Genomic DNA, 56167 nt, shown 5'->3' with positions numbered 1-56167 from the left:
TGCATGCAGGCGTGGAGGAAGGTGGACTCCTCATTGAAGCCCGTCGGTTCGCGCGCCAGGATCGTCGCGAGATCGAAGCGGAACCCGTCGACCCGCATCTCGCCGGCCCAGTAGCGCAGCGAATCCGTCACCATCTGCATGACGCGGGGATGGCTGGTGTTGACCGTGTTACCCGTGCCCGTGTCGTTGATGTAGTAGCGGTTGTTGTCCGGCATCAGGCGGTAGTATGTCGCGTTGTCGATGCCCTTGAACGAGAGCGTCGGTCCGAGTTCGTTGCCCTCGGCGGTGTGGTTGTAGACGACATCGAGAATGACCTCGATTCCGGCATGGTGGAACTGAGACACCATCTCCTTGAACTCGTTCACGAACGGCGACGAGCAGTAGCGCTGGTCCGGCGCGAAGAAGCCGATCGTGTTGTAGCCCCAGTAGTTCCGAAGACCCTTCTCGACGAGATAGCTGTCGTCGACGAACGAATGGATCGGAAGAAGCTCGACCGAGGTGACGCCGAGGCTCTTGATATAGGCGACGATCTCCGAGTTCATCATGCCGGCGAAGGTGCCGCGATCCTCGGGCGCGATGCCCGGATGGAGCTCCGTAAAGCCCTTCACATGGGTCTCGTAGAAGATCGTCCGCTCCCACGGGATGTTCGGACGGCGTTCGTCGCCCCAGGTGAAGGCGGGATCGACCACCCGGCACTTCGGGACGAAGGCGGCGGAGTCCCGCTCGTCGAAGGACAAATCGGCGTCCGCATGACCGATCGTGTAGCCGAACAGCGCGTGATCCCACTTCACTTCGCCGACATGCTGGCGAGCATAGGGATCCATCAGGAGCTTGTTCGGATTGAACCGGTGTCCGGCCTCCGGTTCGTACGGGCCGTGGACGCGATAGCCGTAGGTCAGGCCCGGACGCGCATCGGGCAGGTAGCCGTGAAAGATTTCGTTCGAATATTCCGGCAGCTCGATCCGCTCGAGTTCGGTCGTGCCGTCCATGTCGAAGATGCAGAGCTCGACCTTGGTGGCGTTGGCCGAGAACAGCGCGAAGTTGACGCCGAGACCGTCCCAGGTCGCACCGCGCGGATAGGGCCGGCCTTCCTGGATCCGCGTGCGCCGAACGCCGGGCTTGGCCAGCGATGAGGAGGCCGTGTTGGGGGATATGTGGATCGTCACCGGAAAATTCGCCTTGCAGGAGGAACGAGCCACCGGGAAAGTGTTCGACTGCCGGACTCGTTCCCACAGGTCGACTGAACGATTTCGCAGTTGCGTCGTTGCAACAGGACCGTCGGGTGCTGGGTCGCCGGGAACCGAGACGCCGGGTGGAGCCTTGACCCGCAGGCGCACCTTTCGCTTCCACCGCGGGAGCGCCTGTCTCCTCGGAAGCTCTGCCGCCTGATCTCCGCCCCGACCAAAGGACGATGTCGTTGAGAGTATCCGAACTGATGACCCGCTTCGTTGATTTCGCGGCGCCCGAAGACAGCGCGCAGGCGCTGGCGGAACTCATGGGCGATCTCGACGTCGGCGCCGTCCCGATCGGCACCATGGAGGAGCCGCTCGGCGTCGTCACCGATCGCGACATCCTCTACCGGGTCGTCGCCAAGGGGCTCGATCCGGTGCGGACCACCGCTCGCGACATTCTGTCCTCGCCCCTCGTCGCTTGTGGTCCCGAGGACGATCTCGATCGCGCGATGGACTTGATGGCCGTCAACCACGTGCGCCGTCTCGCGGTGCGTCGCGGCGACGGACCGCTTGTCGGCTGGATCACGCTGTCGGACATTTCCCGAAAGCTTCTTCTCGACACCGAGGCGGTGCCGAACGCGCTTCGCGAGGTCGAGGCCGCTCCCGCGGCATGACCGTCAGCGCTGATAGCGGCGGTTGAGACTGGCGACCACTTCCTCGCCGAGCCCCAGTCGCGCGGCGACATAGGCGAGGTAGTGGCGGCCGGTGGCGGTCGAACGGCCGAGGGCGATCAGCGAGACGGCATAGACATGGGGCGCCACGTCGCGCTCGATCGCCTCGGCGAGGATCGGGGGCAGGGCGCGGGGATGCGTCAGCGCGTCGTCGAGGGCCGTCAGCAGCGCGGGTTCCGCCTTCGCCTCGACCATGCGCGAGCGAAGCGATTCCGGACGAGCGGCCGTCCGCGGATCCGCCTGCAGAGCGGCTGCCGCCGCCTCGACGAGCACCCGAGAGGCCTCGCTCGAGAGTGTCTCGAAATTGAGGACGAGCGGATAGGACGTCTGGAAGCGGTTCGCGAGATGAACGCTCAGGACCTTTTCCGATAGTCGGCCAAGAACCATGCGGCGTTGCAGGTCCTTGGCATCGACGACGGGCTCGCGGTCGCGCGGAACTGCAGCGTCTTCCGCTTGCGCGGACGCCTCTTCCAGCGCAAGGCGCTCGAGAACGGGGGTCTCGCCGTCGCGAGGCCCCGTCTCGGCATTGCCGCGCCCGCGAAACCACTCGAGCATCAGGCGACGGTCTCGGACGAGGTCGAAGCCGACGCCGGCAGAAGCGCGTCGATCTGGCCGAGCAGGCGCGAGAAGTCGACGGGCTTGGCGTGGTAGTCGTCGCAGCCCGCCGCCAGCGTCTTCTCGCGGTCGCCGGACATGGCGTGCGCGGTCAGCGCGATGATCGGCATGCGCGGCAGCGAACTGTCGGCGCGGATCGTGCGGGCGGCCGTCCAGCCGTCCATGACCGGCAGGTTCATGTCGAGAAGAATGATGTCGGGATTGGCTGCCCGCGCCTTGTCGACGCCGTCCTGCCCGTCATGGGCGAGCACGACGTCGTAGCCCCGGCGCTTCAGTCGACGCGAGAGGAAGTCCCAAATTTCCTCATGATCCTCGACGAGGAGAATGCGTGTCATGCCTGTGGCTCCAGTTCAGACTTCGGCAGATCGAGCGGCGGATCGCCGACGACGCCGCGTTTGGCGATAACGCGGATCTCGCCAACTAGGTCCTTGAGCGAAACGTCGCTCTTGGCAAGAACCTGATCAGCATCCGATTGCAATCGGCGCCATTCGTCGGCCGTCAGATCCTTCGAGGTGAGGACGACGACCGGAATGTTGCGCCATTCGGGCTTGGCGCGCAGCGCGTCGAGGAAGGCGAAGCCATCCATCACCGGCATGACCAGATCGAGGAGGATCAATGTCGGAATTCGTTCCGCGACGCGTTCCAGACCGACCTGTCCGTTCGGCGCGGTGACGACGGGAACCTTGATCTCCTCGCGTGCCATCATCGTGGAGAACCGCGCGAGCGTGTCGGTGTCGTCGTCGATGGCGAGGATGAGGCCTTCGCCATCCGCCTTGTAGCGCGACATCACGTCTTTCAAGCGGTCCCACTCCACCGGCTTCAGGAGATAGTCGGAGGCACCCAGCGAATAGCCGAGGCTGTGCTCGTCGATGATCGTGACCATGATCACCGGAACGTTGGCGAGCACCGGATCGGCGCGGATCTCGGTCAGCACCGCCCAGCCGTCCTTGCGCGGCATGGTGACATCGAGGAGGATGACGTTCGGCCGGATGGCGCGCGCCATTTCCAGCCCGGAGACGCCGTCGGACGCCGTGCGCACGGAAAAGCCTTCGCGGCTGAGAAAGCGCGTGAGGAGTTCGCGGGCGTTCGGATCGTCGTCGATGGCGAGGACGAGCCCGGACGAGCCGCTGCTCTCGGTGCCTCCGGGGAGATGCCGGATTTCCTCCTCCTCGACCTGCTCGACCGCATCCGCGGGGATGCGGATGGTGAAGATCGAGCCCTTGCCTTCCTCCGAGCGCACGCCGATGTCGCCGCCGAGCAGGCGGCAGAAGGCCCGCGTGATGGCGAGGCCGAGACCGGTTCCGCCGAACTTTCGCGTCGTGGAGGAATCGGCCTGCGAGAAGCGTTCGAACAAACGCTCGATCTGCTCGTGCGACATGCCGATGCCGGTGTCCTCGACCTCGAAACTGAGCCAGTCGCGTGCGCCGTCCGAACTCCGGTCCGCCCGCAGCGTCACGACGCCGTCCTCGGTGAACTTGGAGGCGTTCGACAAGAGGTTGATCAGGCACTGGCGCAGCTTGACCTGGTCGGTGTGCGCCGAGCCGAGACCCTCGCCGAGCTTCAGCTCGACGCGGTTGTTCTTCTTGGACATCAGCGAGCCGACCGTTGACGTCACCTCGTCGAGAATGGTCTTCACGTCGAAGGTCTCGGAATAGATGTCCATCCGCTCGGCCTCGATCTTCGAGAGATCGAGCACGTTGTTGATGAGGCTGAGGAGGTGGCGGGCATTGCCCTCGATCTTGCGAAGGTCCGAGAGAAGGTGCGCCTCTCCGAGATCCTCGACCTCCTCCTCCAGCATCTCGGCATAGCCGATGACGGCCGAGAGCGGCGTGCGCAACTCATGGCTCATATTGGCGATGAACTGGCTCTTGGCGCGATTGGCGCCTTCTGCCGCCTCCTTGGCGGCCTCGAGCTCCTGCTCGACCGCGCGCTGGCGCGTGACGTCGGTGTTCGTGCCGAACCAGCGCAGGATCTTGCCGTCGCCGTCGCGGATGGGCACCGCCTGCGAGAGGAACCAGCGATAGGTGCCGTCGATGCCGCGCAAGGGGAACGTATCCTCCCAGACGTCGCCCTCGGCGATCTGCCGCTTGTACTTTTCCACGACTCGCGCGGCATGGTCGGGATGGTGAACCTTCTGCCAACCCCAGTTCTGCATGTCCTCGACGGTGGTGCCGGTGTAGTCGAACCAGCGCTTGTTGTACCAGAAGATGTCCCCGCTCGGATCGGCCATCCAGGCGAGCTGGGGAATGTTGTCGGCGAGCGTCGCGAACTGCCGACCGGTTTCGCCGAGCTTGGCCTCCATGCGGCGCAGTTCGGTGACGTCGGTGTGCGTGCCGACCCACTCCATCACCTCGCCCGTCTCGTCGAGGATCGGGACGGCGCCGACCGTCATGTTCCGCCACTCCCCGTCCGCGCGCCGCACGCGGTGCTCCAGCTTGTAGGGCGACCGGTTCTGCAGCGCGGCGGACCAGATGCGGAAGGTCTTGTCCCGGTCGTCGGGATGAACCTTCTCGATCCAGCCATTGCCCAGATGCTCGGCTTCGCTCTGGCCGGTGAACCGCATCCAGCCCTCCTGGGGCGCGACGAATCGTCCGGACGGCGGGGTCGTCCAGACGATGGAGGCCGAGGCTTCGATAAGACTGCGGAAACGCTCTTCGCTGGCTTCGAGCTGCCGCTCGGCGAAGATCCGCTCGGTCGTATCGATGACCACCAGTCCAACGGCGGGACCCGCCTTGGCGCCCGTCCATTCGACCGGAAAGGCCGCGACCATCATCGAGCGCTCGGGCGTGCCGTCGGCGAGCGCGGGCAGGGTCACGTCGATGTCCGATACGGTGGCACCCTCGTCGAGGACGCGCCTCAACACGGGTTCGATCGCCGCCCCGGCCGATCCGTCCTTCGCCCAGGCCGCGGAGCCGCTGCCATCGGTGGCGATGGCGTCGAACGGCGCGTTGGTGCGCAGGAGATGTCCGTCCCGGTCGAGGAATCCGATGCCGACCGGCGCGTTCTCCAGAAGTCCGGTCATGAGTTTGATGTTCGCGCGGTTCTCGCGCTGCCGGCGAAAGGCAAGGAAGGCGAGGATGAGGGCGGCGACGACGGTGGCCGCGAAGGTGGCGGCCTGCATCATCGAGGCGCGGCCCGCTTCCGCCTGATTGGCGCGGATGACGTTATTTGCCTCGTTGATGATCACGTTCGCTTCGCTGCGCAGCTCATCCATCAGGCGCTTGCCCTCGCCCTCGCGCACCAGCGAGGCGGACGGCTCGAAGCCTTCCGACCTGCGCAAGGCGACGACGCGCTCCGAAAATTCCACCTCGCCGGCCGCCAGATTGCGAAGGGTGGACAGGCGCGCGGGATCCGCACCGATCTCGGTATAGTCCTTCGTCATCGCATCGAGATCGCGCTCGTAGTCGATCAGTCCCGCGCGGTAGGGCTCCAGGAACGGCTCCGTCCCGCTGAGCACGTAGCCGCGCTGGCTGCTTTGGACGGCGGTCACGGAAGCGACGAGCCGCTGGACGTCGATGACGAGGGCGGACTGGCGCGCGATTTCGGCGGTCCGTCCGCGGCTTTCGATCACGCTCCAGCCGAAAGCGGCGATCGCGACGAGAAGCAGGAGCCCGGCTAAGATCGTTCCGCGGCCGATGCCCTCGCGTTGGGCCTTCCGGGGATTGCCGGAATCGGACCGGGCACCATACTGCATATCGAAGTCCTTTGTGAGCAGACCGGCCTGTCGCCGCGCTCTCAAGGTGGCGTCGTTTCGTTCCGTGGGAAGGACAGGCCCCCTTAAATTCCGGGCATTTTCTCGCACCGGCTTCGCACCGAAGCTTTCGCTCTCCAGTCATTCGAGTTTGCCGCACCCATGACGATCGACCAAGCGCTCGCCTTCGGCCTCGTCATCACGACGGTCGCCGCCTTCGTCTGGGGACGTCTCCCCTACGATCTCATCGCCATCGCCTCGCTCTTGGCGGGCGTCCTGCTCGGCCTCGTGCCGATCGACAAGGCGTTCTCGGGCTTCTCCGACGACGTCGTCGTGATCGTCGCCTCCGCGCTGATCATTTCGACCGCGGTGGCACGGTCCGGCTTCGTGGAAACCATCATGCGGCCCGTCATGCCCTACATGAAGACGGCGCGCACGCAGGTGCCGATCCTCGTGGGCGCAACGATGCTGATGTCGATGGTCACCAAGAACATCGGCGCGCTCGCCATCTTCATGCCCGTGGCGAGCCAGGTCGCCAAGCGCTCGGGCACCTCGATCTCGCGCTTCCTGATGCCGATGTCCTTCGCCTCGCTGATGGGCGGGCTCGTCACGCTGGTCGGGACGTCCCCGAACATCATCGTCTCGAAGATCCGCGTCGACGTGTCGGGCGAGCCCTTCCGCATGTTCGACTACGCCCCGGTCGGACTCGGCATCGTTTTCTGCGGCTTCGTGTTCCTGTCGCTTGCCTCCGGCCTTCTGCCGCAGCGAAAGCCGGCGGGCACGCTCGGCGCCGCCTTCTCGCTGGAGGCCTACACGGCGGAGGTCCTCGTGCCGGAGGGGTCGGCCTCGGTCGGGCAGACCGTCGCCGAGATCCAGCGCATGACGGACGACGAGATCACGATTCGCTGGGTGATCCGCGAGCGCTTCCGACGCCTCGTTCCGGCACCGGACCTGACGGTCCTGGCGGGCGATCTGCTGCTCATCGGAGGAGAGCCGGAGGATCTGGAGCGCGCCGTCTCGCGGGCGGATCTCCGGCTGTCGGGCGATGCGGGGGCGGCGGTCGACGTCGAGAGCGAAAGCGTCGTCGAGGGCGTCGTCGCACCGAACTCTCCCGTGATCGACCAGACCCCGGCGCGCCTTCGGCTGGAGGAGACGCAGTCCGTGTCGCTTCTCGCGGTCAGCCGCGGCGGTCGTCCGATCAGCCAGCGCCTCGCCTCGCTGAAGCTGCGCGCCGGCGATGTCGTGGTTCTCAAGGGGACCGCCGAGACGGTGCCCGATGCCCTCGGCGCCTTGAAGATCCTGCCGCTCGCCGAGCGCGAGATCGGCCTTGGCCGCAGCCGCCGCAGCTGGATCCCCATCGCCGTCCTCGCGATCGCGATGCTGGCGACCGCGCTCGGCCTCGCCACCGCGACGCTCGCCTTCTTCGCCGCTGCCGTGGTGCTCCTGCTTCTGCGCGTCATGAGCATGAACGACGCCTATCACACGGTCGAAGCTTCGGTGATCGTGCTCCTGGCGGCACTCATTCCAGTGAGCGAGGCGATCCAGACCACGGGCGGCACCGACCTCATCGCGATCTACCTGTCGCCCGTCCTGCAGGGCCTTCCCGCGATCGCATCGCTCGCGGTCGTCATCGTCATCGCGATGGCCGTCACGCCCTTCCTCAACAATGCCGCGACCGTTCTCGTGATGGCGCCGATCGCCGCCTCGGTCGCCCAGCGTCTGGGACTGAACACCGATCCGTTCCTGATGGGCGTCGCGCTGGGCGCGGCCTGCGACTTCCTCACGCCGATCGGCCACCAGTGCAACACGATCGTCATGGCGCCCGGCGGGTATCGGTTCGGAGACTACTGGCGCCTCGGATTGCCGCTCTCGATCATCGTGGTCGCGGTGGGAACGCCCTTGATCGCCTTCTTCTGGCCCCTGGCGGCCTGATGCGACAACGGCCGCCCGCGGATGCGGGCGGCCGGTGCGCTCGAGGAAGCCGTCTTTCTGCGTCAGAGACGCGACAGAAGCTCGGCCTTCTTGGCGGCGAACTCCGCCTCGCCGATCACCCCTTCGTCCCGAAGAGCGGCGAGCCGCCGGATCGTCTCGATCGGATCGCCGGCGGGATGGCTGCGGCCGAGCGCGTCGATGGTCCCGGCGGGCGAAGCGGGCTCGGCCGACCGCTTCGCCCGGACGTCGTCCTCGCCGTCTCCGTCGCCGGCGACCTTCAGGTCCTCCACCCGAATGGAGCCGTTTCGCGTCGAGAACCGCAGAACCGTATCGCCGCCCTGCTGCTGAGACGCGCCTTCGATCCGGTCCTCGCCCGTGTCGTAGACGGTGACCTTGCCGCCATCCTCAACCGCCAGCCGCTTCGCCTCGGGAAAGACGGCATAGCGGGCATTGTTCTGGGAGCCGGTCGAGGACGGGCGTCCCAGATCCGAAGGCCACCAGGACCCGCTCCCTCCGCCGGCGGCGCCGGACGGAGATGAGGATGGGGATGAAGTGTCGCCGGCGGGCGCCGTCGCGCCGCCGCCGCTCTCCTCGGCCAGCGCACCGCGCTGCACGGCCTCCGACAGATCGCGTGCGAGATCGCCGACGCGGGCTTTCAGCCGATCGTTGTTCATCTCGCCGATCATCATCATGCCGCCCTTCGACCACTGGCCCATGCCGCCGAGATCCCGGTGGTTGAACTGCACCATGCCGCCGCCCGAGCGCATCAGCGCCTCGGCCATGGCCTCGCCGGCCCCGGGCTCGAAGCCGTGGCGTCCGGCGATGTCGGCGATGGTGCGCCGCGCTTCCTCCGTGAGGGATCGTGTCATGTCTCGTCCTTGCAAGCGTTTCGATCGTGCTCCCTGAACTTCTATGGCCGGCCGTCGTTCCCGTTCAATTCCTGGCGGCGCATCGGCATGGAATCGATCAGTCCGAAGATTTCGCTTGCTGCGGCCGGGCGGCTTTCACGCCATTTGACGCCGCCGTCCTTGCCGATGAGCAGAGCCTCGAAAGGCTTCTTCGCCGATGCGTCGTAGGCTTTGCGGATCGCGGCGACGCCACGGGATCCCCTTGGTTCACCGAACAGCGTCGTCGTCTCCCCCTCCGGCGGAACGAGCAGCACGACGACATCACGGGCTGCGATCTCACCCGTCGGGACCGCCGACAGGAACGCCGTCTGCTCGGCCAGTCGCGGATCGTCCGGCGCGGCGAAGACGAGGAGGACGCGCTTCGACCATCGCAGGTCATCAAGGGCGGAGGCTGCGGCCGTGCTGGCCATCCAAGCGCCGAGAACGGCGGCTGCAGTCAGTTTCAGCATGGAACATCCCTCTCGACACAGCGGCAAAACGTCCCCGCCGTCCGGAAGGCTCCATCAAGGATGCGATCGCACGGGTCCGGACTCTCCTCGTCCGCCGCGCCATCTTCGCGCCGGCGGTCGATCACGTCCAGGCGGCGAGAACCTCGTCCGTCGTCGCCGTTTCCACCTGCTGCCCGTACCGCCGGCGATAGACCCCCATCGATGCGTCATGCGTCTCGTCGCTCGACGAACACAAGGCATCGGTGACGACGACGAGCCGATAGCCGCGGTCGACGCCGCCGAGCACCGTTCCCAGAACGCAGACGTCGGTTTCGCCGCCGCTGACGATCAGCGTGTCGATCCCGCGCTGGCGGAGCCTGCGATCGAGAGCATCGTCCATCCAGGGCGAATAGACGGTCTTGTCCAGGATCTCGGCGGGCGGGGAGAAGGCGGCGAGTTCCGGCAGGATGTCGACCCTGTCCGCGCCGAGCCGCGACAGCGTCATCGAGGGCCAGTGCTCGTAGTAGCGCCGCCAGGTCCCGTCTCCCTGGCCCGGAGCGTCCAGCGGAATGAAGCGAGTGAAGAGGGTCCGTTCGGGATGGGCCGCAACGAGGCGTTGCACGTTCGGCAGGACCCGCTTCATCCACGGCGTGAACCAGTCCGTCTCCTCGGCGAAGAGCCGCTGCATGTCGACGCAGAGATGAAGGCAATTCGGACCGAGCGGTCCATGGCGCAGTTCCGTTGGGACTGACATCCGATCCTCCCCGTTTCCCGGCGGGAAGGACGCGGATCAAGCGCAATCGGTTCCCCGAAAAATGGAACGCCTCCTACCAGGCTCGTTCTCGTCCAGCGTCGCTCCGACGCTCGTGCCGGCATCGTCCCCCCGCTCGCCGCGCAAAAGCCGGAACCCGGTCACAGCCACCGGAATCTGGAACGATGGCAAAGCCTTGCCATTTCCCTGATCCATCATCCGAAGGGAGTTACCATGGTCACGACGGTTGGAACCGAGTCGACGTTCGAGACGCTCGTCCAGAACTTGCTGATCCTCGAGCACGACGCCATTGCGGCATACCAGACGACGATCGACAAGCTCGACGATGCCGCCTCCAAGGCAAAGATCGCCGAGTTCAAGCGCGATCACGAAGCCCATGTCGCCGAACTCACGCGCATGGCCGGCACGCTCGGCGTGGCAGCGCCCGGGGAGGGGGACATCAAGCAGTACCTGACCACCGGCAAGGTCGCGCTCGCCGCCATCGTCGGCGATCGGACGATCTTGAAAGCGATGTCGACCAACGAGATCGAGACGAAGATGGCGTATGACCACGCCTCGAAGAATGCATCCGCGACCCCGGAGGCCCAAGCGTTCTTCCGCAAGGCCTATGCGGACGAAACCCGCCACAAGGACTGGATGGACGCGGCGGCCGCGAGCTGACCGATGTCGTCGGCTCTATAAATGGCCGACCCTGTCAACGGCCGGCCCTGTCAACGGCCGACCCTCTCAACGGCCGACCCTCTCAACGGAAGGGGATGAGCCGATGCTCATCCCCTTCTTCGTATCCGCCGCGCCGCCGAAGTCCGCCATCGGCGGCCCGCACGACGCGGTGGCTTTCACAATTCGATCAGGCGGAAACGCCGCGGATCGCCGACAGCAGCTTCGTCAGCACCTCCTGGCCGGCCGGCGTGAAGCGTCCGCGGGCGCCGTCCGCCTCGATGAGGCCGGCGCGTTCGAGGGCCTCGACACCCTCATGATCCGCTTTGTGCCCCGCCCCGTCGTCGAGCACGACCTCGCGGACCTCCTCGCCGCTGGTGAGGCTGTGATAGGCGGCGAAGGCAAGGATGGATCGGGCTTTGTCGCTGAGGTCGGCCATGTCGTGTCTCCGGTTTGTTCGGATCGAAACGACGGGCCGGCGCCTTCGATCCCCGCCGCTGTGTCGCAGGTCGTAAGTCAGACGAACTTTATGCGGCCTCGGCGGTTGTCTCGGCAGTCCATGCGAGAACGGAACCTTTTCATGACGCAGCAATGGCCCGCGCGGCTCTGGATCGTGCGGCACGGTGAAAGCATCGGGAATGTGGCGCGCGATGCCGCGATGGCGGCTGGTCACGGCATCATCGACATCGCGGAGCGCGACATCGACGTCGCCCTCAGCCCGCTCGGACACGAACAGGCGGACGCGCTCGGTCGCTGGTTCGGCGGCCAGCCGCCGTCCGGTCAGCCGGACGTCATCTTGACGTCTCCCTATCGCCGGGCGCGGCAGACCGCAGACCGGATCGGCGAGCGCGGCGGGTTTGGAACCGCGCGGGTCGTGGTCGACGAACGTCTTCGGGAGAAGGAGTTCGGCATCCTCGATCGCCTGACGACGGCGGGCATTCTCCAGAAATATCCGGAACAGGCGGAGTTTCGGCAGCGTCTCGGGAAGTTCTACCATCGGCCGCCCGCAGGCGAGAGCTGGGCCGACGTCGTCCTGCGCCTGCGCTCGATGCTGGATTCCATCGCGTTGCATCATCGCGACCGCCGCGTCCTCATCGTGTGTCATCAGGTCGTCGTGCTCTGCCTGCGCTACATTCTGGAGGACATGGACGAGGAGGGTATTCTCGCCGTCGACCGGGCCGCCGACGTCGCCAATTGCTCGATCACGGAATACAGCTTTCCCACGCGGGCCGACGAAGCGGCGCGCCCCCGGCTCGAACGCTACAATTTCGTGGCGCCGCTGCGCGAGGAGGGTGCCCCCGTCACCGCTGCGCCCGATGCCAACGTGGCGGCCCGTTGATGCGCGCGGTGACGCCCGACCTCCTGCGGGCAGACCCGCTTCCCGATCCCGTCGAGGGTGCCGGCAAGGACCAGCGCGGGCGCGTGCTGATCGTGGCGGGCGGTCGTTCGGTTCCCGGCGCCGCGTGGCTGGCCGGGACGGCCGCGCTTCGCGCCGGTGCCGGCAAGCTTCACATCGCCACGGCGCGATCGATCGCGCCGCATCTTGCGCTCGCGCTCCCGGAAGCCCGCGTGACCGGCCTCGACGAGACGCGGGAGGGCGAGATCGCCGCTCATGCGGCATCCGCTCTGGAGCGGTTCGCCGAGGAGTCCGGCGCCGTCCTGATCGGGCCGGGCATGCTCGACGATCTCGCGACCCGGCAAGTGGTGCACGACCTCCTCGACGCGACGACCTCGCCGCGCTTCGTGCTCGATGCGGCCGGGATCACCGCGCTTGGCGATGATGGCGAGCGCCTTCGCCGGCATGCGGGCCGCATCCTGATCACGCCGCATGCCGGCGAGATGGCGAGCCTCCTCGGCATCCATCGCGACGTCATCGAGGCCGATCCCGTCGCCGCCGCCGAGCGGGCGAGCCGTCTCGTGTCCGGTGTGGTCGCCATGAAGGGCGCCTGCACCTTCATCCTGCAGGCGTCCGGGGACGGCGAGCCTCGGGCCGTCTGGAGCTGCTCGCAGGGCAATGTCGGTCTCGCCACGTCCGGCTCCGGCGACGTCCTGGCCGGGATCGTCTGCGGGCTTCTCGCACGAGGCGCCGAACCCCTCCAGGCCATGCGCTGGGCCGCCTTCCTGCATGGCGAGGCCGGCAACCGGCTGGCGGGCCGCATCGGCCCGATCGGGTATCTGGCCAGCGAACTCCTCGCCGAGATTCCCGCCGTCATGGCGTCTCTCTCCGCAGCCTGAGAGCGCGGCAGCGGCGCGGGCATCGCGTCCGAAGCGCCGGCGCCGGATCCATCGGCGGTCGATCCGGCAATCTGCGTAGCTGTCGAAGCGGCGGGAACAGGCGGCCGGACGAACGAGTATACGTCATGATCTTCAGACGATCGGCAGGAGCAGCGGCATGGAGGCGGAACGCCAGATCGATACCGAACCCGGGGGGCTGGAAACCTGGCGTGCGACGCTGGGCGGCTCGATTGTTTGGGGACGCTTCAAGCTGTTCATCCTGCTCGGCATCTTCCTTCTGGTCGGAGGGCTGATCGTCGGCGTCGCGCCAATCGTCTGACGATGAGCCGCATCGTTCGGAAAAGGGAGACGTTTCTTGGTTCAGCAGATTTCTCTGCCCGACGAGGCCATCGCCGGCCATCCCGCGCTCGACGCGGCCCGCGCGGACCACACGATCGAAATCGCCGAGGATGTCGCCTACCGGCGACTCGGGATCGTTAACGTTGTCTTCCTCGGTCTGCGCGGAGCCGGCGATCGCGGCTGGTTTCTCGTCGACGCCGGCCTGCCCGGAACGAAAGGATTGATCGAGAGCGCGGCGCGAGATCGCTTCGGGGAGGGGGCTCGGCCGGCCGCCATCATCATGACCCACGGCCATTTCGACCATATCGGAACGCTCGAGGACCTCTCGGCGACATGGGACTGCCCGGTCTATGCCCATCCCCTGGAGCGTCCCTATCTCGATGGCAGCGCATCTTATCCGCCCGGTGATCCCAGCGTCGGCGGCGGCCTGATGGCGGCGCTCGCCCGGTTCTATCCCCGCGGTCCGGTGAATGTCGGTGCGCGGCTGGCGAGCCTTCCTGAGGACGGCACGGTGCCCGGCCTTGCCGGTTGGCGCTGGCTCCACACGCCCGGCCACAGCGTCGGACATGTCTCGCTGTGGCGTGACTTCGACGAGACCCTCGTCGCCGGGGATGCCTTCGTCACCACCCAACAGGAATCGGCCTATGCCGTGGCCGTTCAGAGTCCGGAAATGCACGGCCCGCCAGCCTATTACACGACCGATTGGGATGCAGCCCGGCGATCCGTGCGATCGCTGGCGGCCCTGCGCCCGCGTCTCGTCGTGACCGGCCACGGCCAGGCGATGGAAGGGCCTGCCATGCTGGACGCGCTCGATCGCCTGTCCAGCGATTTCGATTCGATCGCGGTTCCACCGCGCGGCCTCTATCTCGAACATCCCGCACGGGCGGAGGACGGCTCGGCCTATCGCAGGACTTAGCGAACGGTGCCGATCCCCCGGCGAAACGGATGCCGCAATGACGATCCGATCGGCACGGGCGGCAAAAGCCGAATGCAGTGTCGGGCACCGGCTGCCGGGCGGAGATATCGTGCAATTCCGCACCCTTGCGTCGAGCAATCACCCGCATTCGGATCAATGCCGCGCCAGTAAACCCGTCTGTTGCGGTGCGCCACGTACATCGTTTCGTGATCACGACGGGATCAGGAAAACACTTGCGTTCGCACGAACACTTGTTGCACTTCCCACGACGAGAGTTTATTTTCGATCCGAAGCAAGTGATTTGCTCGCCCTCTGGCGCCAGGAATATTCCATGACATCCGAAGAGAAACCCGCTGTCGTTCCGATCGACGAGACAGCTCACATCGTGGCTGCCTACGTGAGCAACAATCGCGTTGCTCCGGCCGATCTTCCGGACTTGATCGCATCGGTGTTCGCCGCTTTGACCAGCACCTCGGCCGCTGCGCAGGCTCCGGCGGAGCCGGAGCCGCTGGTCCCCGCGGTGTCGATCAAGAAGTCGGTGTCCGACGATTATCTGATCTGTCTCGAGGACGGCAAGAAGTTCAAATCGTTGAAGCGTCACTTGATGACGCATTACAATCTGACGCCCGACGAATACCGCGCGAAGTGGAAGCTGCCGGCCGATTATCCGATGGTCGCGCCCAACTACGCCGCCGCACGATCCGCCCTCGCCAAGTCCATGGGACTGGGGCGCAAGCCGGCGGACGCCAACGTCGCCGTCGAGGTCGCGCCGAAGGCCCGCACTTCGCGGAAGATGAAGGAAGCGGCGGAGTAACAGGGGCCGCGAGGGTCGTCGGACGATCCGGTTCTGAACTCATAGAATGCTTCAAGGCCCGCCGATGCTGTTCGGCGGGCCTTTTCGATTCAAGGACTTTCAAAGGGAACGGGACGGGGTCGTCAGAACTCCGCCCATTCGTCCCCCGCCGCGACCGGCGCCGGCGCGGCGCCGCCCCGGCCCGATGTCCGCAGCTGGACGGAGGGCGCTTTCGCTCGGCCCGCCATGGGTGCGGAACGCTGCGTCGCGGGCGCGCCGGCATGGGCGCGGCTGGTTCGGAACCGCGAGACCATGGCTGCCAGATCCTCGGTCTCGACGGTAAGGGTCTGCGCGGCGGCGGTGGTTTCCTCGACCATGGCCGCATTCTGCTGCGTGACCTTGTCCATGTGATCGGCGGCGGTCGAAACTTCCTTCAGGCTCAACGACTGCTCGCCGGCACTCTGGGCGATGCCGTCGACGATGTCGCTCATCGCGGCGACCTCCTGCACGATGTCCCGCAAGGCCTGCCCGGACGCGGTGACCAGTTCGACGCCCGTTACGACCTGTGCCGAGGAGGTCGAGATCAGGATCTTGATCTCCTTGGCGGCATCGGCGGAGCGCTGGGCGAGGCCGCGCACCTCCTGGGCGACGACGGCGAAGCCTCTGCCGGCCTCGCCCGCGCGCGCCGCCTCGACGCCGGCATTGAGCGCGAGGAGATTGGTCTGGAAGGCGATCTCGTCGATGACGCCGATGATCTGACCGATCTTCTGCGAAGAGCTTTCGATTTCCGACATGGCGTCGACCGCCTGCGCGACGATCTCTCCGCCGCGCTCGGCGTTCTTCTGCGCCGTCAAGGCCGATGTTCTCGCAAGACGTGCGCTCCGGGCGGTCCCATCGACCCCCCGCGTGACGTCGGAAAGGGCCGCGACGGTTTCCTCGAGGCTCGCCGCCTGCTGTTCGGTGCGCTGCGAGAGGTCCGCCGAAGCGACCGCGATCTCGCCGAGACCCGTCTTCAGGGCGGAAACGCCGGTGACGACGGTGCCGATCGCCTCCTCCAGTTGCGAGACGCTGTCGTTGAACTTGGCGCGGATCGGCTCGAATTCCGGCGCGACGCTCTGCGCCATGCGCGTCGTGAGATCGCCCGCAGCCAGACCATCGAAACCCGTCTCGACGGCGTGAACGAAGATCCGCAGGTCCTCCGCCTTCGCGCTGTCGACGGCGGACTGGCGGATGTGGCTGGCTTCGCGGGCCCGGCTGGACTCGATGGCCTCCGCTTCGAGACGGCTGCGTTCGAGAACGCCGGCCTTCAGCTTTTCCACCGAACCGGCGAGACGGCCGATCTCGTCGGTGCGACCGAGGCCGATGATCGCGCCGTCCGTGCGCCCTTCGGCCACCTCGCCGATCGTCCGCGCCAGCGCGGTCAGCGGTCCGAACATCCGCCGGGAGAGCCAGAGCACCGCCAGTCCGATCGCTCCGGCCGACACAAGCGACACCACGACCAGCTTCCAGAGGTTCTGCTCGACGGTCGACAGGAATTCGGCCTGCTGCACGCCGACATAGAGGATGCCGATCGTCTGGCCCGCCGCATCCTTGATCGGATCGTAGGCGGTGAAGAACGGAACGCCGAGGATGTCGGCCTCGCCCCGGAAAGGTTTGCCGTCCTTGAAGATGGCGTCGTGGGCGGCGCCCGGCGCCAGCGGCGTGCCGATCGCGCGCGATCCATCGGGCTTGAGCACGTTCGTCGTGATGCGCTTGTCCATCATGAAGACCGTGGCCGTTCCGCCGACGAGCCTCTTGATGCGATCGACCGGTTCGAAATCACCGTTCAGAACGGTGTCGCCGACCATCAGCCGATCGCCGTCGAGGCGAAAACCGGCGCCGTAGCTTCTCATGACGTCCCAGGCGACGCGCATGTTGCTTTCCTGCCGCTCGTTGGCGGCCGCACGCCCGTCCGCATACATGAGCACGCGGCTCGACAGGCTGAAGAGGACCGTCAAAACCGCAAGGCAGGTCAGCACGAGCACAGACGTCTTTGTACTCAGTGAAGCATTTCGTCGCATGTTTCTGCCTCGGATGCGGAGGTGGCCAGACCCTGCAAGTTTCGCCATGTCGTTTTAATTTTATACTAAACTGCAACCATCAGTCTTCCCGGGTTGCACGATCCAGATCGCCCCGTCATTGCTGGCCGCAGTCGGATCCTCTCCCCGCTTTCGGTTCACGCTCTCAAACGATGCTTGATCCCGCGATGGATGGAACTCCGATCGCCGGATCGAGCAACGTCATTGGCACGTGGAGCCTCGACCGTTAATCTAGAGGGGCTGATCTCGATGTCCGGACGGCGGAGCAATCCCGATGCGCAATCGATACACCTTCTGGATCGTTCTGACGGGGTTTGTCCTCGTCGGCTCCGCGGCGTCGGCGGCGGCCCTGCCGGCCTGCGTCGGGGAGGATCGTCCCGGGCGTGACCCGACCTGCGTCTCGACGGGCGACCGGGGCTGGTACCAGGGGGCGCGATGGCGCTTGAAGGACGTGGAAGCTCCGCAGATCAGCGGTCGCAAGGCCGCTTGTCGCGCCGAACAGGTGATGGGCATCCGATCGCGCGATCATCTGAGGGCCCTGATGGCGCGCGGCTTCACCCTCGTTCGAACGGGCCGAAACGATGCCGAGGGATGGTCGCTCGTGACGATGAAGCTGTTCGACGGGCGGGACGCCGCGGCACAGCTGATGAGCGACGGCGTCGTGCAGGCCCTGCCCAAGTCCGAAAACCGATGGTGCGCTCGCTGAAGGGAACGGCGCTGCCGGTCCCGACGTCGCGCTCCATGCGGTCGCGGGACGTCGATGCCGAGCCTGGTGGGATGCGCGATCGCGAGCGCTGGGCTCGTCGAGCAGCCGAGGACGGCAAGCCTCAGCTCGATTTCTCGCGGTAGAAGATGTGCTGCCCGATCCGGCCGGTGACCGTCAGCTTGCGCGCCCAGCGGGGCGACACGGAGAGGGCGTGGTAATGCGTCGAGGCCAGCAGCACCGGAGCCTGCAGCGGACCCTTCTCGTGGAGAAGGCGGTCGGCCAGGTCGCGGATGTCGCGCCAGATCCGCTGTTCGGTGATGATGTCGGCGCTTCCGTCGCAGGCGAACGAGAACTGGCAGCGATTGCGAAGCCTGGCGTTCTGATAGACCACGTCGCAGACAGTGTCGGGATAAGCGGGGCTGTTGACGCGGTTCAGGATCACCCGTCCGACCGCGGTCTGCCCGTCGGCCGACTCGCCCCGCGCCTCGAAGTAGATCGCCCTCGCGAGGCAGTTCAGGGCGCTCTTGGTCTCCGTCGAAACCTCGCGGTCGGCGGTGCGCGGCGACCGCGTCTCGACGTCGGATGTTTCCGAACGATCGAGGCTGGCCATCCGGACCAGGCCGTCGCCGGGTCGCAGAACGACGGAAACGCGTGGGTTGTGAGCGGCCGGTGACGTCTGTTGAGCCTGTGCGGGCGCGATCAGGACGAGGAGAAGGAGGGCGATGACCGGAATGGCCGCGTATCGTGCGACCGTGGCGTCGATCGTCTTCGTCAGTGTCGTCAGCAAACCGTCTCGTCCTTACCCCATTGGAAAGACGGGCTTACTGCAGTGCGAAGAGGGCGTCGGCGGGCTGACGTTGTGACGAAACCGTGATGGTTCCATGACGAGGGCGTGAAATGTCAGCCTCGCGCAAGGGGGGGGATAGAGGTGCCAGCCGCCGTGCGGACGGCACGACATGGGGGCGACAGACGCAAGGGGGGCAGGCGAACCCGAGCGACCGAAAGCGTTGACTCCACCGTCCTGTTCCGCCGAGAGCCGTCCGCAGCGGACGGCGCGTTCCCATCGCCCGACCGGTTCGACGTTCCCGACGCGACGAAGGCTCGGACGCGGCGGCGGGGCAGATCCCGGCGATCTCGAGGGGTCGTCAACGGCAGAAGGCCGGCCAGAGGCGGGCCTGTCCGGCAGAATGACGGTGCCCGGCTCCGCGAGCCGTCACAAAACGCGGCGACCCCGGATGATCTGAATCACGGCGACGACCACCGCCACCACCAGGAGAAGGTGAATCAAGCCGCCGGCCACATGGAAGACGAATCCGCCGAGGACCCACAACACCACCAAAATCACTGCGAGCGTCCAAAGCATCCGTCGTCTCCCGAAAGGGCCATTCGAATGAACGGCCTCGCCATTGGAATGCGTTCGGTGAAGCCCTGTTCCGGGCTCGCCCAACAACCCCCTGGCTGACGGCATCGCTCGTCGTGCGATACCCCTCCCGAGCTGCGGAATTTGGCGGACCAGCGGACGGGCTGGAGACCCGAGACCCCGCGTCGTGATCGTCGTGATCTCTGCCACGCCTGCTCGTGTGAGGCGGCAAAACCTCCTTGACCGGCCGGTGGCGTCGCGACGGCGTCATGAGACGGTCGCCGAGGGGGGCTCCGTTGACGCGAATCCTTTTTCAAAGTGCGTCGCCGGTGGATGATCGACTTTGCTCGGGACGACGCCATGTCACCCCGACGACAGAGGAGGACGAGCGAATGTATGTCGCGATGCGTGTTGGTATGATCGGACTTGTCGGTCTCGTCTGCGCGGGCTGCCTCGAAGCTGGCCCCCGCGGCTATTTCGAAAGCAGCGTCTACGGTTCCACGCCGGTCAATCAGCAGGCCGAGTTGCAACGGGCTCAACGTCAGTCTCTGGCGCCGAGATAACCGGCACGCCGGATTTCAGAAGAAGGACCGCGTCGAGAAGAGCTTGCCACGAGCGAGCCGCGTCCCTGTGACGGGCGCGGACCTGCGGCAGCGAAGACGCCTCGGCCGCGGCCAGGCAGGCGGCCAGACGGGCGCGATAGACCTCTTCTCCGTCCATCATGCCGCGTTCGACATTCCAAGTCGGTACGTGTCCTCGTCACCGCTGAAACAACCGGTTGCGAGATGTCGCAGGAGTTCAGCGACGTCGGCCTCATGCTTGCGCAACGCCGACGGACGTTCCAGCGCATCGTCGTCCGTCTGGCAGAAGATCTCGTCGGTCGTTCGGACGGCGGTCGTGTCGGCGTTGGGAAGCATGTTGGAACCTGTCGTCGGCGAAGCCGAAAGCGGCCTCGCCTGAACCGTGCGCTTTCATCCTTAACGAAAGATGCCGAACGGTCGAAACGGAGACGCTCGCGCGCAACTGCTTCGATGCAATGCCATTCGACCCGCTCGGGGATCCGAGGCCGGTTTGCCGCCCGCCGGCCCGCCGGCCTGTCCCTCTGCACCGGCAGTTGGGCGCCAATCTCCAATGGCAAGTATCCTTCGCTCATTATGTCGCACGGCATCGATGTCGCATGGTTGTCTGCAGCAGACACTCCATTTGCTAGCTAACCAGATCGGGGATTTGGTCAGACGCTTCTCGTTCGAAGGATGAAAAATGAGCAAGATGTTGCACGATATCGTTGATACGGCGGTCGCCGCAGGTTCCTTCAACACGCTGGTCGCCGCCGTCAAGGCCGCAGGCCTTGTCGATACTTTGAAGGGCTCGGGGCCTTTCACGGTTTTCGCGCCCTCCGATGAGGCCTTCGCGAAGCTTCCGGCCGGCACCGTCGAGGATCTCGTCAAGCCCGAAAACAAGGCCAAGCTGACGCGGATCCTGACGCATCACGTCGTGGCGGGCCGTGTCATGGCCGCCGATGTCGCGGGCAAGACGGCAGAGCCGACATCCGTTGCCGGCGAGCCCCTCCATGTCGACGGCACGAACGGCGTCGTGGTGAGCGGCGCCAAAGTCACCTCCGCCGATATCGAATGCTCCAACGGCGTGATTCACGTCATCGACAGCGTGATCCTTCCGAAAGGTTGATCGACGTCGGTTCGTTGATGGACCGAGGAGGGGAGGCGGACCGTCCGCCTCCTTCCCGCTCCCGGTGTCGCGTCGATGCCGGGCAAATTCCGGCCGCCGGACACGTCATCGGTCCTGGCGGCCATGAGCTTCGTTTTCGAGAAACGCCGTCATCACGATGAGGCTGCGAATCGCGGCACGTGGATCGCCGCCGCAGACGGCAATCGCTTCGTCCACGGCGGCTTCGTCCACGGCAGCCTCGTCCACAGCGGCTTCCGCGAGATCGCCCGTTCGAAACCAGGTCTGCGGACCCGCGGCGCGCGTCGAAGCGAGACCCGCGGCGAAGTCGGCCTCTCCGCCGCTGATGCGCTTGGCGAAGTCCACGAGGCCGAAGGCGAGCGCCTGCGCTGCCTTGTAGTCCTCGCTGGGCGTCTTCATGTACGACATCGTCGCACATGTCGCCCTCCACAGCGCATGGGCCCGGCGCAGAAGATCGTCGCGATCGGCGGGGAAGAGCCCGGCGTGACGCGAGGGGCGCCGGCTCAACGGGGGCGCCGCCGCACATAGCCCGCCGAAACCGTTCTTCCGATGTCGGTCCGGATCTGCTCCTGTCCCAGGATGAGCCCTCGAACGGCACGTCTCGCATCGCCGCCGCAGATGGCGATGGCTTCATCGACCTCGTCTTCGATCGATTGCAAATCCGTCGGTGGTGTCGGTTTGATCGGTTGGCCCATCGTCGAGTCTCCTGATTGAATTCGCAAAGGATGGCATGGAGCCGGACCATCGGGAAGACGATGTTCCTATTTTGTTCACATTAGGGGGTCGATGTTGCGCGAGACGAGGAATGGATTCCGGTGTCCGGCCGGAAGCTGCCACCTCTGCCGGCATGGTTCCCTCGGCGACCGACCGCCATCGACCGCAGACTGTCCGTTTGCCGGGAGCCGCTCTCCTCACGGGGTCACGTGTTCGCGAGGTGCTGGCGCGAGCCTCACGATCGAACCATCTTCCCTGCCAGGATGCGCGGATGTGACGGCTGAAGAACGCGGCTGTGAAGCGCCGCTGCCGACGGGAACGCCAGAGGAGGATATGCCCATGATGACGTCTGCACCGTCGCACCGCACGCCGGCACAAAGGATCGCGAGGCTCGCCGTCGCTCTGGCCGCGACCTGTTTCGTTCTGCCGGCATCGGCCCAAACGACCGTCGAAGCTGGTTGCGCGGCGACGGAGACGATGCGGGGCGGGCGCAACAATTATGTGCCGAATGCTCCTCTGGTCGACAATCTCGGCACGGGATTCGTGGTGTCCGGCATCGTTCGCAAGGCTGGCACCTGCGAAGGGCTCGGAAATGTCCGGGTGCAGATCTGGGCGTCGACCGAACGCGGGGGCGAGGGCGAGGCCAGCAACCGGGGGAGCGTCATGACGAAGGCGGATGGAACGTTCAGCCTGGAGACGTCGCCCGTTGTCCCCAATTTCGGGCAGGCGCACATTCACATGGCCTATGAAGACCCCGAATACGGCACGCTCTTTCTTCGTCCCTTGTTGAACAGCCGTGACGACACGAGCATCCGCGTCGACTTCAACCTGGCACCGGCCGAGAATGCTCAGCCCGGCAGCTAGGCCCCTTCGCTGGCTTCTCGTCGTCGCGGTGGCGGCCGGACCCTTGATCATGGCGGCGGCCAGTCCCCTGCAGGGCAGCCGCGACGTCGTCTGGGTCGTCGGAGGCATGGCCGGCGTCGTCGCGCTGTCCTTGCTCTTTCTCCAGCCGATCCTGATCACGGGGTTTCTGTCGCCTCGGCGCCTGACGCAGGAACGACGGTGGCATCGATGGATCGGCTCGGCCATCGTCGTGCTCGTGCTGTTGCACGTCGTCGGGCTCTACGTCACCAGCCCCGAGGACATCATGGATGCTCTGCTGCTGGTGTCTCCGACACCCTTCGCCGTCTACGGCGTCATGGGCCTCGCCGGGGTCGTTCTGACGGCCGGTCTCGCGATCGTCAGGCGCAGCTTGCCACTCTGGATCTGGCAAAGCGTGCACACGGTCCTCGCCGGGGTCATCGTCGCCGGGAGCATCGTCCATGCGCTCCTGATCGAAGGCGTGATGGAGGAGACATCAAAGCTGCTGCTCTGCGTTTCCCTCGGTGCGGCGACCTCGGTCGCCCTTCTCATCACAGCGCGCAAGGCCTGGACGGCCAGGAAGACGCTGGAAGCGTCGGCCTCGCGGATCCGCTAATTCCCGGCGTCCGCGCCGCTCCCGGTTCGCTCGGCGTCGACCGTCCCGCGATGTCGATCATCTTCCGGCATGGGCGACGAACTCCGCCTCCTCCATTCCCGGCGCCCGGTCTCGCGGCGCTCCTTCCGGCACGGATCGTTTCGGCTCTACGGCATCGTCCCGAACGTCGGAAACCGACTGTCGGAAGGACGGCGCGCAGGTTCGGGGAATGAGAGCGTCCTGTGCGCGTCCCCCTGGACGCACGGCGTCTTATTCGCGCTTCTCCGGAGCATCCGCGAAAGGCAAACGCAACCGAACACCGCTGCCGCCGCCGATCTCGGACACGAACTGCACCCCGGCTTCTTCGAAGGCGCGCCTGAGGGCCTCGACGTTTCCCTCTTTGGGCGCCAGCCTTCCGTCTTCGAAATTCCGGATGGCCGAGACGTCGGCGCCCGATGCATGGGCAAGCTGCAACTGCGACCATTGAAGAAGGTGACGCGCGGCGAGACATTCGGAAGGGGTCATCATCCCCGGAGGCTACGCGCCTCGCTGCTTCGCCGCAACGACAGACCGCTCCTCGCGCGGGCCTTCGTGCGGCGTCTGCCGCGCCATTCCGTGCCAGCTGGAACACCTTCGCGCCGGGCCACACGCGTCCCGGATGGTGGAGCCGTCGCGCAGACGCGCATCCGGGCGCAATGACGACGCTCGAGGCCGCCCGCTATTGCGCTCTGACGGGTGGCGTGTACGGCCGCGGGCCGGACGGTCGCAAGCCGGGCGCCCGGGCAGGACGCAGGTCGGAGCCGGCCCGAGCGCTTTGTTCCGGGATCCGTTCGCGCCCGATGGACGTCGACGGGCCGCGGCGGCCCGGACCGTCGTCGCGAACGTCCGAGCGGCGTTCATTGAAACGTCGGCCGTCGGATCGCCGATCGTCATCGCGGCGAGCAGCCCGAAAATCGTCGCGTGAGGGTCCGCGGTACGGTCCACGATACGGTTCGCGGTAGGTGGGGCGGTCGTCCCGATAGACGGGCCGCGGCCGGTAGCGGCCCCGATCGATGACGACCGGGCGTGCCTCGTAGCCATCCCAATAGGGATCGTAGCCACGGCGGCCGGACGTCTCCGACACGCATCCGGACAGCGCGATGGCGATCACACCGAGTAGCAAGAACCGCTTCATGAAGCCTCCCGTTTCCCGAACAGATGGGAGGCCCCGCGGCATCGGCAATGCAAGTGGGGCCTGGCGCGGCCGGACGCGGCCGGAGGTTTTCAGCCCGTGCCCTCGCGCCTCGCGCCTTGGACCATCCGCCGCGCGATGTCGCGGACCGCTTCGTCGTCTTTGGTGTCGTCGCGAGCGGGATCGCCGAGATGCTCCAGGCTGCCCTCGATGACGTCGAGGAGCCCGGGCTGGCGGGCCTCGACATATTCGATCAGCTTGAAGAGCACGTGCTCGACGGCGATTTCGCGGCGGCGTGCCTGGATGGCGGTGTCATTCGTCATGCGGATCTCCCGTTGCATCCATCTGGAACGCGCGAGAGCGGGATCCGTAACACAGAGACGTTGTCGCAGGATCGATAGCGCGCGTGACGACAGGAGCACGAATTGCGCCTCGCCGCTTCGATCGCGGCAACGTCGATCTTCCCCGCCGAAGAGGGCATCCCAACCAAGCACGAAGCGGTCGACGCGGGTCCCGGCGTCCCCGCGAGCATCGTGATCGCGGCGACCAGTCTGCGGACGGCTTCTCTCGCATCGCCGCCACCGGCGTCGCTCGCCTCCGTCGTGAGGCCCGGAACCCGGCACGTCATCGTCCGTCTCTAAGTATCGGTAAATGGCTATACTTGTATCGAAGGATGTCGTTCGGGCGTTCGACGCCAAGCTATGGCCGTTGCCGATCGACGAAGCTCAACGTCGATGATGGGCGACATCGCAGCGGCTTCGCAGATGCAGCGGCTTCTTCCGAGTTCGCTCCACCTGCCGGCGAACGCGCTCCTTGGGAACGGTCCGACCGCATGACCTCACGCGCGGAGCGGGAGAGCGGAACTCGAGGCCGTCCACTGGGCCTCGATGTCCTTATAGGCGCGGGACGTCTCCGCGATGTAGTCCCGGGAAATCGGAACGCTGTCCCGTTCTCGGCCGATCTGGATCTGGACGACGTTGCTCGAGCCATAGAGAAAGACGCATTCGCAGGCCGAAAGGTAGAACTCCCACATCCGGGCAAATCGTTCGTCGTAGAGTTCGACCGCCGCAGCCCGGTTCGCGGCAAAGCGCCGTCGCCATTCTCGCAACGTGAACCCATAGTGCTGTCGCCATATTTCCACGTCGAGGACCCACAGGCCGGAGAGTTCGACCGCTCCGGTGATCTCCGACAGCGACGGGCTATAGCCACCGGGGAAGATGTATTTGCGGATGAAGGGGCCGGTGACGCCGGGCGGTGATTTGGTGCTGATGGAATGGATCAGCGCCACGCCGTTCGGCTTCATCCTGTCGCGCACGGTCCGAAAGTATCCCGCGAGGTGATGCGCGCCGACATGCTCCAGCATGCCGACGGAAACGATCCGGTCGAAGCGCTCGGTGATCTCGCGATAATCTCGCACCTCGAACCGAACCCGGTCGGCAAGGCCCATCGCCTTCGCTCGGGCGGTTGCGACCCGCGCCTGGTCCTGGGAGAGCGTGACTCCGAGAACCTCGACCTTCGAAACGCGCGCCATGTAGAGCGCAAGCCCGCCCCAGCCGCAGCCGATATCGAGGACGCTTTGCCCATCCCGAAGGTTCAGTTTGGCGGTGACATGGCGTTTCTTGGCGAGCTGGGCCTCCTCCAGCGTCTCGCAGCCGGTTGGAAAATAGGCGCAGGAATATTGGGCGTCCTCATCCAGGAACAGGCCGAACAGATCGTCGCCGAGTTCGTAATGATGCTTCACATTCGCTCGGGATCGAGCCACGGGATTGTGCTGGTGCAGCCGCTTCGCCCGCCGCGCCATGGTGCGCCAGAACGTTTGACCGGCGCTGACGTCGAAGCTGCGCTTGTTGGCGAAGAACACTTCGAGAAAGTCGTGGATGCTGCCGTCCTCGACGGTGAGCGCGCCCTCCATGTAGGCCTCGGCGGCTTTTAGTTCGGGGTTGAAGGCGATCTTCCAGTCGAAGGCGCGATCGGTGATGCGGATCGTGGCCGCGGGGCCGGGCTCCGATCCGCCGAACGTTTCCACCTCGCCGTCGGGCCCGATCACGGTCAGGCGGCCTTTTCGGACCGCCTTTCGCAGCAACAACGAAAGAAATCGCATGCACGGTTCTCCTGGCGCCGCGCGTCATGACCGCATGCCGTGGAAACCTTACGGACCCCCTGGTGCCATTCGCAAGAGAACGACCTGCGAAAGCTTGGGCCGGTGACGAGGGGAAGCGGGGATGGCCGGAGCCGGCTGGGGCTCCGGCCATTCTCGGGTGCCGCTCAGTTCGCGCAGGCGGTGTCTTGGCTGCCAGCCGCCATTTGCGTTCCCGATGTCGAACTCGTCGCGGTGTTGTCGACCGTCGTACCCGCCGCGATCTCGGCCTCGGCCTGGGCGATGTTGGTCGTCGTGCCGCCGGCGGACGCCGTCACGCCCGGAGCGTTGGGATCGGTCTCCAGCGGAGTGTGCTGGCCGTCCTCGGAGATCCCCTTCGCATCGGCTGCGGCCTGCGGGTCGGTCGCGGCCTTGGCATCCGCGGGCGGCTTGCTGGTAACGGCGTCCGGTGAACCGGCAGGACACGCGGCCGACGCAATGCCAGGCATGGCTGTGATGGCAGAAACTGCGACTGCGATAATGGCAAGCGTTCTCATTGCCTGTTCCCTTTGATCAGGGTGCCCGCTGAAGAAAGCCCGCCACCAATCAACAGGTTCCGATCGAGGCCACAGCTTGGGCGGCCAAGATCTTAGCCTCGACGCGGCTTCCAGGCAGGAAGCGGGAGGCCAATGCGATCCCGACATCCGGTTCGATCGCGGGATCGCTCCGAACCTCAGTTCGTCCGTTCGATGACGCCCGGCACGCTGGGGCCTGGGCTCGTCGGATCCGGCTCGTTCATCGGGTTCGTGCCCACAGGCTTCGTCGGCAGATCGTTTCCGATCCCGGCGCCGCCGTCCGGCCGACCGATGACGTCGTTATCGCCCTGTCCCGGCAAAACCGGATCCGGCAGGTCCTGCCCGGGGCGTCCAAAGGTGTTCGACATGCTGTCCTCCTGATCGGGTAGAGGAGGAGGAAGGCATCGGGCCGGATGCGGTTCCGCCGGCGCGACGTTGCCGCTGACGCGGCGGCAGTCCTGACAGGGCGCCGGGACGGGCAGGGGCGTTCAAGGCGCTCGCGATTCGACGCGCTGAGACGCGATCCAACGCCGCGGTCGCCGTCACAGGCCACCTCGACGCGTCTTCGATCGAGCAGACTGCGCGCAAAGGGGCGCGCTACAACCATTCCCCGATCGTGCCGAAGTTCGCGGCCATCACGAAGCCGACCGTCAGGCTCATCACCCGCGCGGTGTCCCGGTGCAAAACGTCATCCGTCTTCACGGACATCGCGGCTTTTCGTTTCGGAACCGAACGGCAGCTGCACCAGCCTGAGGAGCAAAGCGCGCCCATTTTTGCGCCCGTCTTTTTCGTGTCGGATAGCGTATCGGGAGATCAGCTGGATCAGGTTCTTCGGCGAAGGCCCGAAGAAGAATGGTGCTGCGAGAGAGGATTGAACTCTCGACCTCTCCATTACCAATGGAGTGCTCTACCACTGAGCTACCGCAGCCGGTCGCTGAACGCGGGCTGCTTCTGCCATAGGGGGGGAGGGAGCGCAAGCCGGTTCGAGCAAGGAATCGCAAGCGTCGCGTCCGCTTCGAGCGATCGGACGAGGAACGGACGATTCCAGGATGGAAGGGGCTGGACAGACCAAAATCCGGATTCTATAAGCGCCCCACCTTGCAGGGATCGAACACCGGTTCCGGCGAAACCTTCGCCACTGCAACGGCGCCCAGGTAGCTCAGTTGGTAGAGCATGCGACTGAAAATCGCAGTGTCGGCGGTTCGACTCCGTCCCTGGGCACCATCTGTCGTCGCTAGCATGCATCCTGTCCTCGTCCAGTGGCCGCGTTCGGCGACGGCGCGACATCAAGCTACGAACTTTTCGAAACTCGGCCGTCTCTGCGAAGTGCATTCTTAAAAGCTCTGCTTTTAGACTGAGCGTGTTCGCGGAGAGACGGCATGCCGAGCAGATGGAGCCGGTGGCAACGCCACCTCGTGTCGCGGATCGTCGCGCCGGTCGCCGCCCTCGTCGGAATTCTCATCCTCGTCGTCATCGCCATGGTGGTGTACCTCGCCGGACAGCAGACCGCCGACGCGGTCGAGCGCCAGCGGGAACTGGCGCGGGGGATGATCGACATCCGCCTGCAGGAGCTTTCGAACATGGGCGACGACTACGCCCATTGGGACGAGGCCCTGGAGAAACTGGTGCTCCGGCCGGATCGCGATTGGGCGGATGCCAATATCGGCACGACCATGTCCGAACGCTATGGTGTCGACATGTCCTTCGTGGTCGATCCCGCAGGCCGAACCACCTTTGCGATGCTGGATCAGGCCAGCAGCGATCGATCGGCTGCAGAGGTGATCACGACCGGCTACGAGGAGATCCTCGCCCGGCGCGCGGCCGGTGGTCCCGACGCCGTGACGACGGGCATCCTCGTGGCGGATGGATTGCCCGCCCTTGCCGTCGTCGCGCCGCTGCGGCCCTTCGCGGCCGGCACGGACGCGACGCGTGATTCCCGCACGGTTCTCATCTTCGTCGATCCTCTCGATGCCACACAGCTGCAGCACCTGTCGCGGATCTATCGGCTGCCCGATCTGCGCGTCGCGACCGGGGGCGCGAGCGATGCGGCAAACGCGTCGATCCTTGTGAAGACGATCGACGGAACGATCGACATTCCGCTGGAATGGCGAGGCGACGATCCCGGCGGACGCCTGCTCCAGCGGATGCTGCCGCTCCTCGTCGGCCTCCTCTTCGCCTTCGGCCTTCTGACCGTCTTCGTCCTGCGCCAGACCTATCGCGCCGCCGAGGCGCTTCGCACCGCCGAAGAGGTCGCCTCGCGCGATTCGCTGTCCGGTCTCTGGAACCGGGCCATGCTGACGCGCGATCTCGACCGTCACTTCGCGGATCGCAGCGTCATGCCGTTCGCCCTGTTCTACCTCGATCTCGACGGCTTCAAGATCGTCAACGACACCCATGGCCACGATGCGGGCGACCAAGTCATCCGCGTCGCCTCCCAGCGGATCGCGGACGGGCTGCCGGACGAGGCGAAGGCCTATCGGATCGGCGGCGACGAGTTCGCGGTGATCCTGTCGGGCGCGGTCTCAGTGCCCGATCTTCGCCAACATGCGGACGCGATCTCCGCCCGCATCGCGCGTCCCATTCCGTTCGACGATCTGGCGCTCCGGGTCGGCGTGACGATCGGCATCGCGCGCTCGCCGGAGGACGCGGCGACCGCCTCGAAGATCGTCCGGATGGCCGATCAGGCCCTTTATGCGGGGAAGCGTGGTGGCAAGGGACAGACGCGCTTTGCAAAGACCCTGGTGAAGAGCGCCGCTGCATGACGGCGTCGCGCGATGGGTTCAGATGGCGTCCCAGAGGATCGTTAGCTGCCTTGCCATCCGAGGCTGCATCAAGAAGATCTGTCTGACTTACGTTCACGAACAAATCACTGAAACTGAGCATGATGGCACCGAAGGGTGGATGCATCATGAGCTTCTTTGGATCACTCGTCTCCGGTCGTGGGACCCGGCGCGTGTCCCGCTCGGCCGACCGGACCCTTGCTCGGTCCCGCCGCTCCGTCGTCATCGGGCGGTCCACGGATGGCCTGCAGCCTCTCGCCATCGCCGCCCGGATGATCGAGCGGTCCTCGTCTACGATCGTCGGGCTCGTCATCGTCGGCTTCGTCGGATTGAACGTCGCCATGTTGGCGGAACTGCGTGTCGAGGCCTGGAACAAGGCGACGTCGGCGGGCGACAACGTCCTTCGCCTCCTGCAGGACGAACTGTCTCAGGCCGCAGCCAGCTACGAAGAGGCCTTCAGGATCGTCGGCACGCAGTTGACGCTCGTTGCCGACGACATGCGGACCGGCGCCTACGAGGAGGCCGTCATCCGTTCGGTCTCGTCCCTCGTTCGACCGTCGGGGGACCTCTTCCTGTTCAACGAAAGCGGCGAGATCAGCCAGCGCTCCCATTACTTCGACGAGCGAGAGGCGCTTCTCAACCGAAGCTTCCTCACGGCCCATCGAACCGACCCGTCCCTGGCGATCCGGATCGGGGCCGCCTTTCGAGATCCCTCGACCGGCAGCACCATGGTGTGGATGAGCCAGCGGTTGGAAGGGGCCGATGGACGTTTCGCCGGCGTGGTCGCCGCGACGATGAACACCCGTCGCTGGCGCGCTCTGTTCGAGACCTATGCCGGCGGCCCGCAGAGCGCGATCAATCTCTTTCACCGCGACGGCACCTTGATGATGCGCATGCCGTTCCTGCCGGAGAAGATCGGGGAAAGCTTCGCGGACACGCACAACTTCCGGATCTTCGCCTCGGCGCCCGAGGGAGATTTCGTGGGGCTTGCCAGCATCGATCAGGTCGAGCGCGCCTACCGCTTCGCCCATATCGCGAACACGCCCTTCATCCTCAACATCGCGATCGCGACGGATGAGATCTACGCCAGCTGGCGACGGGTCGCGATGTCCAGCGGATCCGTGGTTCTCGTCCTGGCCCTGATGGCGATCGTGCTGAAGCGGGTCGTCGGCCGCGAGCTGCGACTGCGCCGGGAGAGCGAATCGCGCTATCGCGCGCTGTCCAGCCTCGACGGCCTGACGGGCGTCGCCAACCGACGCGCCTTCGACGAGGCCCTGCAGGCCGAATGGCTGGCCTGCGAGAGCGAGGCGCGTCCTCTCGCGGTGCTGCTTCTCGACGTCGACTTCTTCAAGTCGTTCAACGACACCTATGGTCATCAGGTCGGCGACGAATGTCTGCGCCAGGTCGCCAAGGCCGTCGGAGAAGCGGTCGCTCGGTCGAGCGACCTCGTCGCCCGCTATGGCGGCGAGGAATTCGTCATTCTCCTGCGAGGCACCGATGGCAGCGGTGCCTTGACCGTCGCCGAACGGGTCCGAACGGCCGTCGAGGCCTGCGCCATCCCGCACAGCGGCAATGCCGGGATCGGTCGCGTGACGATCAGCATCGGCGTCGCCGCCGCTCTGCCCAGGCCCGAGATCGCCGCGACGCCGGGCCTCCTCGTCTCGGCGGCCGATCGGGCGCTCTATCGCGCCAAGAGGGGCGGCCGGAATCGGGTCGAGCAGGAGGTCGACATCGCGGCGCAGGCGCCGGGATTCGGTCCGAGCGATGAAGCCGAGCGGCTGAAGGCGGTCGCGTTCCACCGCAACGTGATCGCGAACCGGCCGTCTGAAACCTTCGACGAACTGGCCGATCTCGCCGCCAGCGCGCTGCATGCTCCGGTCGCCATGGTCAACCTTGTCGCAGCCGACCGACAGGTGACCGTCGGGCGCTGCGGGACAGAGATCGATGTCCTGCCGCGAGACCAGTCCTTCTGCGCGCATGCGATCCTGGGAGACGACGTCCTCGTGGTCCCCGACGCCAGCCTCGATCCGAGATTTGCGGCCAATCCCCTCGTCACGGGTCCCGGCACGGTTCGCTTCTACGCGGGCGCACCGATCCTCAGCGAGCAGACCCAGCAGCCGATCGGCTCCGTCTGCGTCGTCGATACGGTCGCGCGCAGCGGCATCAGCGCGACGGAGCAGAGGTTCCTGACGACGCTGGCCAGACTTGCCGCGCGCCGCATGAATCCTGGCGCCGATGCCGGCGGAGGCGAACGCCCGGTCGCGGAAGGGGCGGCGGGTCTGGCCTATCGCCCGCGGCCGACGCGGATCGGCGAGGGTCCTGTCTCGACCGTCAAGGCCGCGGCGGCATCCTGACCCCAAGTCGGGCGTCCCGACCGGTCGTCCTTGCGCCGATCCGCCGCGTCGTCGTCCGCCTCAGCGAAAGATCGCGCGTTCCGCCGCGACGAGATCCGTGATCGCCCTCGCCACGGCCTGGACGCCGGCGAGACCCCGCGTGCTTTCATGCGTCACCAGCCAGTAGGTGCGGCCGATGCCGCAGTCGGGCAGGACGCGGCCGAGATCGGGCCGGCGGGCGGCCATGAACGTGTGGAGGATGCCGATGCCCGCGCCGGCCTCCACGGCGACCGTCTGCCCGAGCGCCGAAGAGACCTCGAACCGGCTCGCCCAGGCGGCTCCGAGATCGTCGGCATAGTGAAGGGAGGCGCTGTAGACGAGATCCTCGACATAGCCGACGAGGCGATGCGCCGACAGATCCGCGAGCGACGCGGGCGCGCCGAACGCTTCGAGATAGGCGGAAGACGCGAAGAGCCCGAGCGAGTAGTCGATGAGCTTCTGTGCGACGAGGCGACCTTGTTCCGGCCGATCGACGGTGATCGCGATGTCGGCCTCGCGCCGCGACAAGGAGAAGGCGCGGGGAACGGGGACGAGCTGAACCTTCAGACGCGGATGGCGCGCCAGCAGCGGTCCGAGGCGCGGTGCGAGGAAGTCGGTGCCGAAGCCGTCGGGCGCGCCGACCCTGACGGTGCCGGAAAGCTCCACGCGGTCGCTGGCGACGGCGGCCTTGGCCAAGTCCATCTCCGCTTCCATGCGCTCGGCCCGGTCGAGGAAGGCGACGCCGGCATGCGTCAAGGTGCAACCGTTCGGTCGTCGCTCCAGCAGGCGTGCCCCGAGAGCGGCCTCGAGCTGGTCGAGACGGCGCGCGACCGTCGCATGGTTGAGCTGAAGCCGCCGCGAGGCGCCGAGGATCTGGCCGCTGCGGGCGACGGCGAGAAACAGGCGAACGTCGTCCCAGTTCATGGCGCGATCTCTTAGGACTTCATTTTCCGCACAACGGGTTCGCATTGCGCGGCGTTGAATTCAAGCGCCATTTCCTCTCATGTCCGCTGAGATCCTGGAGGAACGGACATGAACGAGATCGGTCATTTCATCGACGGCGCCCGCGTCGCGGGAGCGTCCAGCCGCAAGGCGGAGGTCTTCAACCCGGCGACGGGGCAGGTCTCGGCCCATCTGGCCCTCGCCGACCGCAACGAACTCGAAACCGCCGTCGCCGCTGCGAAGGCCGCGCAGCCGGCCTGGGCCGCCACCAATCCGCAGCGACGCGCCCGCGTCTTCATGAAGTTCGTGGCCCTACTCAACGAGAACATGCAGGAGCTCGCCGAGATGCTCTCGGCCGAGCATGGAAAGACGGTCGAGGACTCCAAGGGCGACATCGTGCGCGGCCTCGAAGTCTGCGAGTTCGTCATCGGCATTCCGCATCTGATGAAAAGCGAGTTCACCGAAGGCGCCGGTCCCGGCATCGACATGTATTCGATCCGCCAGCCGGTCGGCATCGGCGCGGGCATCACGCCCTTCAACTTCCCCGCCATGATTCCGATGTGGATGTTCGCGCCGGCGGTGGCCTGCGGCAACGCCTTCATCCTGAAGCCGTCCGAGCGCGATCCCTCCGTGCCGATGCGCCTCGCCGAACTGATGATCGAGGCGGGCCTGCCGAAGGGCATTCTTCAGGTCGTCAACGGCGACAAGGAGATGGTCGACGCGATCCTCGCCCATCCCGACATCGGCGCGGTCTCCTTCGTCGGCTCCACGCCGATCGCCGCCTATGTCTATGCCGAGGCGACGAAGAACGGGAAGCGCGCCCAGTGCTTCGGCGGCGCCAAGAACCACATGATCATCATGCCGGACGCCGATCTCGATCAGGCCGTCGATGCCCTGATCGGCGCCGGATACGGCTCGGCCGGCGAGCGTTGCATGGCGATCTCGGTCGCCGTGCCCGTGGGGGAGGCGACCGCCAACGCGCTCATGGAAAAGCTCGTTCCCAAGGTCGAGGCGCTGAAGATCGGCCCCGCGACGGACGCCTCTGCCGATTACGGCCCGGTGGTGACCAAGGCCGCCCAAGAGAAGATCCTCGCACTGATCGAGAAGGGCGTCTCCGAAGGGGCGGACCTCGTCGTCGACGGCCGTGCCTTCAGGATGCAGGGCTACGAGGACGGCTTCTTCGTCGGATCCTGCCTCTTCGACAACGTCACCCCCGACATGGAGATCTACAAGCAGGAGATCTTCGGGCCCGTGCTCTCGGTCGTGCGCGCGGCCAGCTACGAGGATGCGATCGCCCTGCCGATGCGGCACGAATACGGCAACGGCGTCGCGATCTACACGCGCGACGGCGATGCGGCACGCGACTTCGCCAGTCGCATCAACATCGGCATGATCGGCATCAACGTGCCCATCCCGACGCCGCTCGCCTATCATTCCTTCGGCGGCTGGAAGAAGTCGTCCTTCGGCGATCTCAATCAGCACGGTCCCGATTCGATCAAGTTCTGGACGCGCACCAAGACGATCACCTCGCGTTGGCCGTCCGGCATCAAGTCGGGCGCGGAATTCTCGATGCCCGTCATGAAGTGACGACGGGTTCGCATCATTAAGAAAGGCCGGTCCCTTGCGGGGCCGGCCTTTTGCATTGGCGCATCGGCGTCGGCGAAGGCGCGTGCGCTCAGGCCGCGCGACGATAGACCGGCTGCGGCGCGCCGCGAGGAGAGGACTCCTCGGTGCGGAAGCGCTCCACGATGCGGGCGAGACGTTCGGCGTCGAGGGCGAGCGCCTGCACGGCCGCCGTGGTCTCCGATACGAGCGCCGCGTTCTGCTGGGTCGCCTTGTCCATCTGGTCGGCCGCGCTGGAAACGCCCTTGAGGCTCGCCGCCTGCTCGCGTGCCGAGGCCGCGATCTTGGCGATGACGGTCGTCATCAGGTCGACCTCCTCGACGATTCCCGTCAGACTGCGCCCCGAGGCCGTGACGAGATCGACGCCGGCCTTCACCTCTTCGGCCGACGCCGAAATCAGGCTCTTGATCTCCTTGGCGGCTTCCGCCGAGCGCTGGGCAAGTCCACGCACCTCCTGCGCGACGACGGCGAAACCGCGCCCGGCCTCGCCGGCGCGCGCCGCCTCGACGCCGGCGTTCAGCGCGAGGAGGTTCGTCTGGAAGGCGATTTCGTCGATGACGCCGATGATCTGGCCGATCTTCTGCGAGGAGGACTCGATGCGGCTCATGGCGGAAACCGCCTGCGCGACGACCTCGCCGCCCTTTTCCGCCTTCTGCTTGGCGGCGGTGGCGACCTTCTGGGCATGGCCGGAGCTGTCTGCGGTCTGGTTCACGGCGGTGGTGACCTCGCCGAGCGCCGCGACGGTCTCCTCCAGGGAGGCGGCCTGCATCTCGGTGCGCTGCGCGAGATCTCGCGAGGAGATCGCGATGCCCTTCGTGGCGCTGTCGACATTCTCGACGGTTTCCGCGACGTCGCTCATCGCCGTCGCCAGGGCGCCGATCGCCGTGTCGAAATCCTTGCCGAGCTGCAGGAAGGCGACCGGCAGGCGTCCGGCGATCCGCGCGGTCAGATCGCCCTTGGCGACCTGCCCGAGTGCGGCTGCAAGGGCCTCCATCGCCTGCGTCTGCTCCTGCGCGGCCTTTTCCTCCGCGCGGCGGGCCTTCTCGCCTTCCTCGCGCATGGTCACCATGATCGTCATGTCGACGACGAAGCAGATATAGGCGGGCTTCTGCTCGATCTGCGTGCGGACGAGCGTGACGAATCCGGGAAAGGTCGATCCGTCCAGCCGCTTGGTCGTCCACTCGAACCGCGCGATGCCGTTGGCCTCCGCTTCGTTCATGACGGCGCGAAGGCGCGCTTCGCTGGCGTCGCCGGAGGGCTGCGACGCCGGCGCGATGGCGAGAGGATCGATTCCGACGATCTGCTCTGCCTTGCCGCGAAGCTGCGCTTCCATGGCTGGATTGCAGTCGCGGATGCGGCCCTCCTGCATGACGAAATATCCGTCGGGCGAGATCTGGATCACGGCATCCGCGAATTGCTCGCGATACGTCCGAACTTTGCGGAATGCCTTGAACACGCCGATATCCCTTCCCGGATTGACTTTCATCGAGCAGGATATGTGCGACTGACTAAATAAGCGTTTCCCCGCTCCCCCTTCCTGGCCCCAAGACGGACCCTCGAAGAAGTCCAAGAGGGGTCAAGGACATGGCCGCCCCCTGCGCGGCCGAGGGCATCGCGGGGAGCGTCCTTGCCCCACCACGTCCCTCGCGTTCCTCACGGACGAAGCCGGCTAAGCGCAGACACCTAACGCAATCGGTCGGAACGGGGGGCGGCGCTGTCCTGTTGGTTCCTTGAGGGCGGCCGGCCGTGAAGACGGTTCCGGTCGCGACGACCAAGCCCGGAGGGGCCGCAGGAGGACCGATCGATGAAAGCGCTCGTCTGGAACAAACCGAAGGACATTCGCTGCGAGGAAGTGCCCGATCCTCGGATCGAAGACCCTCGCGACGCCATCATCAAAGTGTCGGCCTGTGCGATCTGCGGCTCGGATCTCCATCTCTACGACGGCTTCATGCCCGGGATGGAGAGCGGAGACGTGATGGGCCACGAGTTCATGGGCGAGGTCGTCGAGGTTGGCTCGGGCGCCAAGAACGCACTCAAGGTCGGCGACCGCGTCGTCATCCCGTTCACGATCTTCTGCGGCGAATGCGACCAGTGCCGACGCGGAAACTTCTCCGTCTGCCAGACGTCCAACCGCAACGCGAGCCTCGCCTCCAAGTTGTTCGGCCGCACCACCGCCGGCCTCTTCGGCTACACGCATCTCACGGGCGGCTATGCCGGTGGACAGGCCGAATACGTCCGCGTGCCCTTCGCCGACAAGACGCACATCAAGATTCCGAAGGGAACGCTGACCGACGAGCAGGTCCTCTTCCTCGGCGACATCTTTCCAACGGGCTGGCAGGCCGTCGTGCAATGCGATCCCCAGCCGGACGACACGATCGCCATCTGGGGAGCGGGGCCCGTCGGACAGATGGCCGTGCGCAGCGCGATCCTGCTCGGCGCGAGACAGGTGATCTGCATCGACCGCGTGCCCGAGCGCCTCGCCATGGCCGAGGCCGGCGGCGCGATCCCGATCAACTTCGAGACGGAAAGCGTCCTCGAGCGGCTGGACGAATTGACCGGCGGCAAGGGGCCGGACAAGTGCATCGATTCCGTCGGCATGGAAGCGCACGCCACCGCGACGCTGGATTCGCTGTACGACCGCGCCAAGCAGGCCGTCATGCTGGAAAGCGATCGCCCGCATGTCCTTCGCGAAATGGCCTATGTCTGCCGTCCGGCGGGCGTCCTCTCGGTTCCCGGCGTCTATGGCGGCCTCGTCGACAAGTTCCCGATGGGAATGATCATGAACAAGGGGCTGACGATCCGAACCGGGCAGACCCATGTGAACCGCTGGACGGACGACCTCCTGCGCCGCATCGAGGAGGGGCAGATCGATCCCTCCTTCGTGATCACGCACACGGTGCCGCTCGCTGACGGTCCCGCCATGTACAAGACCTTCCGGGACAAGGAGGACGGCTGCATCAAAGTCGTCCTGAAGCCATGAGGAGCGGCGCGATGAGCCATCTTCGAACCGACGCGACGGAGTCCGGTCTTCTGCCGCCCCGGACTGCGCGCACCCTTGCCGAAGGCCTCGGCTGGTTCAGTCTCGGCCTCGGACTCGTCGAGCTCCTCGCCGCGCGCCGGATGACACGAGCGCTCGGCCTGCGCGGCAGCGAGGGCGTGGTGCAAGCCTATGGTCTTCGCGAGATCGCGACCGGGCTCGGCATCCTGTCAGCCCGGGATCCGACGCCCTGGCTTTGGGGGCGGGTCGGGGGCGATGCGCTCGACATGGCCAGTCTGGCGCCGGGTCTCGACGAGCGCAACGCCGAACGGCGGAATGTCGGGATCGCGCTCGCAGCCGTCGCCGGTGTCGCGCTTCTCGACATCGCCGCCGCACGCTCGCTCTCGGCCGAGCGCGAAGGACGCCGCGCCGCGAGCCGGCAGGCCTTCCTCGGACGGCTCCGGGCCTATGGCCGTCGCAGCGGACTTCCCAAGTCGCCGGCCGAGATGCGGGGCGCCGCCTCCGATCTCGCGATCCCGCGCGACTTCAAGACCCCGGACCTCCTCAAGCGCTGGGTTTGAACGACACACGCCGGAGGCGCGTCGAAGGGCGCAAACTCCCATCGGCCTGGACCGACGGGACCGGAACCGGTCCTCGCGTCCTCCCGCCGCGTCATCCCGCTTCGTTCAAACGCTTGGCGGGACGCTCCAAGTCTCGCCCGGCGTCATCGGGCGGAAGCGGGCGCGGGGAAGCGCTGCGCTGTCGAGGGCGGCCAAGAGCGCGTCGCGGGGAGCTTCGATGCCTTCGTCGGTCAGTTGGAACGTGCCCCAGTGGTGTCCGACGGCGAAGTCGGAGCCGAGAAGCGAGAAGCCCTGCACCGCTTCGTCCGGGTTCTGGTGCTGGGACTTCATGAACCAGCGCGGTTCGTAGGCGCCGATGGGAAGGCATGCCAGGCGAAAGCCGCCATGCTTGGCGCGGGCCGCCCGGTAGTTGATTCCGGCGTGAAACCCGGTGTCGCCGACATGGTAGATCCGGCCTGCCGGACCCTCGACCACGAAGTTCGACCACAGCGCCTTGCGCCGGTCGAGCACGCCCCGCGCGGACCAGTGATGCGTCGGCTCGCAATGGACGACCGTCCCACCGATCTCGACCGCGTCGCCCCAGTCCTGCACGTGCAGTCGCATGGTCGGAACGCGTTGGCGCACGATCACGTCGTTGCCGAGCGGGGTGACGACCAGCGGATCGTGTGCCGCTTTCAGGCGCGCCAGCGTATCGACGTCGAGGTGATCGTAGTGGCTGTGCGTCAGGAGAACGAGGTCGATCGGCGGCAGGCGTTCGAAGGGGACGCCGGGCGCATTGACCCGCTGCGGGCCGGCGAAGCCGAACGGGGAGGCGCGATCGGAATAGACGGGATCGGTGAGGATGTTGAGCCCGGCCGTCTGGATCAGGAGCGTGGCATGCCCGATCATCGTCACCTGGAGATCTCTGCCCGTGACGCGCGCGTCGGGGCTGGCGCTCGTCGGCGTATCGGGCCATCGGTCGGGCCAGGCCGAGCGTTCGCCGTTGAAGCGCCATCGCATCAGGTCCAGGAACCCGTTCGGCTCGTCGCCGCCTGGATTGAAGAACACGCTCCCGTCGAAATGGTCGCTGACCGGTCCCTCGTAATAGGGGCCGGACCCGTGGACCTTTCCATAGGCCGCACCGCCGCCGATGGATGCCGTTCCGCCGAGGGCGAGAAGCTTGAGGAGGCTGCGTTTCTTCATGCCGGAGAGGACCCTGTCGGAATGGCACGCCCCGCCTGCGGGCGATCAACCCGACAGGCTCTAGCCGGCTCGTCCGCGGATGCCAACGCACCGCCGCGGACCGCCCGTCACGGGATCGCCGCCGCCGGTGCCTGGCTCGCCGCCACCGGGCTCGTTTCCGGCGTTTCGCGGATGCCCGCCTCGGACGAGATGCCGCGGGCCTTGAGGCGCCGCAGCAATTGGAGCAGCAGTTCGCTGCGGGTCGCATAGGTCAACCGCGGCGAGGCGACGAAGGCGATGGCGTTGAAGTTGATCTTCGCCTCGACCAGGGAGTCGATCATCACGGTCGGTGCGGGATCGTCGAGGATCGCCGGATGATCGGCGAACAGCCGCATCAGGATCGCGATGATCTCGTCGGCGTCCTCCTCCATCGGCACCGAGAAGACGATCTGGACGCGGCCGAGCGGATTGGCGAGCGTCATGTTGCGCACGCTCTTGGTGATGAGCTCGGAGTTCGGGATGATCAGCGTCGAGCGGTCGCCGATCTGGATCTCGGTGGAGCGCACGTTGATGCTCTTGACGTCGCCCTCGTCGGTTCCGACCCGGATCGTGTCGCCGATCTTCACCGGACGTTCCGCGAGCAGGATCAGCCCGGAGATGAAGTTCTGCGTGATCGCCTGCAGGCCGAAGCCGATGCCCACCGACAGCGCGCTCGCCAGGAGCGCGATGCGCTCGATCCCCACGCCGAGGCTGGAGATCGACCAGGCGGTCACGAGGACGATCCCGATGTAGCGCACGATCGTCAAGGCCGAATTCCGCGCGCCCGCGTCGAGTTCGGTCGCCGGCAGGAACGTGCCGTTCATCCAGCGGCCGATCAGCCGGACCGCTGAAATTCCGAGGGCGAGGATGGCGATGGCCCGGAGGATCGAGCCCGGCTGGATCACGATGCCGCCGATCGCGATCGAGCTGATTCCGGACAGCTGCGTGTAGGCGGGGGCCGTCCCGCCGCCGAGCGGGGCGAGAACGGACGCGAGAGCGAAGAAGCCGATCGCCACGCGAGCGATCACCGAGATCACCAGGCCCAGCTGCCGGACGGTGCTTTCGCGCAGGCCGAAGCTTCGGGCCAAGGCGCGGCCGAAGCGGCCGTCCTGCGACAGGACGGTCGTGACGAGATCGTCGAGCGCGGTCATCAGCAGATAGGCGCCCGACGTGACGGTGGCGACCCAGATGATTTCCCTGCCGATCAGGAGGGCCAGATTGACGTTGCCGCGCGCCAGCGCGGCGAGGCAGGCGACGACGGCGATCCACCCGAGGAGCATCGCGACCGTGACGATCGATCGGCGCTCCGTGACCTCTCCGGCTTCGGCGTCCCTTGCGCTTCGCAACCGGCGCAGCGCCACCAGCAGCGTCGCGATCAGGCCTGCATGGAGCAGCGCGACGAGGAGATTGGCCGTGACGTTCGCGGCGGGGCTCGCGCCGACGATGCGATTGAGTTCGATCAAGCCGGTGCCGACGACCACGACGATGGCCGTCGCGACGGGAAAGGGCCGAAGAACGACGGCGGCCGCATCGTCGATCGGGAGCAGCCGCCAGGACGGGCGGTCAACGAGAAGAAAGGCCGAGCCGAGCGAAACGACGACGGAGCCGAAGGCGGATGCGAGCGCCAGGGTCCAGGCGAGGTCGGCGGCCGGACCGGTGAGGAATCCGGCCCAGTCGAGCCCCTGCACCACGCAGACGAAGGCGAAGCTCGAGGTCAGCGAACCCACGAGAAGGAACCAGACGGCGAGGCCCGAACGACGCGCCCGCGTCTGCGGCGCGCGATCGGCGGCATAGGCCTGCCCGGCTTTTCGCAGCCGAATGCGGATCGGAGAGAGGAGGGCGACGGCGAGGCCGAGACCCATCGCGGCGATCAGCGCGCCCCGCAGGCTTGCTTCGTTCGCGAAGCGGTCCGCTGCCGAGCCAAAGAAACTGGACAGCCGGACGAGATCGACGGGCAGGTTGTCGATGACCGATTGCCAGTAGCGCGTCGTCAGCGGCGAGGCGACGCGTTCCAGCGTGTCCCGGTTGAAGAGGTCGGTGATGGCGCGGTTGATGCTCTCGATCGTCTCGCGTGCGCCGGTCGAAAGAAGGGTGGCGCGCTTGACGGCCGAATCCAACGCGTCGCGCTGCGCCGTCAGGGCGGCGCGCTGGGCCTGCACGTCGGCCGCTTCGCCCTCCGCGGCCTCGCCGATGGCAGCCAAGGTCGCCTGCGCCGCGTCGAGCTTGGGCGTGAGGGCATCGATCGCCGCCGTCGCGGTGGTCGCGACGACCTGCGCCCGGGCGCGCAGCGGATCGTAGTCGCCCGCGGTCTGCGCCGAGGCGAGCGATGCCTTGACCGCATCGAGTTCGCTCGTCGCCTGATCGAGCGCCACCGTCGGATCGTCGGTCGCTGCGGCCACCTGCGCGAAGCAGACGCCGGGCATCTGCAGGATGGCGGCCAGGAAGAGGATGCGCAGGAGTTGGACCAGGCGATGGAGCATGATGGGCGCTTCCCCTCTGCGTGCAGCACTTCCGGATCGAGGGACGGACGACGTCGGCACCTCGGCCGAACCTTCGCCCGCGATGCGGGCAAAAGGGTGGACCGGACCAGCGGCGCATGAGGTGGTCCCAGATCACGGCCCGTCTAGCTCATTCTTCGACGGGCGAAGTCAAGGAGGCCAGCGCAAAGACGAAGATCCGGCCAAATTCGAGGGACTGTCCGAATCGTCGGCGGCGCGAGGCGCACAGCCCCGCCGGTCGCATCCCGTCCGCGAAGACAAAGCGTTCCGGCCTCGACGTGGATGCCGCGGTTCGGATCGCCGTCGCGGTGGGGGTCGATCTCCGGGATTCCCTCCTTCCCGACCATCCGAGTCCGTTTCGCGACCGGCCGCATGAACTGGCCCGGTGTGGGCAATGTCTCGGGACCTCGACGGGGCCTGCGCCCCCTTAGATCGGTCGTTCCGGCCGATGCGTCGAGATCGGCTTGGTCGGGATCGTTGATCTTCGTCAAAGCGCCTTGCCGCTTTGGATGCCCTCTTCGGTCGAGACTGTTCGGAGGCCGACGATCATGAGCACGCACGCGGACACACAGGGCCCGGACTCGGCCTTTCCATCGCTCCTCGTCCATGTGGATGTGGACGACGGGTCCGCGGACAGGGTGAAGCTCGCCGCGGACCTCGCGAGGTCCTGGAGGTCCGAGCTGATCGGCATCGCCGCCGCGCCGGAATATGTCTCGCTCTACGGCGACGCTTCGCTGCTTCCGTTGGACATGATGGAAGCCGAGACGAAGCGCGTCGACGCCTTTCTCTCCGAAGCCAAGGCGATTTTCGACCGGCACACGTCCGACATCGACGATGCGCTCTGGCGATCGGTTCACGCACCGACCGTCGCGACGATCGTGGACGAGGCCCGCCGGGCCGATCTCCTCGTGCTCGGCCAGGGTGGCCGCGATCCTGCGTCGTCTCGGGCCCCCGACGTGGCGGTCGGCGAGGTCGTCCTGCAATCCGCGCGCCCGGTCCTCGTCGTGCCTCCGAATGTCGAGCGTCTCGAAGCGCAGACCATCGTGCTCGCATGGAAGGACACGAGGGAAATCCGCCATGCCGTCCAACAGGCGATGCCGCTGCTGCGAAACGCGCGCGAGGTTCTCGTCGTCACCGTCGGGCCGGATCTCGACCCGCGCGCCTGGCGCGACGTTCAGGCGCATCTTCGCCGCCACGGCCTGCCAGCCTCCTTCGTCCACCGGCTGGATGCCGAGGTCGACGCTTCGACCGCGATCCTCGACATCGCCCGCATCAACGGGGCCGATCTCATCGTCGCGGGAGCCTACGGGCGCCGACGGTGGCGCGAGATGCTGTTCGGCGGCCTCACGCGCGATCTTCTGACGAAGGCGCGGATCTGTTGCCTCCTCTCGCACTGATAGACGGCCCGACGAACTTCCGGCCCCGCTGCATGGTCGGATGCCGGACCGCGCCGCCGGCCGGAAGAGGGCGGTTCGTTTGATCGAGAGCAAGGCGCGGTCCGCCGATCCGTTCTTCGATGCGGGAAGGCCCGGCGCTCCGGGGTCCCGGAGCCTCGGCCCGCCGTCGAGAAGCCCGCTTCGCGCCGAGCACGGCCATGTCTGATCGAAAGGAGACGTCGATGATGCGCTGCCGAATCGTCTACTCCATCCAGCCCGTCCACGGCGTCTGGACCGTCGAAGCCTGCGGCACGCACGCGGGCTCCTACCGCACGCGCCGCGCTGCCCTGCATGTGGCCGCCGAAGAGGCGCGCCGCCTGCAGAAGATGGGTCATGCCGTCCGGATCGAGTTGCTTCGTCCGGAAGGAACGCAGACGCTGGAAACGCGCGTTCTTCGCCATTTCCACTGATGCGAGAAACGCCTCGGACCGGCTCGAGCGGCGCTTCGTCGTCTCGAGAGCGCCGCCACGGGGGGAGCCCGAGCTTCGATGCAGGGCACTCCGTCCGCTCCCGTCAGGTCGCGACGGCGATGCCGGACGCCCGGCGTTCGGCCTGCCGCAGCTTCCGGTCGAGGGGGCGCTCGATCCGGAGGAAGAAGACCGTTCCGACGCCGACGGCCAGGAGACAGCCGAGGATTCGCGCGACGCCGTCCGCGCCGGCATCCGCTCCCGAGCGCGCAAGAACTTTGCCGAGCGCCGACAGCACGAACCAGTGGCAGAGATAGATGCTGTAGGACGCTTCCCCGATCGTCGCGACGAGCCGATGCACCGGACCCGTGCGCACGAGAAGCGGCCGCATCGCCAGCACGGCTGCGACGCCGAGACCGGCGAGGAGGCATCGCGCGAGAACGACGGCGTCGTGACCTCTTGCGATCGTCCATCCCGCTGCGGCCAGAACGGCGAAGGCGACGAAGGCCGCGACGACCGCCGGCGCCCGGCTTCGGCGGGCACCGTGCAGCATCCAGCCGATGCCGAAGGCGAACATGTAGGGGCTGAGCGCATGGGCGAGCGCCGGTTGGTGGCGCAGAGCGTCGGATAAGATGATTCCGACAAGGCCGAGCAGCGCGAGAGCCGGGCCGAATGCGATGCGCAGGTCGCCCTTGAGCGCAAGCTCGCTGGCGAGAAACACGGTGACCATCGCATAGAAGACGATCTCGTATTCGAGGGTCCAGCCGACGGTGAGGATCGGGTAGCCGTCGCGCGGCCAGAGCATCATCGACTGGATCACGTTGCCCGCGGTGAGTTCGAAGCCGCCGAGATGCCAGCCGGGCTGCGCGAGGTAGACGCCGATGACGAGGAGCGTGAAGAGCCAATAAAGCGGGAAGATCCGCCGGATCCGTCCCACGACGAACGGTTTCGCTCGAGCGTCGGTCGACGTGATGAAGCTCATCAAGTAGCCCGACACGACGAAGAAGACCTCGACGCCGATGCCGCCCATCGGGCTGTAGGACGACGCCTGGATCGAGAAGCTCGAGAAGCCCTTGGTCAGGAGGTCGGAGTGCCAGACCATGACCTCGGTCGCGGCGAGGGCTCGCAGCCACTGAATGGCTTCGTTGCGCTCGGCGGTCACCATGTCGACGCCTCCGGGGACCGGACGAGCCTGCCGACCGCCGGAGGTGGCGAGCAGCCGGCGCCGATCGCCGACATTCGAAGGGGCTTGCATGATCGCATCGGAAGCACCGGAAGCCGCTGGCGAGATTGCCGTGATATCTGTTCGTCGGTTGAACACCGCGTGAAGCGCAGGGCCGGCTCCGCCCGTGGAAACGAGCGAGACCGCTGCCCGGCCAGAGCGATCCTGACACGGGTCGCATCGCGTGCCCGCCGGGCATCCGGCGTAACACCGGAATGGCCCGGCGATGGCGGCCGAGGGTGCCGGTTCCCGATCCGCGTGCCCAAGCGACGCATCGTCCGGCAGGGGTACTCCGTTCTTCCTCTGGTTCTCGGTCCGCCCCGGCGGTCAGATGTCTGCGGAACCCGCATCGCGCCGCACGGCCGATCCGGGGTTTGAAGGGATGGCCGGACGTGTCGGGAGCAACGCGAGCATGAGCATCGGCACGACGCTGGATCTCGGGCGGCCCGCGAGCGTCGCCTTTCGGGACCGTTACGTCACGGTTCTTCTCGTCTGCATCGCGGCCTATGCGTTCACGGGGAAGGGCTTCGCCTATGCCGGTGTTCCCCCGCTGTTTCCGGCCGAACTCCTGCTCCTGTGCGGTCTCGTCACGCTGGTCTGGCCGATGCCGTCCGCAGCGTTCCTCTGCACCGCGCCGTCGCTGATCCTCCTGGCGATGATCGTCTGGACGCTCGGGCGCACCATTCCCTATGTCGGCGCCTACAAGATCGACGCGCTCCGCGACAGCGTGATCGTCGTCTACGGGCTCTTCGCCTTCGTCGTCGCCAACCTCATCCTGGAGAAGCCGGCCCGCATCGACGCCGCCGTCGGCCGCGCCGACCGCTTCTTCCTGGTCTACGGCGCCGTGGCTTTCCTGCTCTACATCATCCCCAAGCAGCTCGGTCATCTGATCCCGGCCTGGCCGGTCTCGGGCGCGCCGATGATGCTCCTGCGCGGTGGCGAGGTGGCGGTTCATATCGCCGGCGCCGCCGTGTTCGCGCTGGTCGGACTGCGGCGCTTCCCCGTCTGGTGGGTCGGGCTCCTCATCCTCGGCATCATGGTCGTCTCGGCCCAGAGCAGAGGCGGCATGCTGGCGATCGCCGTCCCCATCGCCCTGGCGACGCTTCTGTCCGGCCGCTATCGGCCGGCCCTGGCGACGGTCCTCGCCGCGACGCCGATCTTCGCGGTCCTCTACCTCACCGATGTCGAGGTGCAACTGCCGCCGGACTTTCGCACGATGCGCGCCGGCCAGCTTCTCGACAACGTCACCAGCATCTTCGCGTCCTCGTCGAACAGCGACCTCGACGGCACCAAGATCTGGCGGATCCGGTGGTGGCAGACGATCACCGACTACACCCTTCATGGCGATTACTTCTGGACCGGCAAGGGCTTCGGCATCAACCTGGCGATGTCCGACGGTTTCGTGGTCGGCGACGGAGACGGGCCGCCGCTGCGCAGCCCCCACAGCGCGCACATGACGATCCTGGCGCGGAGCGGCGTTCCCGGCCTCGTCCTCTGGATCGCCCTCAACGGCACCTGGCTTGCGATGATGGTCGCCCACATCGTCCGCGCGCGCCTCGCCGGCGACGAGCACTGGGCAGGCCTCCTCATCTTCGTCACCTGCTACCTCGTCGCCGGTCTCGTGAACGCCAGTTTCGACGTGGCGCTCGAAGGTCCGATGATGGGCGTGATCTTCTGGGTCCTGTTCGGCGCGGGCATCGGGCTCTGCATGACCTATCGCACGCTATCGAAGGATCGCGACGCCGCGTGGTGGCGACAGCACGGCGCGAACGCCAAGGGCGCCTGAGGATCCGGCTCCCCGACAAGATCCCAGCTACCAGCGGCTGGTGTCCGGACGATCGGCGCTCAGCACCGAGCCCTCGTCCTGGCGGGTGTCGCGGCGATAGGCCTCCCAGTCGTCGCCGCTCGGAAAGTCGCCCCACCACCAATGCGGGCCATCGTCCATGAAGTAGCGGTTGCCCTCGAAGATGTTGCCGCCGCCGAGCAGTCCCGGCTCGTCGTGATCCGCGGCGCCGCCCGTCCGGCCGGCGCCGTCGCGGGACACGAGCGTGTTGCCGTAGACGATGTTGCCGGCGGTTCGATAGGGACCGAAGGCGCCCGTGCCGCGATCCTGCTGGATCAGCGCGATCCCGTTGAGGCCGCCCGACATGTCGATCCGGTTGCCGGTGATCTCGACGGGACCGGAATTCTGGATCTGGATCGCGGCGCCCCACAGCCAGTTGCCCCGGCCGCTCGACCCGTTGCCGATGAGGACGTTGTCGCGGATCACGGCCTGGTAGGAGATCTCGTGGTTGATCCCGCCGCCGTCGTTGCCGACGACCCGGTTTCCCTCGTAGAGCGTCCCGACATTGTCGATATCGGTCCACAGGCCGAAGCCGTGATTGCTTTCGGAATGGTTGCCGCGCACGACGAGGTCGGTCGTGACGGCGAACTTCGTGCCGCCGCCCTCCCAGAACACGTCGATGCCCGACCAGAAGCCGTTGGCGTGGATGGCGTTGCGCTCGACGAGGATGCCGGCGCCGTTGCCGCCGAGTCCCATCTGCCCATTGTCGTGGACGTCGTTGGCGACGATGCGGCTGCCGCCGGAGACGATGATTCCGACGCCGTAATTCAGGCGAACCTCGTTGTTCGCGATCGTCCAGGCTCCGCCGCCCTGAATGGCGCCGTGCTGGACCGGAGCCGCGAACTGTTCGATCATGAGATTGGAAATGGTCACGCCGTCCGCTCCCGAGGCGAAGGCCGCGGGCGTGACGCCGGCCTCCACCTTGCGTCCTGCGGGGTCGTCCGCGAAGACGATGAGGTCCGCATCGTAGTCGAAATAGAACGTTCCGCTCGTCACCGCCCGCCGCGAGGCGACGGGGCGCAAGGGCCGTCCGTCGATGTAGAGCGTTTCGGGATAACCGGCCCGGATCGCGCCGGGCGCCGGCTCTCCTGTCGCCAGCCGGCGCCCCTCCTGGGTCTGGCCGGTCGCCACGAAGAGGGCGCCCTCGCGCCCGACCTCGCCGATCTCGCGCGATCCGTCGAGCACGGCGCCCTTCGCGCCGACGAAGGTCTGGCCGGGCTTCGGCTCGATCGGGCGGGCGAGCCGATATTCTCCGGCATCCCGGAAGTAGAAGGTAGCGCCCGCCGGTGCCGCGCCGACGAGGGCGGGGACATCGTCTCCCAGCGCCACGACGATCGCGCCTCTCGGCGGCTCCACGTCGACCGGGCCGACCGGCAGGTCCATCGCGATTGGCATCGATCTCTCCGGTCTTCAGGTCGGCGGGCTCGCCCGATCCGGACAGGGCGATCCTGTCGGACGGTGCGTCCCTTCGATGCGGCAGGATAGAGGAGTCGAGCGCGACCGCGCCGGGCCATTTGGCTTACGCCTGGGGGAGACACCGCCGAAGCGGAGGGTGGACGGGCGCGCATCGCCGGTCCCGGTCGGTCGGTGAGCCGCCGACGCGCTGGCCTTCGTTCCGGCCGGTCTACCCCTTCGAGCGATGCCCTTCGTCCAAATGACCACTCGCGCCTTCGCCCCGAGATCGCGTCGGATGGGATGCAATAAGGCGCTCCGTGGGTTTGCGCTGGGAGGCGAGATGACGGCCCCGATTCAGCCTGTACCTGTGATGTCGGACGTTGCCGAGATGAGGCGGACCGAGCCGCGGCCCCCTTGTGACGCCGCGCCGCGCCGCCTGCGGGTTCTGGTCTGCGCCTTTGCCGTTTCTCCGATCGGCGGATCGGAGCCGGGGCTCGGGTGGAACGTCGTCTCGCGTCTGGCCAGATGGCACGACGTGACCGTCCTGTGCTCGCCGGGCATGCCGGGCGAGCGCGACTTTCGCCGGGAGATCGCAGACCAGCTCCGTGCCGAGCCGATCCCCGGCCTCACCTTTCATTTCGTCCCGCCGCCGCTCCTGTCGCGGATGCTGCAGCGCGAGACCCTGATGCGGCGCCGGACGGTCTACTATCTCGGCTACCGGTCCTGGCACCGGGCGGCCCTTGCGGCAGCGCGCAGCCTCCACGCGAAAGCGCCGTTCGATCTCGTCCACCAGCTGAACATCACCGGCTATCGCGAGCCCGGCGACCTCTGGCGCCTGCCGATCCCCTTTGTCTGGGGCCCGATCGACGGCGCGTCGGATCTCGGCTGGTCGTTCTTCTCGATCATGGGATGGGGGGAGCGGCTGTTCTATGCGACGCGAAACGTCACGAATGCCTTGCAGAAGCGCGCTCCGCTTCGCGCCCGGAGGGCGGCCCACCGGGCCAGCCACATTTGGGCGATCGGCGGCACCAACACGGAGATGGTCCGTCGGCATTGGGATCGCGAAGCCGAAAGCGTCATCGAGAGCGGCGCAAAGCCGGTCACGGGATCGGCGCGCTCCTTCGACGGGACGCGTCCCCTCCGCCTCGTCTGGAACGGCCTGCACATCGGCCGCAAGGCGCTGCCGATCCTGTTCCACGCCCTGCGTGACCTGGACGGCGGTCACGAGGTGGTCGTCCTCGGGGAAGGGCCGGCGACCCGGTCCTGGAAGCGGATGGCGGAGCGTCTCGGCATCGCGGACCGGGTCCGCTGGACCGGTTTCATCCCCCATGCCGAAGCCATGGCCGAGCTCGAGCGCGCCGACGCTCTCGTGCACACGAGCCTTCTGGAGGGAACGCCCGCCGTCGTGCTGGAAGCCCTGACACGCGGCATACCGGTCATCTGCCACGATGGCTGCGGCATGGGTGTCGCGGTGACGGAGAGATCGGGAATCAAGGTGCCGCTTCGCGATCCAGAGACGAGCATCGCGGGATTTCGCGAGGCGATCGATCGACTGGCCCACGAAGCGGAACTGGTCGAGCGTCTATCGGGCGGCGCGCTCGCCCGGGCGCGGGCCTTGAGCTGGGACGCCATGAGCGAGCGGATCGCCCGCCGCTATACCGACGTCGTCGAGCAGCGCCAGGCCTTCGTCGAACGGACCATCGGGTTCGGCTGACCCCGTGCGACGTGTCCCGGCGTCCGGGTCATCGTTCGAGGCTCTTGCGGGACAGCCGAGAGACGAACACGCGCCGGGCGGCCGCCCGGCGCGTGTTCGTGTCGGTGTGCGTGGTCAGAAATAGTTCGGCGCGGCGGCGTCGAGCCGAAGTCGCAGCGCGGACGACGCCTTGACCGCGAGCCAGCTCGGATTGCGCAGGTTGAACCAGACCTTCAGCGCCTGACGCCAGAATCTGCGTTCGATCGGGCTGCGCGGCCCGAAGGTCGAAAGGACCGCCTGCGCCTCTCGCCGCGCCCGCTCGGCGTTGACGACGCTGTTGTTGACCCGCGTCCGGCGAAAACAGGTCAGTTCCTGCGGCAGCCGGCCATAAGGTCGGCGGGACAGAGCGCGCGCGAACATCTCGTAATCGCCGGCATCCTTGTAGGCGATGTCGAAGCCCCCGAGTTCGGTGAAGAACGCGCGGGAGAAATAGGTCGACATGTGCATGATCGGGTTCCAGCCGAGGCAGGCGTGGATGCGCGGCGTCATCCAGACCGGCGGCGCGGCGAGGGATCCGAGGCTTTCGCCCTTCTCGCCGATCCAGCGAATTCCGCCGACGATCCAGTCGGGCCGGGACGAACGGTAGAGGTTCGCGATGGCGCGGAGCGCTCCGTCGAGCATGATATCGTCCGAGCCGAGAAAGCCGAGGAGGTCGCCCCGGCTGTCGAAGGAGCCCTTGTTGATGGCGTCGAAGATGCCCTGATCCTTGCCCTGGATGATCCGCAGACCGTAGGCCTTCGCGATCTCGACCGTTCCGTCGGTGCTCCCGGCATCGACGATGACGTGGTCGACCTCGAAGCTCTCGTGGTGGTTGCGCTTCACCGAAGCGATGCAGTCGCGCAGATAGGCCGCGCCGTTGAGGGTGGGGGTCACGATGGTGATGATCACGTCGAGGTCTCCTGTTGGGGTTGCGATGGATCGAGCCAGTGCCGGCGCCTATCGGCAGGTGCCCGGTGCTTCGGCCGGGCGGGCGGAACCGGCGGAGGCGGGCTCCGCGAGCCGGCGACCGATGGCGGCGACGAGACAGGCGGTGCGGACGGCGAGCGCGGCGGCCAGGGCGAGACAGCCGCCGACGAGCCCGTAATGCGTCGTCATGGGGACGGCGAGGACGAGCATGACCCCGGTCGATGCGAGGTCGGCGATCAGCCCGTCGCGTCCGCCGTCGACGCCGTGCAGGAAGGCGCAGCACACCGAGGCGGCGTAAGCGAAGGCCGCGCTTCCGGCGAGGACGCGAATGCCTCCGACGATCGCCTCGTCGGCGACGCCGTGCCCGTAGAAGAGCGAGACCAGCTCTCGCGGGAATGCCAGCATGGCGGCGCAGCAGAGCCCGACGATCGGCGCGCCGGTCGCGATGAGGGGGAGCGACGCGCGCCAAGCGGCGCGGGTGCCGCCGGACAGCGCGCGCGCCGCCGTCTGCGGCACGGTGTTGCAGATGCCGATCACGATCGGCGCGGTGAGATTGAAGATGTTCATGGCGATCTGGTACGCGCCGGCCGCCGCGGGACCGGACAGGGCGCCGAGCAGCCAGGGGAGGCACTGCGTCCGCGCGATGCCGAGCCCATTGCTCGTCAGCGACCACCGCCCGAGGCGCCAGAACGCCCGGGCGAGGGGAGCAAGGGCGACGAGCCGCGCCCCTCGAAGCCCGATCTGGCCGCTCTGGACGAGAGCACCGAGAAGCGCCGTCGCCGCCATGATGGCGAGCGCGACGGGAAGGCTCAGCGGCATCATCCCGGCCGCCGCCGCGAGCGCCGCAACCTGACCGCCGTAGCGGATGCCGTCGCCCAAGATCGCCGTGCCGTGCCGAAGATCGGAGAGAAGCCCGCGCCGGACGGCCTCCTGAAGCTGGCCGGCCGCCAGGAGCGCGAAGGAGGGAAGAAGCAGCGCCGGATCGATGAGCCAGCCGACGAGCGCCCCGAGAAGCAGCGTCATCGGCAAGCAGACCGCCGCCGTCAGGACGAGGCTCGACAGCACGAGGTCGCGTCGGTGCCCCGCGTCCGCGACGGAGGCGACGATGGACAGGGGATAGAAAATCAATGAGCTCGAAACCGTCTGCATCAGAAGGATGATGCCGAGCGCCATCGCGTAGTGACCGTAGTCCGAGAGCGGAATGCTCCGTGCGAGGAGGATGTTGAAGAGAAACGTGCTGAGGCTGATGATCCCCTGGTCCAGGAGGGGCGTGGTGCCCGTCCAGATGCGAAGGAGGGACCGGCGGAGATCGCGCGATCCCGGCGGCCTCGAGATCTCGACCGCCTCGTTCATCAGCCAAGTCCCATTGGCGTTCCGCTCGGTAGCCCGAGCGATCCTTGCGCGATGCGGTGATCGTCGCTTGCGTCAGCCGCTTCGGCCAGAACGGCGGCATAGCCGGACATGGCGATCTTGGCGGCGCTTTCCCAGGTGAAGGTCGTGCGGGCGCGCCGTCTGCCGGTTTCCCCGAGCCGCCGGGCACGATCGGGATCGCGAAGGAGCGAGCCGAGGGCTTCCGCGAGCGCGGCCGGCCGGCCCGCCTCGACGAGCACGCCCTCGTCGGGGCCGATCTGGTGGGGAATGCCGCCGACCCGCGAGGCGACGACCGCCAGCCCCGCCGCCATCGCCTCCAGCACCACGAGCGGAAAGGTGTCGGCGAGCGTCGGGAAGACGAAAATGTCGGCCCGGCGAAAGCAAGCCGCGGCTTCCGCGTCCGTCAGGCGTCCGGTGACGACGACGCGCTGACCGTCGCGGCAGGCCGCCTGGAACGAGTCGTAGGCGACGCCGTCCCGCCGTTCGCCGCCGACGATCAGTTGGAATGGCTCCCGGATGTCGCGGCAGGCTTCGATGAGGACGGGCAATCCCTTGTTCGGCGTGTGGTTGGCGAGGAAGAGCAGCGTCGGCGGGCCACCCGCCGTGCGTCCTTCGACACCGAGGCGGGCGAGGAGCCGGGCGTCTTCCTCGTCATGTCCGGGTTCGGGCGACGGCACGCCGTTGCTGACCACCGTCACCCTGTCCGTCCGCTGCCCCAGGGCCTGGAGCAGGCCGATGTCGTCCGGCGACAGCGCGAAGATGCGCGCGGCGTGCGCGACGACCTCGCGCACCGGTTCGATCACGAGTTGCCGCCATGCCAGCCTTTGCCAGGCGTTGAAGCCGTAGATGCGCAGCCCATTGACGACCTCGTTGAACCCGTGGGTCGAGACGACGTAGGGGATGGCGAGGCGTCGGCAGGTCCGCGCGATCCGCCGCATTTCGAGCGCCGGCATGGGATTGTGCAGGTGGACGAGATCGTAGCGCCGCGAGCCGACCCTCTGGGACATGTCGGAGCGGTAGAAGAGCGTCCGGAAGCGGTTCGGGACGGCGGGATGTCCGAGCCCCGGCGGGAGCCAGGTGCGGACCGGAACGCGCGCGAGATCGCCGGCTCCGACGACGGGAGCGTCGCCGCCGGCGATCATCGTCGCGAGCGTCATGTCGCAATGGCGGGCGAGCGCGAGGCTGAGGCTCTCGGCGGCGCGTGCGGCGCCGCTCACGGTGAGATGCGGCGGGACGACGACGGCGGCGAGGACCTTCACAGGTGGTACCTCGCCGTCAGCGACTCAGCGAGTTCCGGCTCGCGCCAGAGGTCGGCCATCGCGTCGTCGATGGTGAAGCGGGGATTCCAGCCGAACAGCGCCTGGATCCGCGACGTGTCCGCCGCCAGGAACGGGCGGTCGACCTTGCGCAGCCGATCGGGGTCCTCCTCGATCGAAAAGTCGGTCTGCGACACCGAGCGCAGCTTTTCCAGGACTTCGACCACGGAATAGGAGGCCGACGTGCCGAGATTGACCGTGACCACCTCGCCGGAAGCGCTGCTGTCCTTCAGCGCGACCGCCCGGAAGCCGAGAGCGGCATCCTTGACGTGGATGTAGTCGCGCTTCGGCCAGAGATTGCCGAGGCGGATCGTCCGGTGGCCGGCTTTGAGCTGCGCCACGAGCTCCGGCAGGAGGTGCGGATTGGTCTCGCCGGGGCCGACGACGTTGAAGAGGCGCACCACGGCCGCGTCGAGCGAGCGCTTGGCCGCGAAATTGGCGACGTAATGCTCGCCGTGCAGCTTGGAAAGGCCGTAGATGTCGGACGGTTGCTGGAGGCTGGCCTCGCGGTGCGGGACGAGATCCGGCTTGTAGACCGCGCCGCTGCTGGCGAAGACGAAGCGGCAGCCGACCGGCGCCTTGGCGAGAACCGCGACGGTGCCGAGGAGGTTGGTGGCGAGGGCCGCGATGGGCCGGTCTTCGCATTCGGGAATGTAGTGGATCGCCGCGAGATGCACGATCACGTCCGGCGAGATGTCGGCCATCGCTCGTTCGACCGAAGGCTCGTGCGTCAGGTCGATCTGCTCGAAATGGAACTTGGCGCGCTCGTCGGCTCGAAACCGCAGGGCGCTCGGAGCGACCTTGTCGAGGACGTGGACCTCGTGGTCGTCATAGAGGAGGCGCACCAGCTCGCGCCCGACATAGCCGTTGCCGCCCGTCACGATGATGCGCTTCATGATCGTCTCCACATGTTGGATTTGACACGGCCACCGGCTCGTCTCGCTTCAGGCATCAGGCGTTCAGCCCGTGCTGAAAGCCTCGCCGGGAGGCCTCCTTGGCGCGCCGTCCGAGATAGCGCCGGTGGAAGTAGAGGCTGTCCTTGGTGCCGAGCGCCTTGTGCCGCGCGACGTCGACCTGGTTGAGGACGATGCCGGTCTCGCCCTTCGTCCAGTTGAGCTGGGAATAGGCCGAACTCACCGCCGCCTTCGGCGTGTCGTTCCACTTCACGGCGAGCAGCACGAGATCGGCCAGCCAGGTCATCACGAGAGCGTCGGACTTCGTCAGGATGGGCGGCGTCTCGACGATGACGATGTCGAAATGCGAGCTGTTTTCCTCGAGCCAGGATCGCATGTGGTCGTGGCTGCCGAACACGTCGCGAAGATCGTCGGAGGCGCGGTAGTAGCCTGCGATCTTCGTTCCGGCATTGTGGACGCGCATGGTCAGGGCCGTGCGGTGGCTCTCCTCGGCGTCGGCGTCGGACTGGCCATCCCATTCGCTGCCGCCGGCGCTCGGACGGATGGCATTCTCGATGGTGAGGACACGTCGATCCATGGAGGCCAGCGTCTGAGCGAGGTCGCGCACCAGCTCGGTCTTGCCTTCGCGCGGCGCGGCGGAGGTGACGACCACGATGGTTCCGCCGTTGCGGTTGTGGGTGAGGCCCGCCTTGATGGCGAGAGCCTTCAAAGCCTCCTCCCGTAGCTGGCGCGTGCCGGATATGTCGTGCGTGTCGATGGCGGGAATGATCCCGAGGCAACGGGCGCCGAGCTCGACGGCGATCTGCGGAGCGGAGCGGAACCCGGTGTCGCGCAGTTCGAGGAGAAGCACGGTGCCGAGGCCGGCGCCGAGGCCGAGAATCCCCGAAAGGACCGCCACCAGAGAAAGCTTCGGCGAGGCGGGCACCGCCAGTGTCTCCGCCGGGCTGACGAGCTTGGCGCCGATCGGCTTGAGGTCGGCGAGCGCGAGCGCCTGCCGATAGCTCTCCTGGAGGCGAACGAGCGCGCCGCGGGCCGCCTCGGCTTCGGTTTCCAACTGGCCGAGGCGTTTGGAGGCGGTCTGGCTGTCCAGCGCGGAACGCTTGGCCGCGTCGAGGCGCTCGGCGAGTGTGGCTTCCGATGCGCTGGCGCTGGCGACGTCGGCTTCGGTCGTGCTGATCGCCGAGGCGATGGCGGCGGTGAGCTGGTCGCGTGCATCCTGCAGGGCCTTGTCGGCGCGGGCGACGAGGGGATGCCGGCTGCCGAGGGTCGAGGCGAGGCGGCTGGCTTCCTGTCGCTTGGCGACCTCGGCCTCGATCAGGCGCGGCGCATCGGTCGAGCCCGCGAGGTCGGAGGCCGACGGCGTGTGCCCGTCGGCGGCCGCGCTGCGAAGCCGGGACAGGCGGGCCTCGAGGTTCAGGCGATCGAGGCGGACGCTGGAGAGCTGGGTGACGAGATCGCCCAGTTGCTTTTCCGTCGCCTGGACATTGCCGGCCGATCCGCCGACGCCGGCGAGGCGAGCCTTGGCGATGCGCTGGTCGGCCTCGGCGACGGCAAGTTTCGCGGCCTCCACCTGAGAGGCGAGCCAGTCGCTGGTGCGGCGG

The 56167-nt window shown here is 67.0% G+C and carries 50 protein-coding genes and 2 tRNA genes (2 of these 52 cut by a window edge); 22 read left to right on the top strand and 30 right to left on the bottom strand.

Annotated elements, in window-relative coordinates:
• Window positions 1–1160, bottom strand: the 5' portion of a protein-coding gene (gene glgX / locus ASG43_RS09400; protein WP_056504423.1) for a glycogen debranching protein GlgX. Its footprint begins 1105 nt before the window's first position; 1160 of the gene's 2265 nt are visible here — the first part of the coding sequence; its start codon is at window positions 1158–1160; its stop codon lies off the left edge, out of view.
• Window positions 1161–1435: 275 nt separating this feature from the next.
• Here glgX and ASG43_RS09395 point away from each other — a divergent pair, with 275 nt between their 5' ends.
• Window positions 1436–1846: a CBS domain-containing protein gene (locus ASG43_RS09395; RefSeq protein ID WP_056503581.1), complete on the top strand. Its 411-nt coding sequence runs from the start codon at window positions 1436–1438 to the stop codon at window positions 1844–1846.
• Window positions 1847–1849: 3 nt separating this feature from the next.
• Here the strand turns inward: ASG43_RS09395 and ASG43_RS09390 are convergent, their stop codons facing one another.
• From ASG43_RS09390 to ASG43_RS09380, 3 genes are read right to left on the bottom strand one after another with little or no spacing between them, the layout of a single operon-like run.
• A complete protein-coding gene (locus ASG43_RS09390) occupies window positions 1850–2458 on the bottom strand; it encodes a DUF533 domain-containing protein (protein WP_056503577.1) in 609 nt (202 codons plus the stop codon).
• The gene (locus tag ASG43_RS09385) at window positions 2458–2853 is read right to left on the bottom strand and encodes a response regulator (RefSeq protein ID WP_056503576.1); all 396 of its coding nucleotides are present in this window, start codon (window positions 2851–2853) and stop codon (window positions 2458–2460) included. Before ASG43_RS09385 ends, ASG43_RS09390 begins: the two co-directional genes overlap by 1 nt.
• Window positions 2850–6212, bottom strand: coding sequence for a response regulator (locus ASG43_RS09380; protein WP_056503572.1), 3363 nt, complete (start codon window positions 6210–6212; stop codon window positions 2850–2852). The genes ASG43_RS09385 and ASG43_RS09380 overlap by 4 nt, the downstream gene beginning before the upstream one ends.
• Before the next feature lie 159 nt (window positions 6213–6371).
• Between ASG43_RS09380 and ASG43_RS09375 the strand changes: the two genes are divergently transcribed.
• Window positions 6372–8141: an SLC13 family permease gene (locus ASG43_RS09375; RefSeq protein WP_056503568.1), complete on the top strand. Its 1770-nt coding sequence runs from the start codon at window positions 6372–6374 to the stop codon at window positions 8139–8141.
• A 62-nt stretch (window positions 8142–8203) separates the two neighbouring features.
• Here the strand turns inward: ASG43_RS09375 and ASG43_RS09370 are convergent, their stop codons facing one another.
• The 3 genes from ASG43_RS09370 to ASG43_RS09360 form a co-directional block, all read right to left on the bottom strand.
• Complete coding sequence (locus ASG43_RS09370) at window positions 8204–9010, bottom strand: SHOCT domain-containing protein (RefSeq protein ID WP_056503566.1); 807 nt, start codon at window positions 9008–9010, stop codon at window positions 8204–8206.
• Between the two features lie 41 nt (window positions 9011–9051).
• Window positions 9052–9498: a DUF4174 domain-containing protein gene (locus ASG43_RS09365; protein ID WP_056503561.1), complete on the bottom strand. Its 447-nt coding sequence runs from the start codon at window positions 9496–9498 to the stop codon at window positions 9052–9054.
• Between the two features lie 121 nt (window positions 9499–9619).
• Window positions 9620–10231: an isochorismatase family cysteine hydrolase gene (locus ASG43_RS09360; protein WP_056503559.1), complete on the bottom strand. Its 612-nt coding sequence runs from the start codon at window positions 10229–10231 to the stop codon at window positions 9620–9622.
• Between the two features lie 231 nt (window positions 10232–10462).
• Here ASG43_RS09360 and ASG43_RS09355 point away from each other — a divergent pair, with 231 nt between their 5' ends.
• Window positions 10463–10909 (top strand): DUF2383 domain-containing protein, encoded by a 447-nt coding sequence (locus ASG43_RS09355; protein WP_056503556.1) that lies wholly within the window; start codon window positions 10463–10465, stop codon window positions 10907–10909.
• A 187-nt stretch (window positions 10910–11096) separates the two neighbouring features.
• On the opposite strand, the gene ASG43_RS09350 is transcribed toward ASG43_RS09355, so the two are convergent.
• Window positions 11097–11345: a hypothetical protein gene (locus ASG43_RS09350; RefSeq protein WP_056503552.1), complete on the bottom strand. Its 249-nt coding sequence runs from the start codon at window positions 11343–11345 to the stop codon at window positions 11097–11099.
• 141 nt (window positions 11346–11486) lie between these two features.
• Here ASG43_RS09350 and ASG43_RS09345 point away from each other — a divergent pair, with 141 nt between their 5' ends.
• From ASG43_RS09345 to ASG43_RS09330, 5 genes are all read left to right on the top strand, one after another.
• Window positions 11487–12245, top strand: a complete 759-nt coding sequence (locus tag ASG43_RS09345) for a histidine phosphatase family protein (RefSeq protein ID WP_056504420.1) — start codon at window positions 11487–11489, stop codon at window positions 12243–12245.
• Window positions 12245–13141, top strand: a complete 897-nt coding sequence (locus ASG43_RS09340) for an NAD(P)H-hydrate dehydratase (RefSeq protein WP_056503550.1) — start codon at window positions 12245–12247, stop codon at window positions 13139–13141. Before ASG43_RS09345 ends, ASG43_RS09340 begins: the two co-directional genes overlap by 1 nt.
• A gap of 157 nt (window positions 13142–13298) precedes the next feature.
• Window positions 13299–13460 (top strand): hypothetical protein, encoded by a 162-nt coding sequence (locus ASG43_RS22680; protein WP_156386614.1) that lies wholly within the window; start codon window positions 13299–13301, stop codon window positions 13458–13460.
• Between the two features lie 36 nt (window positions 13461–13496).
• Window positions 13497–14396 (top strand): MBL fold metallo-hydrolase, encoded by a 900-nt coding sequence (locus ASG43_RS09335; RefSeq protein ID WP_056503547.1) that lies wholly within the window; start codon window positions 13497–13499, stop codon window positions 14394–14396.
• Between the two features lie 331 nt (window positions 14397–14727).
• Window positions 14728–15210 carry a MucR family transcriptional regulator gene (locus ASG43_RS09330; protein WP_056504416.1) on the top strand — a complete coding sequence of 161 codons (483 nt, stop codon included), beginning with the start codon at window positions 14728–14730 and terminating at the stop codon, window positions 15208–15210.
• Between the two features lie 122 nt (window positions 15211–15332).
• On the opposite strand, the gene ASG43_RS09325 is transcribed toward ASG43_RS09330, so the two are convergent.
• On the bottom strand, window positions 15333–17207 hold the full coding sequence (locus ASG43_RS09325) for a methyl-accepting chemotaxis protein (protein WP_244488046.1): 1875 nt from the start codon (window positions 17205–17207) through the stop codon (window positions 15333–15335).
• Between the two features lie 334 nt (window positions 17208–17541).
• On the opposite strand from ASG43_RS09325, the gene ASG43_RS09320 reads away from it, so the two are divergent.
• On the top strand, window positions 17542–17973 hold the full coding sequence (locus tag ASG43_RS09320) for a hypothetical protein (protein WP_056503542.1): 432 nt from the start codon (window positions 17542–17544) through the stop codon (window positions 17971–17973).
• 121 nt (window positions 17974–18094) lie between these two features.
• Here ASG43_RS09320 and ASG43_RS09315 read toward each other — a convergent pair whose 3' ends face one another.
• Window positions 18095–18760 (bottom strand): cell wall hydrolase, encoded by a 666-nt coding sequence (locus ASG43_RS09315; RefSeq protein ID WP_056503539.1) that lies wholly within the window; start codon window positions 18758–18760, stop codon window positions 18095–18097.
• A gap of 426 nt (window positions 18761–19186) precedes the next feature.
• On the bottom strand, window positions 19187–19336 hold the full coding sequence (locus ASG43_RS22675) for a lmo0937 family membrane protein (protein WP_156386613.1): 150 nt from the start codon (window positions 19334–19336) through the stop codon (window positions 19187–19189).
• Window positions 19337–20593: 1257 nt separating this feature from the next.
• Between ASG43_RS22675 and ASG43_RS09300 the strand changes: the two genes are divergently transcribed.
• Window positions 20594–21019, top strand: a complete 426-nt coding sequence (locus ASG43_RS09300; RefSeq protein ID WP_056503531.1) for a fasciclin domain-containing protein — start codon at window positions 20594–20596, stop codon at window positions 21017–21019.
• Between the two features lie 105 nt (window positions 21020–21124).
• Here the strand turns inward: ASG43_RS09300 and ASG43_RS09295 are convergent, their stop codons facing one another.
• Together ASG43_RS09295 and ASG43_RS09290 are read right to left on the bottom strand one after the other, a co-directional pair.
• Window positions 21125–21436, bottom strand: a complete 312-nt coding sequence (locus tag ASG43_RS09295; RefSeq protein WP_056503528.1) for a hypothetical protein — start codon at window positions 21434–21436, stop codon at window positions 21125–21127.
• A gap of 104 nt (window positions 21437–21540) precedes the next feature.
• Window positions 21541–21732 (bottom strand): hypothetical protein, encoded by a 192-nt coding sequence (locus ASG43_RS09290; RefSeq protein ID WP_056503523.1) that lies wholly within the window; start codon window positions 21730–21732, stop codon window positions 21541–21543.
• Between the two features lie 358 nt (window positions 21733–22090).
• Between ASG43_RS09290 and ASG43_RS09285 the strand changes: the two genes are divergently transcribed.
• Window positions 22091–22615 (top strand): twin-arginine translocation pathway signal, encoded by a 525-nt coding sequence (locus ASG43_RS09285; protein ID WP_244488045.1) that lies wholly within the window; start codon window positions 22091–22093, stop codon window positions 22613–22615.
• A 49-nt stretch (window positions 22616–22664) separates the two neighbouring features.
• Window positions 22665–23228, top strand: coding sequence for a ferric reductase-like transmembrane domain-containing protein (locus tag ASG43_RS09280; protein ID WP_210168274.1), 564 nt, complete (start codon window positions 22665–22667; stop codon window positions 23226–23228).
• A 249-nt stretch (window positions 23229–23477) separates the two neighbouring features.
• Here the strand turns inward: ASG43_RS09280 and ASG43_RS09275 are convergent, their stop codons facing one another.
• The 6 genes from ASG43_RS09275 to ASG43_RS09245 form a co-directional block, all read right to left on the bottom strand.
• The gene (locus ASG43_RS09275) at window positions 23478–23681 is read right to left on the bottom strand and encodes a transcriptional regulator (RefSeq protein ID WP_244488044.1); all 204 of its coding nucleotides are present in this window, start codon (window positions 23679–23681) and stop codon (window positions 23478–23480) included.
• Between the two features lie 789 nt (window positions 23682–24470).
• The gene (locus ASG43_RS09270; protein ID WP_056504408.1) at window positions 24471–24701 is read right to left on the bottom strand and encodes a hypothetical protein; all 231 of its coding nucleotides are present in this window, start codon (window positions 24699–24701) and stop codon (window positions 24471–24473) included.
• Window positions 24702–25216: 515 nt separating this feature from the next.
• On the bottom strand, window positions 25217–26479 hold the full coding sequence (locus tag ASG43_RS09260) for a cyclopropane-fatty-acyl-phospholipid synthase family protein (RefSeq protein WP_056503514.1): 1263 nt from the start codon (window positions 26477–26479) through the stop codon (window positions 25217–25219).
• A 164-nt stretch (window positions 26480–26643) separates the two neighbouring features.
• Window positions 26644–27012 (bottom strand): hypothetical protein, encoded by a 369-nt coding sequence (locus ASG43_RS09255; RefSeq protein WP_056503511.1) that lies wholly within the window; start codon window positions 27010–27012, stop codon window positions 26644–26646.
• A 176-nt stretch (window positions 27013–27188) separates the two neighbouring features.
• On the bottom strand, window positions 27189–27398 hold the full coding sequence (locus ASG43_RS23385) for a hypothetical protein (RefSeq protein ID WP_056503507.1): 210 nt from the start codon (window positions 27396–27398) through the stop codon (window positions 27189–27191).
• A 485-nt stretch (window positions 27399–27883) separates the two neighbouring features.
• Window positions 27884–27958: transfer RNA gene (locus ASG43_RS09245), tRNA-Thr, on the bottom strand.
• 220 nt (window positions 27959–28178) lie between these two features.
• Here ASG43_RS09245 and ASG43_RS09240 point away from each other — a divergent pair.
• From ASG43_RS09240 to ASG43_RS09230, 3 genes are all read left to right on the top strand, one after another.
• Window positions 28179–28254 (top strand) — tRNA-Phe (locus ASG43_RS09240).
• A gap of 155 nt (window positions 28255–28409) precedes the next feature.
• Complete coding sequence (locus ASG43_RS09235) at window positions 28410–29792, top strand: diguanylate cyclase (protein ID WP_082490784.1); 1383 nt, start codon at window positions 28410–28412, stop codon at window positions 29790–29792.
• A 146-nt stretch (window positions 29793–29938) separates the two neighbouring features.
• Entirely contained in the window at window positions 29939–32164 is a 2226-nt protein-coding gene (locus tag ASG43_RS09230) for a diguanylate cyclase (protein WP_162244701.1), read from the top strand.
• A 60-nt stretch (window positions 32165–32224) separates the two neighbouring features.
• On the opposite strand, the gene ASG43_RS09225 is transcribed toward ASG43_RS09230, so the two are convergent.
• On the bottom strand, window positions 32225–33106 hold the full coding sequence (locus ASG43_RS09225) for a LysR family transcriptional regulator (RefSeq protein WP_082490782.1): 882 nt from the start codon (window positions 33104–33106) through the stop codon (window positions 32225–32227).
• A 108-nt stretch (window positions 33107–33214) separates the two neighbouring features.
• Between ASG43_RS09225 and ASG43_RS09220 the strand changes: the two genes are divergently transcribed.
• Window positions 33215–34711 (top strand): CoA-acylating methylmalonate-semialdehyde dehydrogenase, encoded by a 1497-nt coding sequence (locus ASG43_RS09220; protein ID WP_056503498.1) that lies wholly within the window; start codon window positions 33215–33217, stop codon window positions 34709–34711.
• An 88-nt stretch (window positions 34712–34799) separates the two neighbouring features.
• On the opposite strand, the gene ASG43_RS09215 is transcribed toward ASG43_RS09220, so the two are convergent.
• A complete protein-coding gene (locus ASG43_RS09215) occupies window positions 34800–36203 on the bottom strand; it encodes a methyl-accepting chemotaxis protein (RefSeq protein ID WP_162244700.1) in 1404 nt (467 codons plus the stop codon).
• Window positions 36204–36551: 348 nt separating this feature from the next.
• Between ASG43_RS09215 and ASG43_RS09210 the strand changes: the two genes are divergently transcribed.
• Entirely contained in the window at window positions 36552–37727 is a 1176-nt protein-coding gene (locus ASG43_RS09210; protein ID WP_056503492.1) for a zinc-dependent alcohol dehydrogenase, read from the top strand.
• Between the two features lie 11 nt (window positions 37728–37738).
• The gene (locus ASG43_RS09205; RefSeq protein ID WP_056504405.1) at window positions 37739–38305 is read left to right on the top strand and encodes a hypothetical protein; all 567 of its coding nucleotides are present in this window, start codon (window positions 37739–37741) and stop codon (window positions 38303–38305) included.
• A gap of 105 nt (window positions 38306–38410) precedes the next feature.
• Here ASG43_RS09205 and ASG43_RS09200 read toward each other — a convergent pair whose 3' ends face one another.
• Together ASG43_RS09200 and ASG43_RS09195 are read right to left on the bottom strand one after the other, a co-directional pair.
• Window positions 38411–39487: an MBL fold metallo-hydrolase gene (locus ASG43_RS09200; protein WP_056503491.1), complete on the bottom strand. Its 1077-nt coding sequence runs from the start codon at window positions 39485–39487 to the stop codon at window positions 38411–38413.
• 107 nt (window positions 39488–39594) lie between these two features.
• Entirely contained in the window at window positions 39595–41985 is a 2391-nt protein-coding gene (locus ASG43_RS09195) for a DUF3772 domain-containing protein (protein WP_056503488.1), read from the bottom strand.
• Window positions 41986–42551: 566 nt separating this feature from the next.
• On the opposite strand from ASG43_RS09195, the gene ASG43_RS09190 reads away from it, so the two are divergent.
• Both ASG43_RS09190 and ASG43_RS09185 read left to right on the top strand, forming a co-directional pair.
• A complete protein-coding gene (locus ASG43_RS09190) occupies window positions 42552–43400 on the top strand; it encodes a universal stress protein (protein WP_056503485.1) in 849 nt (282 codons plus the stop codon).
• A gap of 221 nt (window positions 43401–43621) precedes the next feature.
• The gene (locus ASG43_RS09185; RefSeq protein WP_056503482.1) at window positions 43622–43849 is read left to right on the top strand and encodes a hypothetical protein; all 228 of its coding nucleotides are present in this window, start codon (window positions 43622–43624) and stop codon (window positions 43847–43849) included.
• A 103-nt stretch (window positions 43850–43952) separates the two neighbouring features.
• On the opposite strand, the gene ASG43_RS09180 is transcribed toward ASG43_RS09185, so the two are convergent.
• Window positions 43953–45011: an acyltransferase gene (locus tag ASG43_RS09180; RefSeq protein ID WP_162244699.1), complete on the bottom strand. Its 1059-nt coding sequence runs from the start codon at window positions 45009–45011 to the stop codon at window positions 43953–43955.
• Between the two features lie 469 nt (window positions 45012–45480).
• Between ASG43_RS09180 and ASG43_RS09175 the strand changes: the two genes are divergently transcribed.
• Entirely contained in the window at window positions 45481–46854 is a 1374-nt protein-coding gene (locus tag ASG43_RS09175; RefSeq protein WP_162244698.1) for an O-antigen ligase family protein, read from the top strand.
• A gap of 27 nt (window positions 46855–46881) precedes the next feature.
• Here the strand turns inward: ASG43_RS09175 and ASG43_RS09170 are convergent, their stop codons facing one another.
• Complete coding sequence (locus ASG43_RS09170; RefSeq protein WP_082490779.1) at window positions 46882–48306, bottom strand: right-handed parallel beta-helix repeat-containing protein; 1425 nt, start codon at window positions 48304–48306, stop codon at window positions 46882–46884.
• Window positions 48307–48694: 388 nt separating this feature from the next.
• On the opposite strand from ASG43_RS09170, the gene ASG43_RS09165 reads away from it, so the two are divergent.
• Entirely contained in the window at window positions 48695–50020 is a 1326-nt protein-coding gene (locus ASG43_RS09165; RefSeq protein ID WP_162244697.1) for a glycosyltransferase, read from the top strand.
• Window positions 50021–50134: 114 nt separating this feature from the next.
• Here ASG43_RS09165 and ASG43_RS09160 read toward each other — a convergent pair whose 3' ends face one another.
• The 5 genes in view from ASG43_RS09160 to ASG43_RS09140 are tightly spaced (at most 55 nt apart) and all read right to left on the bottom strand, a layout consistent with a single transcriptional unit that may run on beyond the window.
• A complete protein-coding gene (locus tag ASG43_RS09160; protein ID WP_056503466.1) occupies window positions 50135–50947 on the bottom strand; it encodes a glycosyltransferase family 2 protein in 813 nt (270 codons plus the stop codon).
• A gap of 48 nt (window positions 50948–50995) precedes the next feature.
• Complete coding sequence (locus tag ASG43_RS09155) at window positions 50996–52318, bottom strand: oligosaccharide flippase family protein (RefSeq protein WP_056503463.1); 1323 nt, start codon at window positions 52316–52318, stop codon at window positions 50996–50998.
• Complete coding sequence (locus ASG43_RS09150; protein WP_056503461.1) at window positions 52318–53595, bottom strand: glycosyltransferase family 4 protein; 1278 nt, start codon at window positions 53593–53595, stop codon at window positions 52318–52320. Before ASG43_RS09150 ends, ASG43_RS09155 begins: the two co-directional genes overlap by 1 nt.
• On the bottom strand, window positions 53592–54548 hold the full coding sequence (locus tag ASG43_RS09145; protein WP_056504401.1) for an NAD-dependent epimerase/dehydratase family protein: 957 nt from the start codon (window positions 54546–54548) through the stop codon (window positions 53592–53594). Before ASG43_RS09145 ends, ASG43_RS09150 begins: the two co-directional genes overlap by 4 nt.
• 55 nt (window positions 54549–54603) lie before the next feature.
• A protein-coding gene (locus ASG43_RS09140) for an exopolysaccharide transport family protein (RefSeq protein ID WP_056503457.1) crosses the window boundary here: on the bottom strand, window positions 54604–56167 show its 3' portion. 698 nt of this gene lie beyond the right edge of the window; 1564 of the gene's 2262 nt are visible here — the last part of the coding sequence; its start codon lies off the right edge, out of view; the stop codon is at window positions 54604–54606.

This window comes from Aureimonas sp. Leaf454, assembly GCF_001424685.1.
Lineage (GTDB): Bacteria > Pseudomonadota > Alphaproteobacteria > Rhizobiales > Rhizobiaceae > Plantimonas.
The sequence above is the reverse complement of the archived record's forward strand: the minus strand, read 5'-3'. Positions and strand labels throughout refer to the sequence as shown.

What these genes read in the sequence shown, in the direction of transcription:
- ASG43_RS09345 (WP_056504420.1), top strand. Translation starts at nt 11,487, where the DNA reads ATGACGCAGCAATGGCCCGCGCGGCTCTGGATCGTGCGGCACGGTGAA.
- ASG43_RS09340 (WP_056503550.1), top strand. Translation starts at nt 12,245, where the DNA reads ATGCGCGCGGTGACGCCCGACCTCCTGCGGGCAGACCCGCTTCCCGAT.
- ASG43_RS09165 (WP_162244697.1), top strand. Translation starts at nt 48,695, where the DNA reads ATGAGGCGGACCGAGCCGCGGCCCCCTTGTGACGCCGCGCCGCGCCGC.
- ASG43_RS09210 (WP_056503492.1), top strand. Translation starts at nt 36,552, where the DNA reads ATGAAAGCGCTCGTCTGGAACAAACCGAAGGACATTCGCTGCGAGGAA.
- ASG43_RS09395 (WP_056503581.1), top strand. Translation starts at nt 1,436, where the DNA reads ATGACCCGCTTCGTTGATTTCGCGGCGCCCGAAGACAGCGCGCAGGCG.
- ASG43_RS09385 (WP_056503576.1), bottom strand. Translation starts at nt 2,853, where the DNA reads ATGACACGCATTCTCCTCGTCGAGGATCATGAGGAAATTTGGGACTTC.
- ASG43_RS09170 (WP_082490779.1), bottom strand. Translation starts at nt 48,306, where the DNA reads ATGCCAATCGCGATGGACCTGCCGGTCGGCCCGGTCGACGTGGAGCCG.
- ASG43_RS09190 (WP_056503485.1), top strand. Translation starts at nt 42,552, where the DNA reads ATGAGCACGCACGCGGACACACAGGGCCCGGACTCGGCCTTTCCATCG.
- ASG43_RS09285 (WP_244488045.1), top strand. Translation starts at nt 22,091, where the DNA reads ATGATGACGTCTGCACCGTCGCACCGCACGCCGGCACAAAGGATCGCG.
- ASG43_RS09225 (WP_082490782.1), bottom strand. Translation starts at nt 33,106, where the DNA reads ATGAACTGGGACGACGTTCGCCTGTTTCTCGCCGTCGCCCGCAGCGGC.
- ASG43_RS09350 (WP_056503552.1), bottom strand. Translation starts at nt 11,345, where the DNA reads ATGGCCGACCTCAGCGACAAAGCCCGATCCATCCTTGCCTTCGCCGCC.
- ASG43_RS09380 (WP_056503572.1), bottom strand. Translation starts at nt 6,212, where the DNA reads ATGCAGTATGGTGCCCGGTCCGATTCCGGCAATCCCCGGAAGGCCCAA.
- ASG43_RS09375 (WP_056503568.1), top strand. Translation starts at nt 6,372, where the DNA reads ATGACGATCGACCAAGCGCTCGCCTTCGGCCTCGTCATCACGACGGTC.
- ASG43_RS09155 (WP_056503463.1), bottom strand. Translation starts at nt 52,318, where the DNA reads ATGAACGAGGCGGTCGAGATCTCGAGGCCGCCGGGATCGCGCGATCTC.
- ASG43_RS09260 (WP_056503514.1), bottom strand. Translation starts at nt 26,479, where the DNA reads ATGCGATTTCTTTCGTTGTTGCTGCGAAAGGCGGTCCGAAAAGGCCGC.
- ASG43_RS09175 (WP_162244698.1), top strand. Translation starts at nt 45,481, where the DNA reads ATGAGCATCGGCACGACGCTGGATCTCGGGCGGCCCGCGAGCGTCGCC.
- ASG43_RS09185 (WP_056503482.1), top strand. Translation starts at nt 43,622, where the DNA reads ATGATGCGCTGCCGAATCGTCTACTCCATCCAGCCCGTCCACGGCGTC.
- ASG43_RS09195 (WP_056503488.1), bottom strand. Translation starts at nt 41,985, where the DNA reads ATGCTCCATCGCCTGGTCCAACTCCTGCGCATCCTCTTCCTGGCCGCC.
- ASG43_RS09370 (WP_056503566.1), bottom strand. Translation starts at nt 9,010, where the DNA reads ATGACACGATCCCTCACGGAGGAAGCGCGGCGCACCATCGCCGACATC.
- ASG43_RS09180 (WP_162244699.1), bottom strand. Translation starts at nt 45,011, where the DNA reads ATGGTGACCGCCGAGCGCAACGAAGCCATTCAGTGGCTGCGAGCCCTC.
- ASG43_RS09255 (WP_056503511.1), bottom strand. Translation starts at nt 27,012, where the DNA reads ATGAGAACGCTTGCCATTATCGCAGTCGCAGTTTCTGCCATCACAGCC.
- ASG43_RS09365 (WP_056503561.1), bottom strand. Translation starts at nt 9,498, where the DNA reads ATGCTGAAACTGACTGCAGCCGCCGTTCTCGGCGCTTGGATGGCCAGC.
- ASG43_RS09300 (WP_056503531.1), top strand. Translation starts at nt 20,594, where the DNA reads ATGAGCAAGATGTTGCACGATATCGTTGATACGGCGGTCGCCGCAGGT.
- ASG43_RS09390 (WP_056503577.1), bottom strand. Translation starts at nt 2,458, where the DNA reads ATGCTCGAGTGGTTTCGCGGGCGCGGCAATGCCGAGACGGGGCCTCGC.
- ASG43_RS09330 (WP_056504416.1), top strand. Translation starts at nt 14,728, where the DNA reads ATGACATCCGAAGAGAAACCCGCTGTCGTTCCGATCGACGAGACAGCT.
- ASG43_RS09280 (WP_210168274.1), top strand. Translation starts at nt 22,665, where the DNA reads ATGGCGGCGGCCAGTCCCCTGCAGGGCAGCCGCGACGTCGTCTGGGTC.
- ASG43_RS09290 (WP_056503523.1), bottom strand. Translation starts at nt 21,732, where the DNA reads ATGGGCCAACCGATCAAACCGACACCACCGACGGATTTGCAATCGATC.
- ASG43_RS23385 (WP_056503507.1), bottom strand. Translation starts at nt 27,398, where the DNA reads ATGTCGAACACCTTTGGACGCCCCGGGCAGGACCTGCCGGATCCGGTT.
- ASG43_RS09270 (WP_056504408.1), bottom strand. Translation starts at nt 24,701, where the DNA reads ATGACGAATGACACCGCCATCCAGGCACGCCGCCGCGAAATCGCCGTC.
- ASG43_RS09230 (WP_162244701.1), top strand. Translation starts at nt 29,939, where the DNA reads ATGAGCTTCTTTGGATCACTCGTCTCCGGTCGTGGGACCCGGCGCGTG.
- ASG43_RS22680 (WP_156386614.1), top strand. Translation starts at nt 13,299, where the DNA reads ATGGAGGCGGAACGCCAGATCGATACCGAACCCGGGGGGCTGGAAACC.
- ASG43_RS09295 (WP_056503528.1), bottom strand. Translation starts at nt 21,436, where the DNA reads ATGAAGACGCCCAGCGAGGACTACAAGGCAGCGCAGGCGCTCGCCTTC.
- ASG43_RS09220 (WP_056503498.1), top strand. Translation starts at nt 33,215, where the DNA reads ATGAACGAGATCGGTCATTTCATCGACGGCGCCCGCGTCGCGGGAGCG.
- ASG43_RS09360 (WP_056503559.1), bottom strand. Translation starts at nt 10,231, where the DNA reads ATGTCAGTCCCAACGGAACTGCGCCATGGACCGCTCGGTCCGAATTGC.
- ASG43_RS22675 (WP_156386613.1), bottom strand. Translation starts at nt 19,336, where the DNA reads ATGCTTTGGACGCTCGCAGTGATTTTGGTGGTGTTGTGGGTCCTCGGC.
- ASG43_RS09320 (WP_056503542.1), top strand. Translation starts at nt 17,542, where the DNA reads ATGCGCAATCGATACACCTTCTGGATCGTTCTGACGGGGTTTGTCCTC.
- ASG43_RS09145 (WP_056504401.1), bottom strand. Translation starts at nt 54,548, where the DNA reads ATGAAGCGCATCATCGTGACGGGCGGCAACGGCTATGTCGGGCGCGAG.
- ASG43_RS09235 (WP_082490784.1), top strand. Translation starts at nt 28,410, where the DNA reads ATGCCGAGCAGATGGAGCCGGTGGCAACGCCACCTCGTGTCGCGGATC.
- ASG43_RS09205 (WP_056504405.1), top strand. Translation starts at nt 37,739, where the DNA reads ATGAGCCATCTTCGAACCGACGCGACGGAGTCCGGTCTTCTGCCGCCC.
- ASG43_RS09355 (WP_056503556.1), top strand. Translation starts at nt 10,463, where the DNA reads ATGGTCACGACGGTTGGAACCGAGTCGACGTTCGAGACGCTCGTCCAG.
- ASG43_RS09200 (WP_056503491.1), bottom strand. Translation starts at nt 39,487, where the DNA reads ATGAAGAAACGCAGCCTCCTCAAGCTTCTCGCCCTCGGCGGAACGGCA.